The following is a 46331-nucleotide window of genomic DNA, read 5'->3' on the forward strand; positions in this document are numbered from 1 at the left end:
GGCAGCAGCGGCTCCACCAACTCCCACAACTCATCCGGGACCAGCCGCCCGGCGAGGCTGCTCTCCAACACATCCATCACGCAAGACACGCTCTCAGTGCAGTTTTCCAGCTCTTGGTATTCCCTCGATCGAACAATCATCACATGGGAGAATACGCTGGACCAGAGCAGTACGACGCAATCCATGACATAGCGATTCAGGTTCTTGCCGTGGTCGTGAACCCACGCCAGGAACAGCAGCCCGGCAAGATAGCAGGCCAGCCAGAGCGCGACCGAGACCGCTTTCCGGTCCCGGTCTCTCAGGCGGCCGTCCTGCCGCCTGAACTCACGAAAAATCCTGCGGGGCTCCGGATATCCGAACAGTGCCACGCCGACGCAGAGAAGGCCGATGGACAGGGCCAAGATCCCGCTGCCGGCTTCAAAGAGCATGAATGCTGTCGCGACGATGACCGCCCGTGCCGACAGAGCCCACAGGCGACGTCCTGTGGTTTGTGGAGAGCGCGGGTCCCTGCCTATTCTGTACTGTGTGGCGAGCACCACCGCAGGAAAGGCGTACAGCAGCAGTCCCAGTACCCCGCTCACATTGGACAGCACGGACCAGTGCCCCCCGAACAGCAGGATCAGGACAACCCCGAGGACGACGTTGGTGATCAGGACATACAGATAGACAGGGTCGGAGAAGATGTCGCGATGTTTGGCGAGAAAGGGGTGTGTCAGATCCTCCTTCGCGAGGGCGGCGATCTCCACGGGAAGCACGTAGGCGTAGACGAGCCCCACGCCCAGAGGGGCAACCACGGCTGTGACCTCCAGCATGCTATGAAGGGTCTTTTGCAGGAATCCGTCCGTGGTCGACTGGGCTATCTGCTCGTAGGTCAGAGAAGATGTCGCGTAGTTCGAGTTGTAGGCCAGCTGCAACAGAACGTAGATGGCGATGGCGATGACGACAGCGCCGAGGACGCTCAGCCAGATTCGGGCTTTCGCTTTGATGGAACCGTCGTCCCTGACGGCTTCGGCATAGTCCAACGGGCCCTGGAAACCGAGGTAGGAGTATATGACGCTCCCACTGACCAGTGTGGGCCAGAGACCCTTTCCGTGCTGGTTTGAGAGAGAGTGCAGAAATTTGGTCCAGAAGTTGTCCTGGCTCGGGTAGTCGCAATTGGAGGACTCGTCGCCAGTAATGCCTGAATGTCGACTGTACCAGAGAAGGGTTACGGCGATGAAGATGACGGCAAGCACCTTGGCGGCCGTTATCACTGCGGTGAGCCCGACGAACGGACGTTTCGGTATCACGGCCACCATGATCGTAATTGCTACCATGAGGGCGATGGCGACACCATACCCAGACCAGTACCTCAACACCTGATCTTTACCGTTGACGCAGCCGATGGAAGAATCCCAAAGCGCCAGGGTCGCCGCGGTCGCCTCGCTGGCCAGGTTGATCAGATAATAGATCCAGAGCGTGACGGCGACGACCACTGCTACCATCGGCCCGCAGTAGCTCAGTGGGTGGAGAATGAGCCCGCCGGTCTTCGGTTCGTCGGCGCCAAGTTTCGCCATCACGGCGGCGAACGCCAGCATGGCGACGCCGCCCACGATCCAGGAGTCGATAGCCGTGCTGTTGCTGCCCGCCTCCACGCGAGCGTGCGCGGGCGCAAGGAGCCATCCGGAGCCGATCACGCCGCCGGCAGCCAAACCGAACAGCAAAAAGAGCCCCAGCCAGCGGTTCGAGTCTGGCCGGGGCCGGTCCGGCCGTTCCTTGACAGGACGGAAGTTCCCGAAAATCATCGTGCTTCCCCCGTAGCAGCGACAGTTGCAGGCAGATCGTACGGTCTTTCGAAGCGGACACTGTGAGGTTCTGTCCGGCCCGTCCCGATAGGGGGAGCATGACCCACCGGCACTGCCCACGGGTGTGACCGGGCCGGCTTCCTTGGCAAAACAGCGACTGGAGTATCGGGGCGTGCGGTAAGACGCCGGTAGCGCGAGCGCGGCGGCACCTCTCATGACCTGCGCTCGGCTGGTGGGGGTCCCGCAGGGGTGGCTGGTGCCGAGGCGGCCGGGACGTCGGAGTTCGGGGCCACGGGGCTGGTAGGTGGCGAGGATGCGGTACCAGCGCGGTGCCGAACGATGTCGGCCACAGGGCCGACAGTGGCGGTGCTGGTACCGGTCTCATACCGTTGGCCGAGCCCGCGGCAGCGAGGGAACTCGGCCGGGCATCGACGGCCTTCTACACGACCGTCCCGGCTACCTTCGCAACGTCGGACGGATGGGCTTTGGCGAGGCCGCCATCACCGATCGCAATGATGCGTTCGTCGATGGCGTCACGGTGTGGGGCAGCCTGGAGTCCATCGTGGCGCGGGTCGCCGAGTATCACGCGGCAGGCGCCGACCAGGTGGTGCTCGGCCTGCACCTGCCCGCAGGCGCCGCCCCTGGACGGGAGGCCGCCTGGCAGGCACGCCTCACGCAGGCACTGCTGCCCTGAACGCAGGGGCGCTGCTGCCCTGAGCGCAAGGGACGGAGTGGGGGAGAGGCGCTGCACCCGGCGCAGGTCTCGCTGAATGCCAGGAGAAAGCCCTACTACTGCCACGTCGCGAGAGTGCGGTCAGGGCGGCGGTGGACCGCAGCTGCGGGATCAGGATTGCTGACGTGGTCGAGAGCTCACCCTCGGCCGTCTCGGCAAACGAGACCAGATGCCGGGCGGTGCACCCTGCGACGCACTCGTCGTCGAGGTCTGGCACAGTGAAAATGCGGGCGTCCAAGCGTCCCGGCGCCCAGGTCTCGGGAGGTCATGGTGGGTTCCTCGCTCTACTCCGAGGTCGGCGGTCTTGACGGCCTGCGGCAGTTGTCCGCGGCGTTCTACGAGCGCGTGCTCGCGGACGAACTGCTCGCCCCCGTGTTCGCGCATTTCACCCCGACCCACCTTGATCATGTGGCCGTCTGGCTGGCAGAGGTGTTCGGTGGCCCAGCCGACTTCTCGGCGCATCTCGGCGGGCATCAGGCGCTCCTGCGCAGCCACCTCGGGCTCGGCATCCGCGACGAGCACCGGCAACGCTGGCTGGACCTGATGGCGGACGCGATCGGCGAGGTGCTCCCTGGCCAGCCGGAACTGGCCGCGACACTCATGGACTATTTCGACTGGGGCACCGCAATCGCTCAACAGGTCTCGCAGGACCCCGCCGAAACCGATCTGGGCGACCCCGGACCCACCCCACGCTGGGGACACCAGGGACTCGTGCACTGACCCCGTCGCCGTCGCGGTGAGGAGCTCGCCGAGTTCCCGCGTGCGCTCCACGTCGAGCTTCCACGCTGGTCAAGCTTCCGCGCTGATGCGGAGTGCGGAACATCCGTCTGATCGAAAGGCCCTGCGGTCAGCGGGCCGGGGCACGCGGCAACGCCCGGGTCTGCTCCAGATGGCGGAGAGCTGGCCTACACCGCGTTCTCCGGCACCCACCAGGACGCGATCAGCAACGGGCTGGCCTACCACGAGTCGCGGGCGCACACGCTGGGGGTGCCGGCCGGCTTCTTTCGGGTGGCGCAGGTCACGGCGGACGAGAGCGCATCCCGTACGTGGACCGCATACCTGACACCGGGAACGCGTCCCGCTCATGTCCGATCTGATAGCGGGCGGTGATTGCCGGGCCGACAACCAAGATCGGCCCTTTTTGGGTCTCCGGATGAGGGACGACCGTCCTGCCCTCTTCGGTCGGCTACGCGCTGTCCTTGTTCGACGTGGCGAGCTGCCAGCAGGTATACATCCTCATCGCCAGTGGCGGTCCGCCCCACTACTTCCGCGGCGAGGTCACGATCACCGTGATCTTCGTATAGCTCAATAATCAACGCGAAGCCATCTGGGCCGGCAGTAGAATGAGCTTGTTCCAATCCTCCTTCCCTGGATGGACAGATGAACGCTGTGGCTTATGTGATTTCCTGGGTACGGGACCGCTGGGCGGCGCGGGCTGAGCGCCGGGACGGGCGTGACCGCGGCCGGTGGCTGGCTCGCTCATCCTGGTCCGATAGTCCCGCCAGACCAGGCAGGCGCTCACCCCGTCGGCCAGAGTCCTGACCGCATGGCCCTCTGATCCTGGGCGGGGTTCTCGGGTCTGTAGGAGTCATCCCTGGACTCCTGCAGACCACTTTGCCTCGGTCGGGCATTGCTTCGTGTCGCACCCCGACTTCTGTCCGCCCGGTGGGGGTGCTACGCGCGGGCGCCAGCGGCCCGCCTGCCTCCGGCCTGGCCACTATCGGGACGCACGTAGGGCGCCTGCTCGTCAAGATCGAGGCACGGGGCCCTGCGCGGCTGGTGATCGCCGTTTATGGGAACGGGCTGTTCAGGGCCGGCGGGCTTCCCGCTGGCCGTGCGCGAGTGGGACCTGCGGCGCGATTCTGGCAAGGCATCAGGCTGAACATCGGGCTTCGTCCGTTGCTACCTGCTCGCCGAAGACAGCTACTTGGCCGAAGGGCGTTGCGGAACCCGGCCGTCGGCCGGAGGCGGGTGGGCCGGTCAGCCGTTCTGCTGGTGCCAGTGGTGGACGAGGAGCAGGTTGACGATCGTCGGCACGGCGAGTGCGAGGGAGAGCTTCTGCCGGTCGGACACCCCGAGGGCGACCACGCCGACGGCGAACCATGCGGCCTGGAACGCGGGGAGTGTGCCACCGTGCCGGGGCACGGTGGCACACGGAGCGCCGAACAGCGACCAGAGAACGGCCATGACGACAACGCAGCCGAGCGCCGAGCCCGTCTTCAGCCATCGACCAGCGCTCACGGTCTGGTAGCCCCACAGGCCCACCGCCACGTAGACGGCGAGCTCTAGCAGGAATGCCGCCGCAAGATCGATGCGTTCGGCAGCTTGAGTACGGGACTCTCCCTCGTTTCTCTGCGTCCTGATTCGATGGGTCGGTGCTCAGTCGAGGGTTCGAGGCAGGCCGAGATACGGGGCGGTGGCCGTCTCGAATCGGGTGATCTCGCAGACCAGGTTACCGGCGAGTGCGACCACGATGATGCCTGCGAGGTGCAGGCCGCCAGTGACGGGATCGCGGAGGTACTCGCCCCACGCATGCTGGCCGTTCGCGCGTACGGGCACCATCCGGTCGATTTGCTGGACACGGCTGTGGATCACGGTGAAGAACCGGCGGATCGCCTCGTGACCGCGGTACTCGAACGGCAGGGGCGGCATCCGGACCCAGGCGTCGTCGGTCATCAGCGCTACCAGCGCGTCCACGTCGAGTTCGGTGAAGGCGGCGACGAAACGGTTGAGGAGCGCGCGTTCCACTGGGCTGCCCGGATCCGGCGGTGGCGGACCCGGTGAGCGGGCCGCGTTCATCGTGGCGCGGGCGCGACGAAGTGCGCTGGTGACCGCGTCCTCGGTGAGTCCGAGCAGGCCAGCGGTCTCGCTCGCGCGGTAGCCGAGCACGTCGCGCAGGAGCAGGACGGCCCGTTGGTTCGGCGGCAGCAGTTGGACGGCGGTGACGAACGCGAGCGAGATCGCCTCGCGGGATTCGTACCGGGCCTCGGGCCCCGGGGCCTGGTCGGGCAGCCCTTTCAGGAGGGTGTCCGGATACGGCTGCAGCCACGTGACCTCACCCAGACGGCTCGGCTCCGGTGGCGGGGCGGCCAGCGTCGATGCCGTCGTCGGCCGGCGCGTGGACGAACGCAGCTGGTTGAGGCATCGGTTGGTGGCGATCCGGTAGAGCCAGGTCCGCACGGACGCCCGTCCTTCGAAGCCGGACAGCCCGAGCCACGCCGACAGCAGTGTCTCCTGCACTGCGTCCTGCGCGTCCTGGAACGAGCCGAGCATCCGGTAGCAGTGCATCCCCAGCTCGGCGCGGTAGGGCTCGACGAGATCGGCGAACGCGTCGTGGTAGCCGCCGCGGGCCCGCTGGAGCAGTTCCGCCGGCTCCGCGTCCTTCGACATCGACTCCTTCGGCATCGGGTCCCCTCCATGTCGGTCGTCTCTCCACCTACTGACACCGGGCACGGGCGGAACTGGTCGCTGCCAGCCCGCCCAGTTTTCGGCGAGCGTCGGGTCTGTCCAAGCGAACGCATCCATACCGGCCGCGACCCCCATACCGGCCGCGACCCCCATGGCGCCCGCCGCCCCAGGACGCCCGCAAGGGCTGCTCCACACAGAGGAGGACGAATCGTGATGAACGACTCCAGTGACGTGATGAACGACTCCAGTGACCTGTCCGCCCGGACCACACTCGTGGTCGGGGCAAGCCGAGGTCTGGGACGCGGCATCGCCGAGGCCTTCGCCGGAGCCGGTGCCCCCGTCGTCGCGGTCGCCCGAACCAGTGCGGCGCTCGCCGAACTGGCTGCCACCAACACGCGCATCCAGACGATGGTCGCCGACGCGACCGACGCAGCCGCCCCGGGGAACCTCTTTGACCGCTACGAGCCGGCGATCGTCGTTCTGGTGGCCGGCGCCACGCCGCCGATGCGTCCGCTGCACCACCAGACCTGGGAGACGTTCTCGGTGAACTGGCACACCGACGTGCGGATCGCGTTCCACTGGCTCCGGGAGTCGCTGCTCCGGCCGCTCCGCCCCGGCTCCAGGGTGATCGTGATCAGCAGCGGCGCCGCGCTGGCTGGTTCCCCGCTCAGCGGCGGATACGCCGGTGCCAAAGCGACCCAGCGCCGGATCACCGGTTACGCGCGCGACGAAGCGGACCGCGCCGGGCTCGGCATCACCTTCACCGCCGTGCTTCCCCGGCTCACGCCCCGAACCGACCTCGGTCGGCCTGCGGTCCACGCTTACGCAGAGCGCGCCGGCCAGGCCGAGGACGACTACGTCCTTGGGCTGGGCGCGCCCCTGACGCCTGAGATCGCCGGGGCGGCGTTGGTCGACCTGGCCCGAGCCGACGCGGTCACCGTCGCGCCCGACTATCTGCTCACCGCCGAGGGTCTGCGAGAACTGCCTCGGACCGATGCGCCCGGCTGAGGCCCGGACCGCGGCCACCTTCGGCTGCCAGCGGCGTGACACCAATGCCCGCGGATGACGGTCTTCTGGCTGGACTGAGCTGGCAGGTCAGGTGGGCTGGCGCGCGCCCGAGGGGGCTGCGGGCGCCGGTGGGAGCCGAGTGACCAGGGCCCGGGCCGGCCCTGCGCCGGTGTGAAGTCGTTTGCGGAGTGTGTCGGCGGAGATGGGCGGAACGACGGAGACGGTAATACGGGAAGGCGACGATGCGAGCTCTGATCACTGCAAGCTCTGATCACTCTTCGTCGTCGCTATACCTCGATATGTGAGCCCATGATGACGGTACGGTCACGTGGAAGGCCGAAATGTTCGGCGGCGTCGGCGGTGATGTAGGAGGTCGCGATGAACAGGCGTTTGCGCCACCCTGCCATGGTCGGCGCCGTCCCGCTCCGAAGCTCGATCTTGGACAGGAAGTAGGACGCCCGGTCCAGGTTCAGCTGCCGTCCTTCGACGATGGCCGGGTTGATCGTTCTGAGGGCGTCGAGCACGTTGGGTGTCTCCATGTAGCCGAACCGTGTGGTGATGTGGCTGATGCCGTCGTCGGTGTAGCCCAGCTCGTCCAGAGTGATCCGGTCGTTCGCCGGCACGCGAGGCACCGGCACGGTCTGCACCGACACGATCAGGACCAGGTCGTGGCGCACGTGGTTGTGCTCGACGTTGGCCCGCAGCGCCAGCGGCGCGGTCCGCTTGCCGCGGTTGAGGAACACGGCAGTGCCCGGCACCCGGACCGTGGACGGCGCGTTCACGCGAAGCTGCTCGACGAAATCGTGCAACGACCCCTCGCTCTGTTCCCGCCGCGCGGTGACGATCTGTCGCCCCCGCTGCCAGGTGATCATGATGGTGAATGCCGTCAGCGCGATGAGCAGTGGAAGCCACGCGCCGTGGACGAGTTTGGTCAGGTTGGCCGCGAGGAACAGAAGATCGACCACCAGCAGCATGCTCACGCCCAGGCCGAGCAGCCACCGCGGTGTGTGCCATCTCCGCCGGGCGATGTAGAAGAACAACAGGGTGGTGATGGTGATCGTCCCCGTCACTGCCATGCCGAACGCGAACGCCAGGGCCGCCGAGCTGCGGAACGCGAAGACGAGCGTGAGCACCGAGACCATCAGCAGCCAGTTGATCCACGGGACGTAGATCTGCCCGATCATGGACTCGGAGGTGTGGGCGACCCGCAGCCGAGGCAGGTAGCCGAGCTCTGCGGCCTGCGACGCGACCGAGTACGCCCCGGTGATCACCGCCTGGGAGGCGATCACGGTCGCGGCGGTGGCCAGCAGGACGAGCGGCAGCCGTGCCCAGCCGGGGGCGAGCAGGAAGAACGGACCGCTGATGGTGTCCGGGGCGTCGAGGATCAGTGCACCCTGGCCGAGGTAGCTGAGCACGCACGCTGGGAACACCAGGAGCAGCCAGGCACGGCTGATCGCCGGCCGGCCGAAGTGTCCCATGTCGGCGTACAGCGCCTCAGCACCGGTGACGGCGAGCACGACCGCCGCCAGGGCGAAGAACGCGGTGCCGAAATGATGCACCAGGAAACTCGCGGCGTAGGTCGGCGACAACGCCTCAAGGATGGCCGGGTGCCCGACGACGCCGGTCACTCCGAGCGCGCCGATGGTCACGAACCACACGATCATCACGGGTCCGAACACCCCGCCGACCGTGGCGGTGCCGAACCGCTGCGCGAGAAACAGCAGCACGATGATTACCGCGGTGGCCGGCACGACCAACTCCTCCAGTGACGGTTCCACGATCTTGATGCCTTCGACCGCGGACAGTACGGAGATCGCCGGAGTGATCATGCTGTCGCCGAAGAACAGTGCCGCCCCGAAGATGCCCAGCCCTGCCAGCACCGCGGCGGTCCGGCCACCGTGCCCTGTTCCCCACCGGCGCAGCAGGGTGATCAGCGCCATGATGCCGCCCTCGCCCTCGTTGTCGGCGCGCATGGCCAGCAGCACGTAGGTGACCGTGACGATGATCGTGACGGACCAGAACACCAGGGAGACCACGCCGAACACGTTGGCCGTGCTGACCGGGACGGGATGCGGGTCGCTCGGGTTGAACACCGTCTGCAGGGTGTAGATCGGGCTGGTCCCGATGTCCCCGAACACCACGCCGAGCGCGCCGACGACCAGTGCCAGCCGCGCCGCGTCGCGCCCTGCCGGGTGATGGGCCCCCGGCGACGGCGTTGGCCCTGGCTCCGGCATCGTCAGCTGCTGCTCCGTCACGCCCGTCCTTCCTGGGTGCTGGCCGCGGCGCGGTTGGAGGCCGGGTACCGCGCCCAGACGGTACCGCCTGTCAGCGCGCGACTCCCGGACCGAGGACGTCACACCGGCAGGGCGCTGCAGGTCGGAGCGTGCGCCCATCACTGATCATCTATGTTGGTCGTGGTCCTTGCCGGTGGGCTCGGTGCGGCTGGCGCGGTGCCAGGCCTGGGGTCGCAGGAGGCGTAGGCCGTTGAGGCCGACGATGATGGTGGAGCCTTCGTGTCCGGCGACGCCGAGTGGGAGTGGGAGGGTGGCGAACAGGTCCCAGGCGGCGAGGGCGGCGATGAAGGTCGCGGCGATCGCGAGGTTGGCGAGGACGAGGCGGCGGGCGCGGCGGGCAAGGGCGATCAGGGCGGGCACGGTAGCGAGTTCGTCGCGTGTGATCACGGCATCGGCGGTGTCGAGTGCGAGGTCGGAGCCTGCACGGCCCATCGCGATGCCCACGTGGGCCGCGGCCAGGGCGGGCGCGTCGTTGACTCCGTCCCCGACGACGACCAGCCGGCTGCCGGTGGCTTCCAGGCCGTGCACGGCGTCGACCTTGTCTTCGGGCAGGAGACCGGCACGGACGTCACTGATGCCGAGATCGGTGGCGAGCCGGGTGGCGACGCGAGGGTTGTCGCCGGTGAGCAGGACGGGTTGGTTGCCGATCAGCGCGGTGAGTCGTGCGATCGTGTCCGCGGCGTCGGGGCGGGTTTGGTCGGTCAGGGACAGGACGGCGGCGGGGGTTCCGTCGATGCGGACGACCACGGTGGTGTAGCCGGCGTCTTGCGTGGCGGTGGCGAGGCTCGCCGCGAGGTCGTGCTGGCTGTCGGCGGACAGGATCTGGGCAGGGCTGCCGATGTCGACGAGCTTCCCGTTCACCCGGGCGGTGACTCCCCTTCCCGGCCGGGAGGTGAAGCCCTCGACGGCGTGCGGGGTGAGGCCCCGGTCGCGGGCGGCGGTGACGATCGCGCGGGCGAGTGGGTGCTCGGACGGGTTTTCGGCGGCGGCAGCGTAGGCCAGCATGTCGTTTTCCGAGGTGGTCCCGAGGACGTGGACGTGGGCGAGTCGGGGACTGCCGTCGGTCAGGGTGCCCGTCTTGTCGAAGGCGACGTGGGTCGCGGTAGCGAGATGTTCGAGCACGACGGTGGATTTGACGAGGACGCCGTGCCGGCCGGCGGTGGCGATCGCGGACAGCAGCGGGGGCATCGTCGCGAGGACCACGGCGCAGGGCGAGGCGACAATCATGAAGGTCATCGCGCGGAGCAGGGTGGGACGCAGATCGGCGCCGAGTAGCAGGGGAACGACGAACAGGGCTAGGGTCGCGGTGACCATGCCGAGGGAGTACCGCTGTTCGACCTTTTCGATCAGCAGCTGGGTGCGGGCTTTGGTCGCGCTGGCCTGCTGGACCATGGTGACGATGCGGGCGATCAGCGTGTCGCCGGCGGGGCGGGTGATACGCACCTGTAGCGCCCCGGTGCCGTTGACGGTGCCAGCGAACACGCGGTCCCCGGTCCGCTTGTCGACCGGGAGTGGCTCACCGGTGATGCTGGCCTGATCGACCTCGCTGGCGCCCTCGACCACGTCGCCGTCGCCGCCGATCCGCTCGCCGGGCCGGACCATGATCACATCGCCGGCTCGCAACACGGCGGCAGGGACGACTTCCTCGCCAACGCTGGTGATCCGGGTGGCGCGTTCGGGCGCGAGGTCGAGCAGGCCGCGGATCGAGTCCTCGGTGCGTCTGGTCGCGAGCGCCTCCAACGCCCCCGAGGTAGAGAAGATCACGATCAGGAGGGCGCCGTCGAGGACCTGACCGATGGCTGCTGCCCCGATCGCCGCGGCGACCATCAGCAGGTCGACGTCCACAGTCCGGTTCCGCAACGCCCGTAGCCCGGCGAGGCCGGATTCGGTGCCACCGGCGATGTAGCAGCCCAGGTACAGCGACCACCCCAGCTGCGCCGGACCGCCAGCCAGGTGGGCGACGAGACCCAGGGCGAACAGTGCGGTCGCGGCGGTCGCCGTACGCACCTCCGACAGCGACCACATCCCGGTTCGCCGCGTGGGCGCCGGAACGGGCTGCACGGGAGCGGTGGTGTCCACAGGAACGGTCACGCTGGAAGCGTATATGCGTATGCATGAAGGTACGCAGCTGGATGGGTGGTGGGTTACCCTGAGATCATGCACACGTCGCTGCCGGAGTTCGACATGCCGACCGAGGAGCAGGTGCATCTGGCCGCGGAGACGTTTCGGATGCTGGCCGACCCGACCCGGATCAGGGTGCTGTGGGCGCTGTTGCAGGGCGAGTCGTCGGTCGCGTGCCTCGCCGAGCTCGCCGGGGCCGCACCGACCGCGGTCAGCCAGCATCTGGCGAAGCTCCGGCTGGCCGGTCTGGTCAAGGGCCGCCGCGAGGGCACCTTCGTCTATTACTCCGCCGCCGACGAGCACGTCCGTCGCCTGCTGGGGCAGGCCCTGTTCCATGCCGACCACATCGACCGCGACCTCCCCAACGAACCCGCTGCCGCCGTCCCCTCGTAGCACGTGGGTGCGAACGGCTCGCGGTATCGGCCGCTATGGCTCCGGAAGATCTCGGGTGGCGAGAGAGGCGAGGTAAAGGGCCCGGTCGTGGGTGGTGTGCCGAGTCCAGGTGACGGCTATGGTGCGTCGCCCGGGTGAACAGCCGGCGGGCGCCCACCTGGCCGCGGCGAATGCCGGCAGGACAACGGATCCGCGGCTGGCGGTCGCGCGGCATGCCATCGTCGGCGGCACCCCGGCCTGTCGCAGGTTCGTCAACGACGATGTCCTCGCCGGCCCCGGTGACTTCGACGACTGGGTCCTGCGGACGGTCCTCAACCCGGGCAGCCCGCAGTTCCGGGAGGCCCGCTACCTGCTCGACGAGGAGGCCGGCGTCCGCGATGCGGCGATGTACCACTCGGTGCTCGCCGCTGTCGCCGGTGGTTCCAACACTCGCGGCGGCATCTCAGGACCCGCGCTCGGCTGGTGGCTGGTGGCTGGTGGCTGGTGGCGTGGTGGTCAGGACGTCGACGAGGTCGTTGACGAGTTCGGGATCAAGGGGCTGGTGGGCGCCGAGGATTACCGGAAGCCGGATCCGTGCGTCGGCTTTATCGCGTGGCGGTGAGGGCGGCTTGTCGCCGGAGGATGCCGGGAACCAGTTCGCCGGCGGCGCGTGCGGTTTCCAGGGCTGCCGACCACCAGGCGAGGTCGTCGAGCATGACGTCGGCGGAGGCGTTCGTGATCGGGTCGACCGGCTGCCCCTGCGCGTCGAACGCGTTGGTCACCATGGAGATGGTGACGTTGTTGCGGATAGGCACGGCTTCGGTCTCGATGAAGACCTGCGCCAGGTGCTCGATCGCGCGGATGCCGCCGCCGGGTCCGCCGGCGTAGCCGACGCAGGCGACCGGCTTGTTCCGGAAGCCGAACGAGGCGAACACACTGTCGATCGCGTTCTTCAGACCCCCCGGAATACTGTGGTTGTACTCGGGTGTGACGACGAGGTAGGCGTCAGCCTCCTTGATCTTGGTGTTCCACGCCTTCACGACCGGGTCGGAGTAGGTGGGGTCGTTGCGGTCGCCGATGGTGCCGAAGTGCTCGGCGAAAATGGGCAGCGGCCAGTCCCGCAGGTCGACGATCTCGGCATCGAACGCCTTGTGTTCCGTTGTCTTCCTGACAAGCCAGGGGATGATGAGGTCCGCGGCGCGGGTGGGGCGCGTGCTCCCGATGATGACAAGCAGTTTCGACACAGATGCTCCTTCGCGTGGTCCTGCGTCAGGGGAACGATCTCGAGCGGTGCGGCGCCCGGAGGCGAGGACCGTGTGTCGAATCCTGCCAGCGGCCCCCCCACCCACCCACGACATCCACGGACCGGGCGGTCGCGGGTCCCGTGTCCCGTGTGACACCGCCGCCCCTCAACCATGCCACGCATCACAGGAACCATTCCCCGGCGAGTGCTTTCTCAAGGAACGGAACCTGTACGCGGTCGGACAGTCCCTACCGCGCCGCCTGCGCGACCGAGCCGGAGCGGCGGACGTCCAGTTCGCGCTGACCGTCACGGCTGGTGCTGATGATCAAGGGTGTTGTGCTTTTCGGCGGGCGGCTGTGCGACCAGGGCCCGGGCTGACCCGCACCGGCATGAAGCCGTTTGCGGGACGAATCCCTGCACCCGCTGACGAGAACCCTTCATGTGGTGGTGCGGTTCATGACGGGGGTGTGCGGGTCTGTCGGCTGAGCTTCGTCGCCCCGCATGGGCAGTAGGTCCGGTGTGCTGCCTGGCGGGTTTGCGCGGCGTACCGGCATCGGAGAACCTGTCGTCCGCGTACGGCTGGCTGGCGGCCGTCGGCCTACCCGGGTTTCCCGATCACAGGCCGCCTCTGAGGCCGTCGAGGAGAACGGACGCGGAGTGGGCCGCGGCGCTCACGTTCGCCGCGACGTGGACGAGCAGAGCCAGCGTCAGTACCGCCGTCAGGACACCGAAGACGCGCGTCACCCGGGTTGCCCTCCGGTCGACCGAGACCCTTTTCCACAACAACACGCTGACGGTGAACAGAACGACCGCCAGGACCGCGGCGATCACGGCCATCACCACGTGGTAGCGAGCGAAGTCGGCCGTCATCACGTGCAGGGCCGGCACGGTCTGTGCTCCCGAGGGGGAGTCGGCCAGCTGTCGTGTGGCCTGGCCCAGCGCGTCGGCCAGCGCCGGGTCGGTCCCGCCCTCCGACAGCATGGGCAGCAGCGAGGACAGCGGCGCCGCCGCGCCCTGGATGTTCGCCATCACCGCGGCCAGCGCGAGCAGGGCGAGCAGCGGCGTGAAAACGCCGGCCGACGCGAGCCCGGCCCGCCTCGCCGCGCCACCGGCGGTCAGGAAGTTCTTCCAGAGCGCGATGGTCAGCATGAGGAGGACCGCCAGCAGAAGCACGGAGATCAGGCCCTTGACCAGGTGGAACCGGTACCAGTAGTCGACGACCCGCGCGAGGTGCGGGGAAAGCTGTCGGCTGTCGGAATGCCAGTACTCGACGAACCCGCTGTGCACGTCGGCGATGAGCTGGTGGTGGTTGACGAGGTCGCCGTCGGAGCGACCGGCGGCCAGCCGACCCGGGGCGAGGACGAAGGCGCCGACGAGAGCGGCGGCGCACAGAGCGAGTGCCAGGAGTCCGCGGCCTGAAACGCCCGCCGGGCCGGCGGAACTGCGCTGCGGGTCGAACCGGCTCGCTGCGCGGCGGTGGCGGCGGGACGGCGTGCGGCCCGGCTGCTCATGGGCGTTCAGGGTCCGGTCGGCGCCGCCCGCGGACCGTTGCGGACTCGTGCGCGGACCCGTGGCGGGTGAGGGCGTGAGCATGGTCTACACGGTGTCGCGGGCACATCGCCTGGTCACCGGAGTGGACCGGACAAAGAAGGTGTGGCAGGCCCTACCCGGTCAGCCGGACCCGTCGTGCGGGAAGGGCCGCGCCACCGGTCACCGTCCGGCACACCGCTCGCCGTCCGGCACACAGCCCGGCTGGTGCTCGCCGTCAGGCGCGGAGATAGGCGAGGACGGCGAGCACGCGACGGTGCTGGGCGTCGTCGGGTGGCAGGCCGAGCTTGGTGAAGATGTTGCCGATGTGCTTTTCGACCGCGCTGGCGGACAGCACCAGTTGCCGGGCGATGGCCGTGTTCGAGTGGCCCTCGGCCATCAGCGCCAGCAGCTCCCGCTCCCGCGGAGTCAGCGACGCCAACGCCCGGCCACCGCGCCTGCCGTCCAGCAGGCGCACGATGACCTGCGGGTCGAGCACCGTCGCGCCGCCGGCGACCCGCTCCAGTGCGTCCAGGAACTCCCCGATCCGGCCGACCCGGTCCTTGAGCAGATAGCCGATCCCGCCCGAGCCGTCCGCGAGCAGGTCAGCCGCGTAGGAGGTCTCGACGTACTGGCTGAGCACCAGCACCGGCGAGCCGGGCAGGCGCGAGCGGACCTCGATCGCCGCTCGCAGACCCTCGTCCGTATGCGTCGGCGGCATCCGGACGTCGACGACCGAGACGTCCGGTCGGTGTCGCAGCACCGCGTCGACCAGGGCCTGGGCGTCACCGACCGCGGCCACGACCTGATGGCCCTCCTCGGCGAGCAGCCGGATCAGGCCCTCCCGCAACAGCACGGCGTCGTCGGCCACGACGATCCTCAGCCCGCCCTCGGGTACGGGTCCGGGTGGTCCGGGCGTCTCATCGGCGGCCGTCAGGGACACGGTAGTTCCGCGGTGATCGTCGTCGGGCCGCCGGGCGGACTGGTCAGTTGGAGCTGGCCGCCGATGGCATGCACCCGGTCCCGCAGCCCGCGCAGCCCGTGGCCCTTGTCGAACGCGGCGCCGCCGACCCCGTCGTCGCTCACCCGGATCCGCAGCAGCGCGGCCTCGTGGCGCAGGCCGATCACGCACCGGCCGGCCCGGCTGTGCTTGGCCACGTTGGTCAGGGCCTCGGAGACGACGAAGTACGCGGCCGTCTCGACGGACGCCTCCGGCCGGTGGCTCAGGAGACCCGCATCGAGCTGGGCGGGAACCGTCGAGCGCATGGCCAGCTCGTCGAGCGCTGCCCGCAGGCCGCGATCGACCAGGATCGGTGGGGCGATGCCCCGGGACAGGGCTCGTAGCTCCTCCAACGCCTCCTCGGCCTGGATCAGGGCGTCGGCGAGTGCCTCCCGCGTGGTCTCGGGCCTGCGGTCGAGATGGCGCTGCGCGCGGCCGAGCTCCATCGCCAGCCGGACCAGGCGCTGCTGCGGCCCGTCATGGATGTCGCGCTCGAGCCGGCGCAGCGCCACCGCCTCGGCGGTCAGGGCGGCGACGGTCTGAGCCCGGGCTGCGTCGCGCTCCTGCTCCAACCCGCGGATTCTGCGCTGCCGCGGGGAGGCGTCCGACAGCAGCGTCCGTCCGAGACCCGCCTGCATGGCGACGCACGCCCTGGTCAGCAGTGGCAGCATCAGTATCAGCACCAGCCCGATCACGGTGCCGAAGATCATCCGTATGGTCGGTGAGGTCAGGCCCAGGCTCACGTCGACGTGGTACGGACCGCTGCCCGTACTCAGCGTCATCGGCGGTGGTGTCCCGGCCGCCGTGCCCCAGTTACGTACCGCGGTCGTCGCGGTGCCGAAGCCGACGAACCACCACAGCGCCGTGATCACGGCGGTGACCAGGGTGATGGGCGGCATGATCACCGCGTGCGCCAGGCTGGACCACAACCGGGGGTTCGACGCGCCGGAGCCGCTGCCCGGCCCCGGCTGTGGCGCCTGCCGTCCTGACCGGGCCAGTCGCTCCGGGCCGGGTACCGACGCGCGGACCCGGTCGATCCGCCACCACTCCAGATCGGCGGACCAGTACACCGGCGCCACGACACCGGCCGCGACCGGTGCCCTTCCGGCGACCCGGCCCAGCATCCCCACGCACAGACCGCCGAGCACGACCAGCAGGCCCGCGACCGCGCTGACCGGACCCGTCAGCAGGTACAGCGATTCCGCCAGCGTGCGACGCCCCACCCGGACAACGGGACCGGCGCCTGGAAAGGGCCGGTTCCAGGCCACGGTGGACGACGAGCCGGCCATACCTCCAGCCTAACGGCGGCCTTTCGCCATGAGGTGTGCTCGCGCAGGGCCGGCGCTGTCCGGTCCGGGACGTGCCCGCTGGAGGGCTCGCCCGGTCAGGCGGTCCGGGGACGGGCGGACCTCTGTCTGCCCGCCCGCTGACCATCACCGCACGCCCCCCGCCGCGCCGGTTGCGGCGCACCCCGGCGATCCGATGACCTCGTGGACAGTCCTCCTCGGCGAGGACCGACCTCGGCAAAGGTGCCGAGGTCGGAGGCGGTCGTCGACGAGTTCGACATTTTTTACGGACCAGGCGCCACGAGACCGAGGCGGATGACCGCAGGTTCGGCGTTGTTGAGCTTCTCCGGCCTCGTGCGGTATTTTTCCAGATGTGCGGGGGAACAGCGAGTACCAACCCGGACTCCGGGTGTTCGTCAGCCACACGTCGGAACTGAACAGCTATCCGGCGGAGCGGACATATGTGCGGGCGGCGACCGACGCCGTACGCCGCGCGGATCATCATGCCGTATTCATGGATGACTTTCCGGCCGTCAGTGCCCGGCCGGCACTGTACTGCCAGGAACAGGTCCGCAGCTGCCAGGTGTATCTCGCGATTATCGGATTCCGGTACGGATCGCTGGTCCAGGAAGATCCAACCGGTGCGGAGGTTCCGCCGTGGCCCGACCCCCCGGACCCGGACCCGGACCCGCGACCAGTGTCGCCTGGCCCGCCGCTGCCGCTGCCGCTGCCGCTGCCGCCGCAGGCCGAGCCGGCCAGAAAACCAGCGCCGGCCAGGAAACCGGCAGTGCCGCCGATTTCCGCCCGGGTGTCGTATACGGAGCTTGAGTATCTCACCGCGGTCGAGCTCGACCTGCCCCGCCTGGTGTTCCTGCTCGACGAGGACACGCCGATTCCCCGTCGTCTCACCGACGTCGACCTCACGGACGTCGACGCCTTCAGGCGTCGGTTGTCCTCCACCGATCTCGTCGTCCGCACCTTTCGTTCCGCTGACGACCTGGAGGCGCAGATCACCCGAGCGCTGGCGGGGCTCGCCTGGTTCGGAAAGGGCGAGCCGGCACCGCTGCCCGACCTGCTCGGTGATGACCCGTTGCCGCCCGGCCCGGCCACGTCGGCCAGGGCCGACATCGCGGAGCGGGGGCGGGACACGGCCGGCGCGAGCAGTGCAGTCGGCGCGAGCAGTGCAGTCGGCGCGAGTGCTGCTGCCGGCGTGGACGGTACTGCCGGCATAAACGACGCGATTGACGCGGGGAGTGTGGTCGGTGCCGGTCCGCCGGATGGATCAGGGCACGGGCGGCGCACCAGGTGGCGGCGTCGGCGCAGTGTTCTCGCCGCCGTGATCGCCGCCGCGCTTGTTGCCGGCACGGCCGGCGCGGTGCTCGGCGCGGGGATCTGGCGCCCCGCAACCGCGCAGACCTGCCGGGCCCCGACTCCACTGACTCGGCTGGTCGAGGCGGAGACCTGGGCGGGCCAGCAGGACGGGCAGTGCACCGGCTTCAGCGACGGCGCGTACACGTTCGGCACCGCCTCGCCCGAGCTCGTTGCCCTGCTGCAGACGATCGGCCGACAGAACGCAGCCGCCGCCGGCCACAGCGGTCTGTACACGGTGGTGGTCGCGGCTCCGCTGACCGCGATGTCGGCGCCGTCCGGCAGCGCCGAGGACTCGCCGACGACCTCCGGCCAGGGCGGCCTGAACGAGCTTCGCGGCGCGCAGCTTGCTCAGGCTGCGGTCAACGCCGCCGCGGATGCGCCCGGTGCCCGGTCCAGCATCCACATTCGGCTCCTGGTCGCCAACGTTGGCTGGCACTCGAACGGGGCGGAGACCCTCGCCCGGCACATCGACACGGCCGCCCGCGCCGACCCGGGCCTCGCTGGCGTGCTCGGCCTGTTCCAGAGCACGGACTCGGCCCGTCGGGCGGTGGCTCTGCTCAGCGGGACAACCAAGGTGCCCATCGTGTCGTCGACCGCCTCCGACGACGTGTTCACCCAGCCGGTCGGGAAACCGGGGCAGCAGCACCGGCCATACGACTGGTACTTCCGGGTGGGGCCGACCAACCGGCGGGAGGCAGCCGTCATCGCCGGGGCGATTCCGAAGATCATGGCCGAGCAGAACCGCGGTGGTGACCCGGTCCGGCCGCTGGTGGTCGGTGGCGGCGGCATTGGCCGCGACGCTCAGGGAAACGCCGACTACTACAGCGACAACCTTGCCCGGGACGTCGTCAGCGAGCTGCGTCGGCTGCCGCACGTGACCGCTCCCATCGTCGTCTCCGTTCCGGACCCGGCGCAGGCCGCCTCCGCTGCTCCCGGCGACGGTGGCCCGACCGTGGTGGGCGTGCTCGGCCACGCCCTCAGCGCCCAGTGCGCTGGACGGCCGGCGCCGAACCTGCTCGTCTACACCGGCCGGACGACCAACGTGAACCAGCTGTTGGTGGCGTTGGCCGGGTCCGCCTGCGGACGGTCGGACCCACGGATGCCGATCATTGCTGGTGACGACGCAATGGAGCTGGAGACCGACCCGGGGGAGATCGCTTCCGGCGTCCTGGGCGGCCACGCGCTGTATTTCGCCGATTTCGGGCTCGCCCAGCCGGGCGACCTGCCGGCGTCCTACCTGGAGCAGGCTCGGGAGGACCGGACGGTGCCCGACGCGTGGGCGGCGCAGCTGCGCGGCACGCCGCAGCGGCTGATCTCCGGGCACACGATCGTTGCGTTCGACGCGATGTCGGTGCTGGCTCGGGCGATCAGCAGCGCCGGGCTGAACACGTCGCAGTCCAGCCACCAGCTGCGGTCGGACATCCAGGTTCGGCTCAGCACCATCTGCGGTGACCGCGCCCTTGCCGGCGCGAACGGCTGGATCAGCTTCGACCGGTACGGCGACTCGCCGAACGCACCTGTCGTGCTGCGCCTGTTCCATCCTGCCGAGGGGACGGTGACCACCGTCGACACCGGTGTGCCCGCCATGCTGCGCCGACCCACCTCCGACACCCCCAACTGCACCGTCCTGTGACCGACCTCCCGTCTGCCGGCACAGGCCACGACTCACGCCCACCGGCCGCACCCAGGCCGGTGGGAATCCCTGCCCCGCCGTTTTCTGCGGTCTCTGTTACTCGGGATCCTCGGCGTTGACGATTCTTGTCGCCCCGGCGTCGCTCAGGTCGTAGTGCAGGAAGTCATGATAGAACTTCGTCGTTTCCTGGACGATGTTCAGATCGGTGCAAAGATCCGGTTTCAGGGTCCTGGTCGCCCACTGGATCGGCAGGTATCCCTCGACGCCACACCTGTCCAGAGGAAGACGCCGGTCGGGTTGGCGGCCACGTCGAACCCGGTCGTCGCAGGCCGGGAAATCAGCAGTGAGAAAATCTGGATGTCAAGAGAAGTGCGCGCGGCCTCCCCGTAGCAGATGCGGGGTTGCTGTCTGGTTCCGGCGGCCGCCCTCCTTCGCGATGGCTGCTTTTTGTGATGGCGGAGAAGCTGCCTGTCGCTGCTCTCGTATGTGGTTGACTTCCGTTTGTGGCAACCTGGATGCAGGTGTGTGACGTCCAGGGCGAAAGGTACATATTGAACTGTGGTCCGCAGTGCTCTGCGGTCAGGACCACTGAAGCGGCCGGTGCCAGAGGAAAGAGTTTCTCTGGCACCGGCCGTCCGGCAGGGCGACCTTGTCAGGCTCGGCCGACAGCAGCCGCCCGCTGGGGCGTGGGGATGCGTTCGAGTTTGGTCCATCCGCGCCAGCCGCGTTCCTCCAGAAGTTCCAGGAGTCGAGGGGCGATCCGCATCGAGGTCAGGAAGACGGCGTCGAGCAGCTGCGCGAGCTCGTCGGGCATCGCGTCCTGGTAGCCCTCAGACCCCTCGGCGTCAGCCTCGATGAGGGCGACGAGCTGGTCGCTCAGGGCCGCGACGCGTGGGTCGTCCGGCTCCCAGTCCGGAGCGTGGACCAGATCGCGGTAGAACTGGAGGGTCGCCGGGTCATCGAGTTGCTGCTGCTTGGCCCTCATGTAGAAGGGCATGTGCTCCGGGAGCTGGGCGGCGACCAGAATCCAGGCGTCCCGCTCGCCTTCGACCATCCGGTCCGGTAGTCCGAGCGCGCGCATCCGGTCGAGGTAGGCCACCACCTCCGGTGGCAGGGCCAGGCTGTCCCCGGCTGCCAGCTGTGCGATCCGCTCACGGTGCCGCTGAAGCTGCCTGATCTCCGCCCGCAGGCGCCGGTCGATGTCGGCCACGGCCGCGCTGAACTCCTGCTCGCCCGCGGCCAACAGCTCGCGCACGCGCGCGAGTGGCACACCGGCCTCGGCGAGTGTGCGGATCCGGACGAGCTCGACGACGGCATGGGCGTCGTAGCGCCGGTAACCGGAATGGTCGCGCTCCGGTTCGGGCAGGAGGCCCTTGGCGTGGTAGTGCCGCACCGCGCGCACGGTGACGCCAGCGTACGACGCCAGCTGGCTGATCGTGAGCACCGTGCCAGTCTCCTATTTCGCGGGCACGCGCAGGAACAGCCGGCGCGACCAGAGGTAGCCGAGCAGCGCGATCAGGGCGGCCCAGCCGATGGCGAACCACAGGTCGGAGTCCGTCCGCGTGCCCGTCACGAGTGCACGAAGAGTATTGATCATCGGGGTGAACGGCTGGTACTCGGCGAACTGGCGCAGCCCGGCCGGCATCGCGTCGGTCGGCACGAAGCTGCTGCTGACGAACGGCAGGATCATCAGGAACAGCGGCGTGTTGCTGGCCGTCTCGACGCTGTCCGCCGCCAGGCCCATGCCGACGGTCAGCCAGGTGAGCGCGAACGCGATCAGCATCAGCAGCCCGATTGCGCCGAGCCAGCCGAGCGGACCGGCGTCGCTGCGGAACCCGAGTCCGAACGCGACCGCCGCCACGATCACCACGGCGAATCCGGTCCTGATGACGGCGCCCAGCACGTGGCCGGTGAGCACCGACAGTCGGGCGATGTTCATCGTGCGAAACCGGGCGATGATCCCGGTGGTCATGTCGGTCGCGGTCGAGATCGCGGTGCCGAGCGCGACACTGGCCACGGTCAGAAACAGGATGCCCGGCGTGATGAACACAAGGTAGTCCCCGCGGTCTCCGCCGCCGGCCTGGCCCGGCAGGCCGGCACCGAGAGTCCCGCCGAACACGTACACGAACAGCAGCAGGAACAGGATCGGCTGCGCGACCAGCATGATCGAGAGCGAGGGATAGCGGCGGACGTGCAGGAGGTTGCGCTTCAGCATGGTCGCCGAGTCACGGGCGATGTAGGTGGTGCTCACGCCGGGACGTCCTCGGCTGCGGGCGCCTCGGCCGCGCGGCCGGTGAGCGCGAGGAAGACGTCGTCAAGGTCGGCGGCCCCGACCGTCAGGCCGGCCACGCCGTCGTCGTCGAGGTCGTGGAGCACGCGGCGCAGCCCGGCGATGCTGCCGTCGCTGGGCATCTGCAGGGTGAGCGTCTCGACGTCGGTGGAGGCCTGCGGGTGCGCCGCGGCCGCGGCGAACAACCCCGCAGCATCGGTGAACTGCACCGACACGTGCCCGCCAGGCACCCGCCGCTTCAGTTCGGCGGCCGTGCCCTCGGCGACCAGGCGCCCCCGGTCGAGGACTCCGATCCGGTCGGCCAGCTGGTCGGCCTCCTCGAGGTACTGCGTGGTGAGCAGCACCGTCACGCCGTCGGCGATCTGCTCGCGCACGATCCCCCACAGTTGTCGACGGCTGCGCGGGTCGAGACCGGCCGTCGGCTCGTCCAGGAAGATCAGCCGGGGTCGGGTGATGAGCGTCATCGCCAGGTCGAGGCGCCGTTTCATGCCGCCCGAGTAGGTCTGTGCCCGCCGGTCGGCCGCGTCCACGAGGTCGAAGCGTGCCAGCAGCACGGTCACGGCGGTGGTCGCGGTAACCCGGTCCAGGTGTGCCAGGTCGGCCATCAGCCGCAGGTTCTCGCGGCCGGTGAGCAGTTCGTCGATCGCCGAGAACTGCCCGGTGACACCGATCGCGGCGCGCACTCCGGCAGGCTCGCGTCGCACGTCGAAGCCGGCGACGCGGACCTCGCCGTCACCCGGGGCCAGCAGGGTGGAGAGGATGTTGACGATGGTCGTCTTGCCGGCGCCGTTGGGTCCCAAAAGCGCATAGACGGTGCCTGCCGGAACGGTCAGGTCGACGCCGGCCAGCACGGTGTGGTCGCCATAGGACTTGGTGAGGCCCGACACCTCGATCGCGGGTCTGGTAGCGGTCATGCCGCCATGCTGGAACCCTGACCCAGGGTCAAGGTCAAGCCCCGGTTGCTCCCGCTCGGCCGAGGGCGGCGGCGCGGTGGAACTCGGCGTCGGGCCGTTTCGACAGCCCGCTCGAAGACTTTTCCCGACGACGGTACGGAGCTGATCACCTCTGCCATGCGGAGGTCTTCCCAGTCCCGGGATCGCCTCGCTCAGCGGATCCGCCACAGTCGCACGGTGTGGTCCTGGCTGCCGGAGGCGAGGGTGTGTCCGTCGGGGGAGAAGGCCACCGACAGCACCGGGTCGGTGTGGCCGGTGAGGGGTTGGCCGAGGGGGGTGGGGTGGGTGCGGTCGGCCACGTTCCACAGTCGCACCGTGTGGTCCTGGCTGCCGGAGGCGAGGGTGTGTCCGTCGGGGGAGAAGGCCACCGACAGCACCAGGTCGGTGTGGCCGGTGAGGGGTTGGCCGAGGGGGGTGGGGTGGAGGCGGTCGGCCACGTTCCACAGGCGCACCGTGTGGTCGGCACCGGCGGAGGCGAGGGTCCGTCCGTCGGGGGAGAACGCCACCGACAACACCCAGTTGGTGTGTCCGGTCAGAGGCCGGCCCAGTGGAACGAGGCGGGTGGGATGGGTGCGATCGGTCATGTCCCACAGCCGCACCGTGTGATCGGCGCCCCCGGAAACGGCCGTCCGTCCGTCCGAGGTGAACGCCGCCGACAAGATCAAGGCGGTGGGACCGGCCAGCGGCTGACCGAGCGAGGTGGGGTAGACGCGGTCGGTCACATCCCACCGCCGCACTGTGTTGTCGGCGTCGGCGTCGATGAGGGTGTGCCCATCCCGCGAGAACGCCACCTGGGTGATCCAGTTGGTGGAGCCGGTCAGGGGCTGGCCGAGCGGGACGGGACGGGACGGGACAGCGACGGCAGTGGCCGACCCCGACCGCATGGCTGCCGCGATGGCCAGCGTGACCGCCACGAGGGCGGCGACGGTCACGGCAGCGAGTGGGGCGGCGATCCAGGGGCGGCGAAGCCGGCGGCGCCAGGGCAGGGCATGGGCCGCTGGCATCCCCGCGACCTGGGCGGCACCGGCGCTGGCCATCACGGTTGGCCGCCCGCTCGCAACGGGGTGCGGGGCCGGCCGAGGGATGGCCGGGACACCGTCAACGTTCCCGGCGTCGGCCGGATGAGGCCCGGGGCCGGCCGCTGCGGCTGCGGGCGCCATCGAGATGCGACGGGCTGGATGGTCGGCGGCGGCGCGGATGTCGTCGTCAAGCCGCAGCCCGATCCCCGTCCGGGCGGTCCAACCCTGGCCGTAGACCAGGGCGGCGGCGCTGGCCAGGTCGAGGGCGAAGGCGTGGGCGGACGGCGGCCGGTCGACGGGGTCCTTGGCGAGCGCCTGCAGGACCACCGTCGCGAGGACGGTGGGTATCCCGGCGAGCGGGGCGGGCGGCGTGGTGAGGTGCTGCTCCCACAGCGCGTGCATCGACGGAGCCGCGGCGAACGGCGGCCGGCCGGTCAGCAGCTGGTAGAGGACGCACCCGAGGGCGTACAGGTCGGTGGCCGGGCCCAGCCGACCTGCCTGAATCTGTTCCGGGGCCATGTAGGCGGCGGTGCCGACCACCTGGCTGGCGGTGGCTCCGGATCCGTCGACGATTTTCGCGATCCCGAAATCATTGACTTTCAGCAGGCCTGCTGCGTCGAACAGAATGTTGTCGGGTTTGATGTCGCGGTGCAGCACCCCACGGGCATGCGCGCAGGACAACGCCGCGCTCACCGCCAGACCCACCGCGCACGCCTCCTGCGGCGACATCCCCTTCCGGTGCCGGGCCGTCAGCGTTCCGCCGTCCAGGAGCTCCATGACGATCAGCTGCAGGTCGCCGGTCTCGACAAGGTCATAGACCCGAACCACATGCGGATGGTCCAGGCTGGCCAGCAGCCGTGCCTCGACAGTGAACTCGGCCGCCGCCCCGTCATGGCCGGCAGCGAGAATCTTGATCGCCACCGGACGGTCAAGTCCGCGGTGCCGGCCGGCGAGCACCAACCCGAACGTGCCCGAACCGAGTTCACCACCCAGCTCGTAACCAGGCAGCGCCGCAGCCACTCGCCCCTCGTTGACAATCATGACAAAGCGCCTGCGCGACCAAGGGTGGTGACTGCCGCAAAACCGTCCGGTGCGCTCGACACGATGCGTTATTCTAATGCCGTCCTGTCTGCCGGTCCTCGGTGGAGCGCGAGGCGGAGCGGCACTCGGGCCTGTATCGCATGGCGAAGCGGGAACCCGTTCGTCCGGCTTCGCCAGCCTCGCCCGCTGGCTCCTGGCCGGCGGCGAGATGTTCTTCCCTGACCGCGATGCGCGGAGCCCTCACGCGAGGATGAGCGGCGGCAGGTCGGCGTTCGTTCATGGGCTGCCGATTGTCTACGGGCTGCCGATTGTCTACGGGCTGCCGATCGTCCAGAGCTGGAATGTGATCGGGGGGACCTGGATCGGTCCCACCGTGACGGGTGGCAGGTGCACGGTGGGGAGGCAGATCGGTGGGAACGGCCTGGTCAGGTCCAGCGCGGGATGGTAGACAGCCGTGGCGGTCGTCGGTGCGCTGGCGATCCGCGGGCCGAACTCGATCGTGGCGGTCGCCGCCGCGGTGTCGGTGATCGCGCCGGCGGCGACGTCCGTGCAGGTCGTGACGTAGGTGGCCGTGCAGGTCATGCGTGCGGACGGGGCCAGGTGCGTGTCCGGGCAGCGCACCGGGCTGATACCGGGCTGGGGATCGAGCACCGCGATGTTCGTGAGCGAGTTGAAGGTGCCGGTGTTGGTGACCAGGTACTGGTAGGTCAGGGTGTCCCCGGCCCCGCGGAACGTCGCCGGGGCGACGGACTTCACCACCGTCAGCCCGGAGGTGCCGAACTTCGTCACGAAGACGGACTGGACCGCCGAGCGGAGGATCTCCCCGCCGGGGGCGATGCCGGTGACGTCGGCGTCGTTGGTGATCGCACCACGGGCGACGTCCTGCTCGGTCGTCACGTAGTGGGCGGCGCAGGTGATCCGGGCACCCGGGGCGAGGGTGCTGGTGGGGCAGAGAACCGGTGACAGGCCGGGATGGAGGTCACGCACGGTCACGTCGGTGAGGGTGACATCGGTGGTGTTGACGATCTCGTAGCTGTAGTCGATGCGCTGGCCCGCCGCGGTGAACCGCTGTTGCGGGGAGCTCTTCGTCAGGAGGATGTCCTCCTCGAACGGCGACCGCGTTGCGGTGGCCGACACCCATTCCGAGGAGACCGCCGGGCCCGACGGGGGCTGGCCGGTCGCCTGCCCCGTGCCGACCACCCTGTTGACGAGGAAGTCGCGGCCTGAGGCGGTGTAGGGGGCCGTGCAGGCCATCGTCGCGCCCGGGTCGAGCGTGCTCTGTGGGCAGGTCGTGAACAGGCCGTACCACAACGTGAAGCTGCTGACCCGAACGTTGGTGAGCGGCACCGTTCCCGTGTTGGTGACCGCGAACGTGAAGGTCAGCGCTGTGCGGTTGGTGGTGAAGACGGTGGGGGAGACGCTCGCGGTGAGCGTGATCGACGCGGCCTCCGCTGCCTCCATAGCCCTCACTGTTCCCGGAACCTGACCTGTTCCCGGCACCTGAGCTGCCCCCGAAACCCCGGTGAACGTCGGAGTGGATGCCACTGTGGGTGCCGCGGTTGCGGTCGTGCCGGCCACGACGAGTGCACCGAGGGCGAAGGACAGGGCGAGCAGAGCTCGGCCGGCCGTCCGGCGGGCCGCACGGCGCCGGGCGGCACGTTGCCGGCTGACCGCAACGGGTGAGAACAGAGCGGACACCATGCACTCCTCGAGCCGGTTTCGGGCTCGGCTCCAGTCCCGCGGGTCAGCGCACGGACGGCGGATCGGGCGCCGGCGGCGGGCCGTCATCCGCGTGGACGGGCACGACCGTCCACGCGGATGTAGGTCAGGCCGAGCGGGTCCCGATCGTTACATAGAGTTATCACCTGCGGGCTGAGGTGCGGGCTGCGTGTCATCCCGCCAGTCTCGGAGCGTGACCCCTGTGTCCGCAGAGGCCTGCCGACAGGTGCGCAGGAAGCACGGGGCCGGTCCGCCCAGGTCCAGGAAGCCCTGACGGTCACGAGCGCCGGCGGGGGGTGTGCCAGGCGCCGATGGCGAGGCGGGCGGCCAGCCCGAACAACCAGAACAGCGCCAGGCCGAACAGGGCGGACACCATGATGGCGGCGAACAGCGGTGCGGACTGGAGCCGCTGGGTGTAGTCGTCGATGAGGCTGCCGAGGCCCTGCTGGCCCTGGCGGAAAAAGAAGTCACCGACGATCGCGCCGATGACCGACAGCCCGGCGGAGATCCGCAGCCCCGTGAACACCGCGGGCAGGGCGCTGGGGAACTCGAGGTGGACGAGCCTTGCCCACCGGCCGGCCTGGCGCAGCGTGAACAGATCGTGTTGCCCGGGATCGGTCGACTGAAGCCCGAACAGGGTGTTGGTGATGATGGGAAACAGCGCGACCAGAACGCACACGACGGTTCGGGACCAGAATCCGTACCCCAGCCAGAATCCGATCAGTGGCACGATCGCGAGGATCGGAATCGTCTGGAGCGCCACGGCCCAGGGATAGAACGACCGCTCGATCCAGCCTGCCTGGCTCATCAGCACGGCAAAGACCATCCCGAGGGCGGCGGCGATGACGAGCCCCACGAGCGCGACCTTCGCTGTCGTGCCCAGCGCCCGCAGGGTCTGTCCGAACGTGGTCCAGTCGCCGAACCCGTCGGTGACAACCTCATGCGGCGGCGGTAGCAGGAAGCGGCGGCGGGGAGCCAGCGCGAGATAGGTCACGGCATACCAGACACCGACGACGGCGGCCAGCACGCCCAGCGGCGGGCCGGCCCGGCGGGCCGTGCTGCGCAGGCGCCCGAGGCGGCGGGGGCTCGTGGCAGTCGGCGCCGCCAGTGGCGCCCGGGCGGTCGCGGTCACGTGAACGACTCCGCCAGCGCTGCCGAGACGGTCCGGGCCAGGTCACCGAAGGCGGCGTCGAATCGCAGGTCGGCGGGCCGCGGGTAGGAGAACGGGACGTCGACCTGGGCGACCACCCGCCCCGGTCGGGCTGACAGGACGACGACTCTGGTGCCGAGCCAGACCGCCTCCACAACGGAATGGGTGACGAACAGGCCGGCGAACCGTTCACGGCCGTGCAGGTGCTGCACCTGCTCGCCGAGTCGTTGCCGAGTGATCTCGTCGAGCGCGCCGAACGGCTCGTCGAACAGGAACAGGGAGGGCGCTACCGTGAGCGCTCGGGCGAGCGAGACCCGCATCCGCATGCCGCCGGACAGCGCTGCGGGCCGGTGGCGCTCGAACCCCTCGAGCCCGGTGCGGGAGATGGCCGCGGCCACAAGTTCGCGCCGCCGTTTCTTCGGCACGCGGTCGAGCTGGGCGAACAGGCCGACATTCGCCTCGACGGTGCGCCACGGCAGGAGCGTGGGATCTTGAAAAACGTACCCGGACGCGTCGGATCCGGCGCGGACCGTCCCGCTGGAGGGCTTGGTCAGCCCCGAGGCGATCCGCAGTAGTGTGGACTTTCCGGAGCCCGAAGGGCCGACCACGGTAACGAACTCACCGTCGGCAACCGAAAGCGACACTCCACGTAATGCTTCGGTGCCATCGGGGAAGGTTTTTCCCACGTCGTCGAACGCCAATGCGATCCCTGGCGCAGCGGGCACCATCGCTCCCTTCTGACCACTGGGCTGTGGGTCGCAGGTGATATGCCGACATCCCTGCCCGAGCGGATCGTAGCGTCCGGTGCGGGTGTTACCGGGCACACCCCGATTGTCCCGGCGCTGTGGATGAACCCGGCAACCGGGTATCCATCCTCATCCGGTAAGCTGAGGGGAAAATGGCCGCATGAGGGTGCCGGACGAGGGCGAGGGAATGACGCTGCAACGGGCGGGCGGGCCTGTCGTGCGCCGCGTTGTACTGGGCACGCAGCTGCGGCGGCTCCGGGAAGCGAAGGGTATTAGCCGGGTGGATGCCGGCTACAGCATTCGGGCATCCGAGTCGAAGATCAGTCGGTTGGAGCTGGGTCGGGTCAGTTTCAAGGAACGCGATGTGGCCGACCTGCTGACGCTGTATGGCGTCATCGGCGAGTCCGAGCGCTTACCGTTGCTCGAACTCGCCCGTGAGGCGAACGAGCCCGGTTGGTGGCAGGGTTTCACCGACGTGATGCCGGGGTGGTTTCAGCCGTATCTGGGCCTGGAAGAAGCCGCGATCCTGATCCGAACCTATGAGCTTCAGTTCATCCCCGGCCTCCTCCAGACCATGGACTACGCCCGCGCTGTCGTGGCCGGAGGTCGCCGGCTGGACGGCGCCGACGTCATCGAACGTCGGGTCCAGGCGCGGATGAGTCGGCAGGCGATTTTCGAGCGGCCGGATCCGGCTCGGGTCTGGGCGATCATTGACGAGGCGGCTCTGCGGCGCCGGGTCGCCGGGCCGGCGGTCATGCTGGAACAGTTCGAGCACCTGCTGGTGCTGAATGCGAACCCGAACATCACCATCCAGGTGATCCCGCTCAGCGCCGGCCCCCACCCGGCCGAGGGCGGCTCGTTCAGTATTCTGCGGTTCGGCGAGCCGGATGTCGCCGATGTCGTCTATCTGGAGCACCTCACGGGCGCCATCTACCTTGACAAGCCGGATGATGTCACCCGTTACACGCTTGCCATGGACAACCTGGCGCTCAAGAGCGCAGCGCCTGACGACACGGCGAAGGTCATCGAAAGAATCGCCTCGTATCACGCTATGTGACGCCGGCTTCCGGCCGGGAGCCGGGGTGGGGTCAGAGCTTCCGGCCGACGCCACACAGGTCGTCGATCGCCCGGGGCGGTTCGGCCGAAGGTGCCGGCCGCCACAACGGTGTCGAGACCAGGCCCGGCTCGACGAGTGCGAAACCGTCGAGGAAACGGGCCACCTGCTCGGGGGTGCGCATGTGGTACGGGAACTTCTCGTGCTCGTGGAGATCGTGGATGCTGTCGGCGCGCTCCTCGCCCATGACGGCGTAGGTGCCATCCTTGAACACAAGGTAGCTGCCGGCAGGAAGGGAGTCGCGCAGTTCCTGCACGATGGCGTAGGCCTCGTCGAGGTCGGCCACGTTCCCCATGATCCCCATCATGATCAGTCCGATCGGCCGGGTGAAGTCCAGGGTCTCGCGGGCCGCCTGGAGGATCTTCTTCGGCTCGCGGACATCGGCGTCGACGTAGTTGGTGACCCCCTCGGGTGTGCCCACCAGCAGGGCCCGCGCATGCACCAGGACCAGCGGATCATGGTCGACGTAGACGATCCGCGAGTCGGGGGCGATCCGCTGCGCCACCTCATGGGTGTTGTCGGCCGTCGGCAGGCCGGTACCGATGTCGAGGAACTGCCGGATACCCACCTCGCCGGCCAGATAGGTGACCGCACGGCCGAGAAAGGCCCGGGCCTGGCGGGCGATCTGCACAATCTCGGGAAGCAACTCGTAGAGCCGGTCGCCGAACTCGCGGTCCACCGGGTAGTGGTCCTTCCCGCCCAGCCAGTAGTTCCACACCCGCGCCGAGTGCGGGACGGTGATGTCGACAGCAGGTGCCGAAGCGTCGCTCATGGGTAACGTTCCCTTCGCAGCCTGGCCACACGGCCCGATGCTCATCAGAAGAACCGTCCGGGGCAGCGCCGCCCCGGACGGTCTTTTCCTTCCTCTTTCTTTCTCGCCGTTCTGTCCCTTACTTCAGGGTCACCGTCTTGTCGAGGAACTCGTTGGTCACCAGGTCCGAAGCGGCCAGACCCGGCTTCGGCGTACTGCCCTTCTCGGTGAAGACCGGGACCAGCCGGCCGATCAGTTTTCCGACCCGGGCCGAGTCGAAGCTGCCCAGTACTCCATCACTGCCGTCGGCGATCAGGCCGAGCTTCTTCTGTGTGGCGTTACCGTATGAGAGCAGTCCGGACGAGAGAGTGAAACCGCCGGTGTGCAGCGTACCGACGACTTTCAGTAGGAGCTGGTTCACCGGCGCCGGATCGGCGACGTAGTCCCGTTGCGCCCGCTGCAACAACGGCACCAGCTTGGCCAGGCAGGCGCGCTGGCTCGACACCTTGTCCGGTCGGACGGCCAGCGCGGAGATGTACGCGGGGTACTCGTCCTGCAGAAGCAGCTGCTTCACCGGCCTGCCCCACGCCTTGACATCGTGCTCGAGCAGGTAGGGCTCGTTGGTGACGAAAGCCTGTTGAACGATCTTGCCGTCGGCGGCGACGAACCGGTCCGGCGACCCCTGATAGGAGGTGTCGACCTGGGACTTCGCCAGCAAACCCTCCCGGACGAAGACGTCAGGAAAGGACGTCCCGCTGGCGCTGGCCAGCACCGGCGCGCCCGACTGGCGGATCTCGGCGACGGTTTTGAAGTTCCACTCCGGATTGCCCCAGATCAACGCCAGCGGTGACTTCTCGTACGGCGCGAAGACGGCGACCGATGCCTGCTTCCCGGAGGCCTGCACGGCCTCGTCCGTGCCCACATAGCCGGCCAGGATGCTGTCGTCCTGAGCCAGCAGCGAGGTCACCGGCTGGAAACCGGTCGCCGGCCCGCCGGCGCGCACCTGGAGCCGCACTCCGGTGGCACCCAGCGGCCCTTCGACCCGGTTCTTGCCCACGTCGATCGTCGGGTTCGGGCCCAGCAGCTGGTACAGGTAGGCGTCGGGAAGGCCGGGCCACCAGTTCGACTGAATGACGACCGTGGACGGGCAGATCCCCTTCAGTGGCGTCGCGTAACGCGACGCCGAGGCGGATCCCGTGGCCGCTGGGCTCACCTCATCTGACCCACTCGACGAGCCGGAACACGCGGTCAGGCCGAACGCCAGCACCGCGGCACATCCCACCACCCAACGGTGGCGAAACATTGAAACTCGCACCAGCCCAGCTCTCCTCAACACTGTGATATACGCGAACACCCGCGGTGAGAACACCGAGCTCGCGATGCTCCGGACACGGCGGGCCGCCTCCGCCGCCGTCAGGATTCCACACCGCAAGGGGCAGGACGGTGCGAGGTGACAATTTCCCGAAGAAACCACCTGGCAGGGACGTCGCGCCGCAGCCACCCCACGTGACCTGGAATCGATAAAAGACCTGGTCAGGCGGCCTATTCGCGGGCGGGTGGGGCGGGCGCGCGGTAGACGACCACTTGCTGGGGTCGGACGATCTGGCCGCGCCACAGGTAGCCGGGTCGAACGGTCTCGGCGATGTGGCCCTGCTGTCCGGCATCCGGCGCCGGCCGGGACGCGACCGCCTCGTGCCGGGCCGAATCGAACGGTCCCTCGTCGGCGATCCAGACCAGCTCGCAGTGGATGATGATGGTGCCCACCCGCTGGGTGATCCAGCGGGCGAACGCGGCCGCGGCCGCGGGGTCGGCGATCGCCTCGTCGGCGGTCAGGTCGACCAGCCTGTCGGCCACGGCGATCAGGTCGTGGACGACGGCCGGCGGCTCGGCCCGGGTCGTCGCCAGGGCTATCTCCAACCGGTCGACCCGGCCCCGTAGTTCCCGCAGCTCGCGCCAGGGCGCCAGCGCCCGGCGGATACACACGCGATCACCACCTCGTCGGCGGAACCCGATCAGACGGTCGGCTCCCGCCGGTACTCGTCGGTGACCTGTGGCAGCTCGTCCAGTGGAACTGCGCCCGTGCCGTTGATGTCAGGTGGCCCGACCTCCCCCCGAACGGCCGGGCCAGGCAGAACCGTAACCGGGCGGCGGTGTCCGAAACCGCGGTTCATCGGCATGATGAGTACCGGTTGTCCCGTCCTGTCCCGCCGGGACGGCCGAAACGGAAAGAACTGCCGATCCGGCAAGGAACAGACGGATAAAGCGCTGAAAAAGTCGCGGATCACCGAGAAACGGAAGTTATGTCGCACACGGGGGAAACTGTGCCGGAGGACCCGAACGGGATCTCCAGCTACCAGGACCTGCACGAAGCGATCACCGGCCTGTGGGGACGGTCCAACGACCGGTCGGTCGAGTCACGGACCGGCCTGTCCAAGACAACCATCAACGACCTGCGCAACCGGCGCCGTCGGCTCACCGAACACTCGGTGACCCGGATCGTCGAGGCCTTCGACCCGGCCCGCCGCACCGACTGGCTGGCTGCCTGGTACCGGCTGCAGCGCACAGCCGGGTTGGGAACGGAACCCGACGCCGGCCCGGCCGAAGCGGGAACGGGAGCTGGACCTGAACGTGGGACCGACCGGGACGCGGACGAGCCGCCGGCAGCTGCCGTCGGCGCTCCGCCAGCCACTGCTCCGCCAGCCACTGCTCTGCCAGCCACCGGCCCGTCGGCCAGCAATCCGGCCGAGCCCGTCCCGGCACGGCCCGGCGAGGGGCGGCCGGTACGACCGGTCCAGGTACTGGTTGTCGCGGCGGTCGGCCTTCTCGGGGTGGGCCTGGGAGCTGGTATCGGTCTGGGCGCACTGCTGTTCGGTGGCAGCACCGCCTCGACCGCCATGCCGGCCCCGCGCACCGCAGCTGGTCCATCCGGCTGCTACCACCTGCCGCTCACGACGACGGCGACCATTGTCGACCAGCGGGGCGCCGGCCAGTACGGGGTCCGGGTCTCCCAGGCCTCCTACACCTACCACGCCGCCTGGAACCCGTCGTTGGAGGTCGGCGGCAAACTGTCGGCGCCGGTACCGGCCGGCAAGGAACTCGTCGGCGCCGGTTGGGCCGATCCCGGCACGACCGACTCGACCCCCCGCCACAACCCGGGCAACGGCCGTTACTACCCCGGGGACGTGCTCACGGTCTCCGAGCAGCTCTGCTTCCGCGGACCGCGCGGCCTCGTGGGTTACCCGGGCTATCCCGGCATCACCACCCGCATCTACCTCATGCTGGTCGACAAGGGCGGGGCGACGGTGTTGGCCCGAGACGCCGAACGGCTCGACGGGTTCACCGACCGCGACCTGGCTGTCCGCGGGGCGGACATCATCGGCTACTTCGACGTCCCGTCGGCGACGATGACGCCCCCGGCCAGCTGATCGGCTGGCCCGGGTCGAGCCAGCACGTGGTCACGTGGTGGCCGTGGCCAGGGCCCGGTACTCGAACCTGGTCAGCACCGCGTCGGCGCCGGGCGCCTCGACGCCGACGGCGCGCCCGGTGAAACCTCCGGCGACCTCTGTCGAGAGGTACCGGCCGTCCACGGCGGCGAGCGCACGGAACTCGCCGTCCTCGAGGTGACCCAGGTGGAGCTGGTCGGGGCCCTCGGGAAAGGTGCGCGTCTCGGGGTACGCGACCGCACGGATGGCCAGTGCCTGATCGGTTCCGATGCCGGTGACCGTGGCCAGAGTCTGGTCGAGCGGGCCGACGACCACTCGCGCCGAGAGCACGTCGCCGCGCCGTTCGAGCGCGGCCCAGTGCGCGTCGTCAAACCGGACGATGAGGCAGACGTCGCCGGCCGAGACGGTGGCGGTGGTCTGCCAGTGCGGGTCCTGGGTTCGTACCGCGAGCAGGCCACGCGCCTCGCGGGCCGTGGGTTCCCGGCCGGCCGACAGCACGATGCCACCGTCCTGGCCGCCCCCGCCACTGCCGCCCCCGCTGCCCTCGTCGTCGTGGGTGCGGGTGCGGGGACGGATGAACGTCCGTGGATCGGGCCCCGGCGAGATCCACCGAGGATGCAGCGTCGGGGACGTATATTCCTCGACAAAGGAGGTGTGTGCCGGGGGAACCGGAAAACGGTCTGGCACGACGACGGGCCAGTCCTCGATCCAGTTGATGCCGGCTGGGAACTCGTCTGGCTGAGGGCCGATCTTGCCACGCTCCGACATCGACTCGCCCTGCGTGGCCGGGAAGGCGGCGCAAACAGCGTCACCGTCTCCGACGAGCTGCTGGAACGCTTTTTCACCGACTTCCAGGAACCCGTGGGCGAAGGTGAACGCATCATTGTGCAGAAATAGGTCGAGAGGGAGAGGGTGCCCTGCGTGGGGTTGACACAAGGTAACTGTCATGATTCGTGAAACGCGGATCGCGGACCCTGATGCCGGTCCCTACGATCTGACCTCCGGCCCCGACGGGGCGCTGTGGCTCACGATGGTCCATGCCGGGCGAATCGCCCGGCTGACCAGCGACGGTCAGCTCGACTCGTACCAGCTCGCCCCGGCCTCCTGCGGGCCGTCGATCATCGTTGAGGGCCCGGACGGTGCGTTGTGGTTCACCCGCAACCGCGACCATCGGATCGGAAGGATCACTCTGGACGGCGAGACCGGCTCGAGGCCCGTTCCCACTCCGGAGAGCGGGCCCTTCGGCCTCGCCCTCGGCCCGGACGGCGCGCTGTGGTTCACCGAGATGAACAGCGACCAGATCGGACGCATCGCCGCGGACGGCACCATCACCGAGTTCTCGCTGCCGGTCGCCCACGCCTTTCCGGCGGCGATCACCGCCGGAGCCGACGAGGCCCTCTGGTTCGCCCTCAACCAGGCGAACGCGATCGGACGTATCACCCTCGACGGGCAGACCACGGTTTACCCGCTGCCCACTCCCAGCGCCGCCCCGGTCGGGATCTGCCAGGGCACCGATGGCGATCTCTGGTTCGCCGAGATCGCCGCCGGTCAGATAGGTCGGATCAGCCCGGACGGACTGATCGAGGAGTTCCCGCTCCCTGATCGGGACGCCCGACCGCATGCGATCATTGCCGACCCGACCGCTGGTGGTTGCTGGTTCACCGAATGGGCCGTGGGTCGGATTGGGTACATCACCGCGGCCGGCCGGATCGACGAATACGACCTGCCGACGCCCTCCAGTGAACCGCACGGCCTCACCATCGCCCCCGATGGCTCGCTCCACGTCGCCCTCGAGACCGGTGGGATCGCGCGACTGGAGCGGCGATAAGGGACAGTCAACTCAAAGTCGACCTCGATCCGCCGTCTCAGGTGGCAGTTTGACTGCGTCCCATGAAGGAAGCCCGCCGAATGCTATGAGCTCACCGGTCCTCGGGTACCAGCATTCTCACTGCGGCTCCCGCGAAGGGCCCCAGTGGGACGAAAAAGAAAGGGGGCGCATCCATTGCGACGGCCAATGTCAGTGCGCTCAGCAGGATGAAGCTGAGTGTCATTGCTGCGTGCCACCGCCATGGCCGGATATCAGCTGGCCGGATTTCGGCCGGCTGGACGTCGGTCGGAAAGGTCGGGTCTCTGTGGGATGCATCGTCATCGATGCGCGTTGGATCCGGCTCCACGATGGGTGATTGCGGCGGGCTTTCCGAGGCTCTCCTGCCGAGATGGATCGGCTGGCCGCTCCTTTCTTCCAGATATGGCCGGGTCGAAAACAGGGTGACGGTCGCACTCGCGGCTACGGCGAGCCCGAACGCAACAAGGAGCCAGCTCCCGCCCAGGTCGATAAAATGCTCGATCGGAAGTGTCATTGCTATTAGCAAGGCCACTGAAAGAATGTCTCGAACCCACCGGAACCAAGACTTTTGGCCGACTTTTCCGAGGCGCTTTCGGCGCATCTCTGTCTGCCGGTCTGTGCTGGTCGCGGTGAATTACTCCGTCCGCCTCTGGAGAGATTTCAAGTGCTGCGCTTTCCACGCTCTGCGCGGGGTCGCGTGCTCGGGCATCGGTCGCTTCCAGGCCGATGAACTCCACGGACTGGTGACCGTCGAACGTCTCCGTGTGCCGGCCGGCCTCGGGAAGCCGAGGCGCTGGTACAGGCGAACGGCGCGTTCGTTGGAGGCGGTGACGTAGGGCGGATCGTAACGCCACGCGTCCCGTTCGCCGAAACCCGGCGTCATCCGCCGCTTCGACCGCACTGCTCCCGTCCGTTCCGAACGCCTGACCACCCATCAGCGTGTTTCTCCCAGCTGCTGGCGCAGCACGGTCTGGAAGGCGGTGAGGTTCGGGTTCGTGCCGTTGCGGTCAAGCCAGGTCAGGGTCAGCGTCGTGTGCAGATCGGCGGCGTCGACCGCCACCATGGCCACCTCGCCTCGCGCGGCCGGGGGGCGCGCCGCGATCCGAGGCAGCAGCGCGCAGCCCATCCCCGCTGCCACACAGGCGCTGAGAGTGGCGATGCTAGACACCTCAGCGACGGGCTCCCGGGCAGCCGTCGCGGCGAAGGCGTCGTCGAACATCTCCCGAAAGCCGCAGCCCCGGCCGGTGGCCAGGAAGGGCTCCCGGCCGAGTTCCGCCAGGTGCGCTCGATCGCGCCGGGCCAGTGGATGGGCCGTGGGCACGATGACCACCAACGGTTCCTGGGCCAGTTTTTCCGAGCGCAGGGCCGGGTCGGGCGGCGGATCGCCGAAGGTGAGGCAGAGATCGAGATCGCCCCGGCGCACCGCCTGGTACAGCTCGCCGCGGTTGTGCTGCGCCACGCGCACCCGTACCTGCGGGTACAGCGCGCGGTGCTGCGCCAGCACCGCCGGCAGCAGGTGCGCGCTCACCGTTTCCAGGGCGCCGACCGCGAGCTCTGTGCTGGGCTGTGAGATCGCGAGGCGGGCTTCCTCGACGAGAACGAAGATCCTGCTCACGTACTCCGAGAGCGCCACCCCCGACGCGGTCAGCCGGATCTGGCGCTGTGAGCGGTCGAGCAGGGGGACGCCGAGGTCGCGCTCGAGTGCCTGAATCTGATCGCTGACGCTGGACTGCGCGTAGTGCAGCTCTCTCGCCGCCTGCGTGATGTTGAGGGTACGGGCCACCGTCTCGAACGTACGAAGATGTTTCAGCTCCACAGCCCGGGCCCTCTCCCTGGATCCATCGGCTCATCCGATGATACTCAACGGATATTCCCGGTGCGACCGGCCGTAATTCTCGTTCCTGGGCACATGTAATGGCCCTGTCGCCGCCCGGCGAAGCCGGTGCGGCAGCCGATTCCGGAACAGGGAGAAAACGCATGACGCCGGTGGAACCGTCGCCTGTCGTGGCACCACCGACTGTCGTGGCACCACCGACTGTCGTGGCACTGCCGTCGGCACCGGCACCGCCGACCAGCAGGCCGCCGCGCGCCCTGCTGGTCGGGCTTTCGCTCGGCTATTTCATGGTCCTGCTGGACCTGACCATTGTTTCGGTGGCGCTCCCGGCGATCTCCCGAAGTATGCAGGTCGGCCTGAGCGGTCTGCAGTGGGTCAGCAACGGCTACACGGTGACGTTTGCCGCCGTGCTGCTCACCGCGGGATGGCTGTCGGACCGTTTCGGTGCCAGGCGGGTCTTTCTCTGTGGACTGATCGCTTTTGGTGTGCTTTCCGGTGTCTCGGCCGCCGCGACCAGCCTTCCCATGCTGGTGGCGCTGAGACTTGCGCTCGGTGTGGCTGGAGCACTCCTGCTGCCAGCTTCCCTCGCGGTGATAGCCCATGCCTACGCCGAGCCGGCCGAGCGGGCCCGCGCGATAGGAACCTGGGCGGCGATCACCGGCGCCGCGTTGGCCGCCGGGCCGGTGGTAGGCGGCATACTGACCGAGACGGTCGGTTGGCGCGCGATCTTCCTGGTCAACGTGCCGCTGGCCCTGACAAGCCTGGTTCTTTCGGCCCGGTACGCCCCGGAGACCGCGCGCAGGCAGCGCGGCGGGTTGGATTTGCCCGGGCAGATCAGCGGTGTTCTCGCGCTGGCCGCTGTGGTCTACGCGCTGGTCGAGGGTCCGGTCAGGGGCTGGGCAGCCGCAGAGGTACTGGGCGCCTTCGCGGTCACGGTGGCCTCGGCCGCGGCCTTCGTCGGTGCCGAGACGCGCGCCGGTGACGCGGCACTGCTTCCGCCGCGCATGTTCCGTAGCCGCGGCTTCTCGGCTGCGCTGGTGGCCGGTCTGCTGGCCAACTTCGGTCTGTCGGGGCTCCTGTTCGTACTGTCGCTGTTCCTCCAGGAGGCCCGCGGATACTCGGCGTTCGGCGCCGGACTGGCCTTCCTGCCACTGACCGTCCCCACCGCCGTCAATCCGATTCTCACCGGTCGCCTCGTCGGTCGGATCGGTCCCCGCCGCCCCGCCACGCTCGGCTTCGTCCTCATGAGCGCCGGCGCACTGATCCAGGCACCGTTCACGGGCAACTCCGGCGTCGCGCTGGCCGCGACCGTGGTGGGTCTGCTGGTGTTCGGGTTCGGTATCTCCTTCGCCCTGCCTGCTCTGGTCGCCGGGGTGGCCGGCAGCGTCCCGGTGGAGTTCGCCGGCATCGGTGCAGGTGCACTCAACTGCGCTCGTCAGGTGGGTGCTGCCCTGGGCGTCGCCGTCCTCGGCGTGGTCCTCGGTCTGGCGTCGTCCAGCGCTGCCGGCACCCGATACGCGCTGGTTGTCGGCGGGGTGGTGCTGTCGGCCGGCGCGATCGTCACCGCCACCTCGCTGCGCGGCCTCACCCCGGATGAGAACCCTGGACGTGCGGCCGCGAGACGTTGACCTGACAGTCCCTGCCCAGTGCCAACCGGATGGGATGGGTCAGTGGTCGATCAGGTCGATCAGGTCGTCGGCGATGCGGTGCACGACGGCGAGGGCCTCCAGCTCGGCGACCCACCGCGCGGGCAGGGCCTGACTGCCGTAGGCGGCCCCGAGCAGGTTTCCCGCGATGGCACCGGTGCTGTCGCTGTCGCCGCCGTGGTTGACCGCCGCGAGCAGGCCGGCGACGACATCACCCCGGCAGGCCAGCGCGCAGTACACCGCGATGGCCAGCGCCTCCTCGGCGATCCAGCCGGCGCCGACCGCGGCAACATCCTCGGCCCTGGGGCCGCCGGTCGCCGCCTCGGCGAGCCTGACCGCCCGCGCGAGTGCGTCGTGGGTCTCCCGCGCACCGATCCCGGACCCCTCGGCATCCAGGGTCCGCCCGACCGCCGCCTGGAGGGAAACGCCGGCCACAAGGTCGGCGACCAGGCCAGCGAACAGACCCGTCGATCGGATCCCGGTGGGGTGGCCATGGGTCTGTACCGTGCATTCCTCGGCGAGCTCGCGGGCCCGGTCGTGGGCATGGACGAGACCAAACGGGGCGCTGCGCATCACCGTCCCGCAGCCCTTGCTGTTCGGGTTCCTGGGCTGTGCGAACGTGCCCATGTCTGGGGATTCCAGGCCCGAAAGGCAGGCGTTTCCGGGAGCCCTGCGGGCATAGAGAACCCGCTCGGCGGCCAGGCCCGTCGCATCTGCGGGCGGATGTCGCCTGGACTGCGTGTCGAGCCAGCGCAGATGCGCCCGGTAGACCTCGACCGCCACATCGCTGCTGCCGCTGCGGGCCGCTCCGATCAGGCCCTCGGCGGTGAACAGGGTCATCTGCGTGTCGTCGGTGCAGGCTGCGAGCACTCCGCCATAGCTTGCGGTCAGGCCGGTGACGCCGGCCGGGCCGTGCTTCGCACGGATCGCGTCCAGCGTGCCGAGGAACTCGATGCCCGCGCCGAGCGCGTCACCAAGGTGGCCACCAAGCAGGCAGCCTCGAACACGGTCAGCAGGCGTGAGGGTGGTCAAGATTCCCCGTTCCGAACCACAGGACTGATCGTGGGACGCGTGTCGGCGACCGAAGGACCTTACGAACAGCAGGAACCCGCCCGTTCCGGCCCCTCGCCGGTCGGAATGATGTCTGCGCATGGAAGACCAGAGCGCCTGCGTGGGGAAGAGTAGCGAGCCTGCGGTGGCCAGGGTAGCTGCGCGGTCGTTCGCTACGCCGGCCGGTACGCCAGATCGGCGCAGCGACGACATCGCCGTCGTCCCGCTGGCCCTGCTCGGCCCCTGACCGTCACGGGCAGTCGTGGATCGGCGGGCTTCGATGCCGAGCGGCGTTGGCCGGGGGCCGTGGGCCTGATCCGCGGCCATTCGATAATGTCCGGGGACGGCATCTGGCTGCAAACCGGACCGCGACCGGAGCGGTTAACGTCGGAGGATCCGTGTGGTCGGCCGTGGTGCGCGAGACCCGGGTTGTAGTGCACATCGTGGTGTGATGCGAAAAACCCTGGCCCTGTTTGATTAGAGGAGTGGGCGGCGTGCCGCAGAACAACGAGGTCCGGTCGGATGACGAGCCTGATCCGTTCTACGGGCTCGTACTTGACGAGGACTTTGTTCGGGGGGCGACGGCATTCGAGCCGCCGGCCAGAACCAGGGCCGCGATCGCTCGTTTCGGCTCCGCAAACGCCACTGCACCTCCTTCATCACCTCCTATCTTGGGTACTCCCTCGATCCCGTCGGCCGGTTTGCTCCCAGCACCATCCATCCGCTGCACACCCGTTGGGATGCGGGTGACCGTCACGTCGTCTGCGGTCTCAGTGTCCGTTCGTCCCTCCACAGCGTGCTGATGCCGGAGTTCACCGGGCAGGTGCACGGCGCCGATCAGGCGCTGGTCTTCCCCGCCGGTACCTGCTTCCGCCGCGACGAACAGGGACTGCAGCAGGAGGTGAACTGCGACCGGCCGCACACCGACCAGAGCGTGGGCCCGGCGGCCCTGGCCGGCCTGCCCGGTAGTGAGCTGCCGTCCCCGTCGGAGTTCGACCGGATGGCCGCCGCGGCCTGTGCGCCACTGCACGCCCCGTACCTGCGTCAGTCCCGCTTCGGTGGTGCGACGGTGACTGCCGGCTGGCATCTGCTCAATGCGGAAAGCTGGCGGGCCGGCACCCGTTCCATCACCTGCCTCGTCCGCTTCACCGATGCGGCGGACCAGCCGAAAGAGGTGACCGGCCGGTTCACCCCAGGCGCTGTCACCGAGCCGGGCACCGTCGCGACCTGATCATCGCGACCTGGTGTCCGTCCATGGTGGGCCGCATCCCACCATGCCGCCCCCGCACCCCGCGTACCCCGCACCGGGCCATCGCCGCCCGAACCTCACCGCACGCAGTCAGATCCGCCGGCCGATCGGCGCCGATGGGTCCTTCTACCGGGGTGAAACGAATATTTCTTGGTCTCGAGCCCGGTAGAAGGGCCACAAAGATTGACACGCCGAACGCGACACGCCCAACATCGGTTACTCACGGCGACATTGGGTCGGGTTGTCTCGTCCAGAGGCTGGTAACGGTCCGATTCGACACCGCCGCCCGAGCCCAGGGCTCGGGCGGCGGTGGCTCGGCGGACGAGGGGCCGGGTTTGGTGGGAACTACCGGTTACTCGGCCGGAGACGGGTGCCCGGCCGGATGGTCGGCGCGCAGGTGGGTGTGCAGGTGGGCGTCGCGAGGGGAGCAGCGGCGGTGGAGGCGGTTCTGTAGCAGGGACTGGGCTGTGCCGGGCCGTCCGGCCTGGATGGCGCAGTAGATCGTGGTGTCCTCGACGATCTCGCGCTGAGCGGCGCTGCCGCCCAGGCGCTCGACGCCGGACAGCGCGGTCAGCGCATCGGTCGCCCGGTCGGGATCGCCGAGCACCAGGTGGATCAGGGCATCGGCCAGCGGTGCGACGGTGTCGGTGAACACGGTGTTGCTGCGGGCGGCCGCGGACCGGCGCAGTTGCGCGAGTCGCTGGCAGTCGCCGGTGGCGGCCAGGGCGATGGCCGCGTGCAGCCCGACGAAGGGCGTCGGCGGGTTCACGAGCAGATCGCCGGGGACGGTCGCCAGCACCGGCCCGAGTTCCACCGACGTCCAGGTGCCGGCCGTGAAACCGCGCCACAACAGCGACGCCGAGTCGATCAGCGCTCGGACGCCGGCCACGGACGGCGGCGCGAGCTGGGCGCGGTACCGCGCCCGGACCGCATTGTCATCGCCGAGGGCGAGCTCGTGCATCGCCGCATGCCAGGAGAAGTGCGCCCGATGCGACGAGTCCGACCCGCAGGTCGAGATCCAGGCATCCAGCCAGGCGAGCCCCGCCTCGTGGTCGCCGGTCTCGAAGTGGACGTGGGTCTTGGCGTGGACGGCATGCCCGGCGGTCGGTTCGACAGCCAGCGACAGGGCGGCGAGCTCGGCGGCCTCGTCCCAGCGTTCCTGCTCCTGGCGGGTGAAGGCGAGCAGACCGCGGTACCACCAGTCGTCGCGGTAGACGGGGGCGAGCCCCTCCACCAGTGCCCAGGCCTCCGCCGGGAGTTCCGTCGCGCCGCTGAACGCGATGGTCGGCACGGCGATGCTGACAGCCAGGGCGTCTTCGGGATAGGCCTGGATGTAGCTGAGCAGCGCCGCCGCCGAACCGGCGCTGCCCGGCTCGTGGATGCGGGCGGCGACGACGTCGATGAAGCGCTGTTCCCGCTCGTCGGCCCGTCCGGCATGGCGTTGCGCTTCGCGCAGGGCAGTGGTGACGTCGACGTCGGCGCCCCATTCGGCGCCGAGCAGCGCGAGCACCGCCTGCCCGAGGGCGAACTGCGGGTCGGCCGCGACGGCCTCGGCCACCAGGGTCTCGGCGCCGGAACGCACCCGCAGGATCCGGCCGAGGCCGGCGACATAACGCCCGGCCGCGGCCGGGCTCGCGGTCAGTGGCAGACCGTAGGGGTCGTGCACCCGTTGGCCGGTTCGCGGCGTCGGCAGGGCGGCCACGAGGGCGCGGGCGAGCGTGGCCGCCTGGCTGCGGATCTCGGGCATCGCCGTGCTTTCCCACAGCTCGCCGCGTCGCAACGGGCCGATGGCCCAGATCGCCGGGCGGGGCCCGTCGGCGGCGACCAGCTGACCGGAGGCGTCGGTGGCGAATCCCAGATCCAGGGCGTCCGGGGTGGCCAGGCCCGCGGCGAGCAGGTTCATGACCAGGGGATCGTGGCTGGTGCGCACGCCGGAGCCCGCGCCGGTGCAGTTGAGCACGGCCGCGGCGACGATGCGGGAGCCGTCGCTGAGCGAGACCTCGACGCCGGCCTCGGTGTCGCGCGCGTCGACGACCTGCGCGGTGTGCACGACCAGCGATCCCTCGGTGCGGCGCTGCTCCAGCCAGGCGTGGATGGCCGGGTCGACGCGGTGGCGCACCTGGTCCCAGCGGCGCACCGTCGTCGCGAGGAACCTCGACCGGTCGGCCGTGTCCAGCCGGGACCACAACTCGGTGGTCACCGGACGCAGTGCGTCCACGGCGCGGCGCCAGTCGCCGTCGGCCGCGCGGATGTGCGCGAAGACCAGCCGGCGGGCCTGGCCGAGGGTGATCGGCCCGGCCGGCAGCTGCGGGGGAGCGAGCGGCGGCGCCGGGTCGGTGGCGTGGGGCAACGGCAGCAACCCGTGCCGCGAGGTCACGTGCAGGCGCACCCCCGCGCGGCTCCAGCGCTGGGCCAGGTCGGCCATGGTCAGACCCGCGCCGACGAGCAGCACGTCGCTGCCGGCCGGGACGTGCGCCCGGGTGTCCTCCCGCCACGGTTCACTGATGAAGCGCGGCGAGCGGGCCAGCGCCGACGGCGCCCACGACGTCGTCGCGGCGCCATGGCCGAGGGCGAGGACGACGCCGTCAACCGGATGGCTGGTCCCGTCGTCGAGGGTCAGCCGCAGCCGGCGGCCATGCCGGCGGACGTCGGTGGCACGGGCGTACACCCGCTTGCAGCGCACCCCGTTCGCGGCGCGCAGCGTCTCCTCCAACGTGTGACGAAGATAATCGGCATAGAACTGCCGGGGAGCGAAACCGCCGGCCGGAAAGTCGACGGCGACGTGCCGACGGAGCCAGCGCAGGAAGTGCAGCGGATCATCGTCGAAGGCGCTCATCTTCGCGGCCGGAACATTGAGCCGGTGCCGCGGATCTCGGGTCGAATACGCCAGACCCTCACCGACATCGCCCGGTTCGACGAGCAATATCGTGAATCCTCGGCCGGTAACCGCCGCGGACCTTGCCAGTTGGGCGGTGGCGAGGCAACCGCTCGCCCCACCACCCACCACCGCGACGACCACCGGCGCACTCATCGGGACCGTCGACAGCGTGTGTGCGGACACCTGGGCATAATGATCTCCTTCCCCGTCCATACCTATCGACCTCAGATTAGGCGCAGATGGGACGGGTGGCGACCCGAAATGACGGAATACGGCCACCCCGGGCACGGTGGGTCCGCGGGGCTCGGTACTCGAATCTCGTCGGCGGCTGTCGTGCCAACGCGGCGTCCACCGCGGGTCAGGTGGTCTGCTCGTGCTCGGCGGCGAGGACGGCGCCGGCCTCGGTGCCCTGACTGGGCAGTCGGCGGGTGTCCCCGGCCAGCAGGTCCCGGATCTCGGCGAGTAGCCGGGTCTCGTCGCTGACGGCGGGTTCGGCCTCGGGCTGCGGGTGCCCGCGCCGGCGCAGTTCGTTGGCCTTGGCGATCGGCAGGACGACGATGAAGTAGACGGTCGCCGCGATGATCAGAAACGTCACCAGAGCGTTCAGGAACAGGCCATAGCGGAAGACGCTGTGGTTCACGGTGAACTGCAGGCCGGCGAAGTCCGGCTTACCGCCGATCGCGGCGATCAGCGGGGTGAGCACGTTGTCGACCAGAGCCTTCACCACGGCGGTGAAAGCGGTGCCGATGACGACCGCCACCGCCAGATCGACGATGTTCCCCCGCATCAGGAACTGTTTGAATCCGCTCAGGCCGGGCCGGATGAGTCGGGTGGTCGGCTCCACGACCCCCCGGCCGTGGTCGACGAATCTCCTGAGGCCGAACATGGGTGCTCCCTCGCCTTGCCCCTGCGACGGGGACATCGGGTCGGGGCGGTGGCCCCGAGAGGTGCCGCGGCCGGCACCGAGTCCCGTTATCTCCGGCCGAAGCGGGATGTAACCCGGCTGCCGCGCGCTGCCGCGGTCGGTGGCGCCAGGGCCAGGGCCGGGGAGAAGTAGGCTGTGCGGCCATGGCGGCGCAACCACTGCGGGACCTTGTCGAGCCAGGCTGGGCGCAGGCCCTGGAACCGGTGGCCGCCCGGATCACGGCCATGGGTGAGTTCCTGCGGGCGGAGATCGCGGCCGGCCGCAGCTACCTGCCGGCCGGGCCGCACGTGCTGCGGGCCTTCCAGCAGCCGTTCGACGAGGTGCGGGTACTGATCGTCGGGCAGGATCCGTACCCGACCCCGGGGATGGCCATCGGTTACAGCTTCGCGGTGGCGCCTGAGGTGCGTCGGCTGCCGGGCAGTCTGCAGAACATCTTCCAGGAGCTGTGCGCGGACGTCGGTGTGCCGAAACCGTCCAACGGCGATCTGACCAGGTGGACGAGCCAGGGTGTGCTGCTGCTGAACAGGGCGTTGACGACGGCGCCGCGCCAGCCCGGGTCGCACCGGGGCAAGGGCTGGGAGCAGGTCACCGAGCAGGCGATCCGGGCGCTGGCCGGGCGGGGCAAGCCGCTGGTTGCGATCCTGTGGGGCGCCGACGCGCGCAGCCTGCGGCCCTTCCTGGACGGCGCCGCGGTCATCGAGTCCGCGCATCCGTCCCCGCGGTCGGCCGACCGCGGCTTCTTCGGGTCCCGACCGTTCAGCCGAGCCAACGACCTACTGCTGCGCCAGGGTGCCCAACCCGTCGACTGGAGCCTCTCCTAGACCGGGGGGGGGGGGGGGGGGGGGGGGGGGGGGGGGGGGGGGGGGGGGGGGGGGGGGGGGGGGGGGGGGGGGGGGG

Annotated in this window: 37 protein-coding genes and 1 pseudogene; 13 read left to right on the forward strand and 25 right to left on the reverse strand. The window is 69.4% G+C overall.

Features of this window, described 5'->3' with window-relative positions; translation table 11 throughout:
- Positions 1 to 1784: APC family permease (locus tag ND747_RS03625; RefSeq protein WP_251731781.1), on the reverse strand; the 1784-nt coding region annotated here is incomplete at its 3' end.
- A gap of 478 nt (positions 1785 to 2262) precedes the next feature.
- Here ND747_RS03625 and ND747_RS03630 point away from each other — a divergent pair.
- The 3 genes and pseudogenes from ND747_RS03630 to ND747_RS30000 form a co-directional block, all read left to right on the forward strand.
- Positions 2263 to 2478, forward strand: a complete 216-nt coding sequence (locus ND747_RS03630; protein WP_251731783.1) for a hypothetical protein — start codon at positions 2263 to 2265, stop codon at positions 2476 to 2478.
- Between the two features lie 309 nt (positions 2479 to 2787).
- Positions 2788 to 3237 (forward strand): group II truncated hemoglobin, encoded by a 450-nt coding sequence (locus ND747_RS03635; protein ID WP_374216133.1) that lies wholly within the window; start codon positions 2788 to 2790, stop codon positions 3235 to 3237.
- A 165-nt stretch (positions 3238 to 3402) separates the two neighbouring features.
- Positions 3403 to 3513: pseudogene (locus tag ND747_RS30000) on the forward strand (hypothetical protein); the annotation flags it as partial.
- Positions 3514 to 4497: 984 nt separating this feature from the next.
- Here ND747_RS30000 and ND747_RS03640 read toward each other — a convergent pair.
- Positions 4498 to 4881: a YrdB family protein gene (locus ND747_RS03640; RefSeq protein WP_308204552.1), complete on the reverse strand. Its 384-nt coding sequence runs from the start codon at positions 4879 to 4881 to the stop codon at positions 4498 to 4500.
- 15 nt (positions 4882 to 4896) lie between these two features.
- The gene (locus tag ND747_RS03645) at positions 4897 to 5907 is read right to left on the reverse strand and encodes an RNA polymerase subunit sigma-70 (RefSeq protein WP_251731788.1); all 1011 of its coding nucleotides are present in this window, start codon (positions 5905 to 5907) and stop codon (positions 4897 to 4899) included.
- A gap of 231 nt (positions 5908 to 6138) precedes the next feature.
- Here ND747_RS03645 and ND747_RS03650 point away from each other — a divergent pair, with 231 nt between their 5' ends.
- The gene (locus ND747_RS03650) at positions 6139 to 6933 is read left to right on the forward strand and encodes an SDR family oxidoreductase (protein ID WP_251731790.1); all 795 of its coding nucleotides are present in this window, start codon (positions 6139 to 6141) and stop codon (positions 6931 to 6933) included.
- Positions 6934 to 7220: 287 nt separating this feature from the next.
- Here the strand turns inward: ND747_RS03650 and ND747_RS03655 are convergent, their stop codons facing one another.
- Both ND747_RS03655 and ND747_RS03660 read right to left on the reverse strand, forming a co-directional pair.
- Entirely contained in the window at positions 7221 to 9167 is a 1947-nt protein-coding gene (locus ND747_RS03655; protein ID WP_285899931.1) for a potassium transporter Kup, read from the reverse strand.
- 165 nt (positions 9168 to 9332) lie between these two features.
- The gene (locus tag ND747_RS03660; RefSeq protein WP_251731841.1) at positions 9333 to 11252 is read right to left on the reverse strand and encodes a heavy metal translocating P-type ATPase; all 1920 of its coding nucleotides are present in this window, start codon (positions 11250 to 11252) and stop codon (positions 9333 to 9335) included.
- 132 nt (positions 11253 to 11384) lie between these two features.
- On the opposite strand from ND747_RS03660, the gene ND747_RS03665 reads away from it, so the two are divergent.
- Together ND747_RS03665 and ND747_RS03670 are read left to right on the forward strand one after the other, a co-directional pair.
- Positions 11385 to 11741, forward strand: a complete 357-nt coding sequence (locus ND747_RS03665; protein WP_374216134.1) for an ArsR/SmtB family transcription factor — start codon at positions 11385 to 11387, stop codon at positions 11739 to 11741.
- A gap of 118 nt (positions 11742 to 11859) precedes the next feature.
- Complete coding sequence (locus ND747_RS03670) at positions 11860 to 12342, forward strand: hypothetical protein (protein WP_251731795.1); 483 nt, start codon at positions 11860 to 11862, stop codon at positions 12340 to 12342.
- Here ND747_RS03670 and ND747_RS03675 read toward each other — a convergent pair.
- The 4 genes from ND747_RS03675 to ND747_RS03690 all read right to left on the reverse strand — a co-directional run bounded on the left by ND747_RS03675 (position 12326) and on the right by ND747_RS03690 (position 16779).
- Entirely contained in the window at positions 12326 to 12964 is a 639-nt protein-coding gene (locus tag ND747_RS03675) for an NAD(P)H-dependent oxidoreductase (RefSeq protein WP_251731797.1), read from the reverse strand. The two genes, ND747_RS03670 and ND747_RS03675, sit on opposite strands and share 17 nt — an antisense overlap.
- Positions 12965 to 13578: 614 nt before the next feature.
- On the reverse strand, positions 13579 to 14556 hold the full coding sequence (locus tag ND747_RS03680; RefSeq protein WP_251731800.1) for a hypothetical protein: 978 nt from the start codon (positions 14554 to 14556) through the stop codon (positions 13579 to 13581).
- 172 nt (positions 14557 to 14728) lie between these two features.
- A complete protein-coding gene (locus ND747_RS03685) occupies positions 14729 to 15373 on the reverse strand; it encodes a response regulator transcription factor (protein WP_251731842.1) in 645 nt (214 codons plus the stop codon).
- A gap of 50 nt (positions 15374 to 15423) precedes the next feature.
- The gene (locus ND747_RS03690; RefSeq protein WP_251731802.1) at positions 15424 to 16779 is read right to left on the reverse strand and encodes a sensor histidine kinase; all 1356 of its coding nucleotides are present in this window, start codon (positions 16777 to 16779) and stop codon (positions 15424 to 15426) included.
- A gap of 406 nt (positions 16780 to 17185) precedes the next feature.
- Between ND747_RS03690 and ND747_RS03695 the strand changes: the two genes are divergently transcribed.
- Complete coding sequence (locus tag ND747_RS03695; RefSeq protein ID WP_251731804.1) at positions 17186 to 19780, forward strand: DUF4062 domain-containing protein; 2595 nt, start codon at positions 17186 to 17188, stop codon at positions 19778 to 19780.
- Positions 19781 to 20432: 652 nt separating this feature from the next.
- On the opposite strand, the gene ND747_RS03700 is transcribed toward ND747_RS03695, so the two are convergent.
- The 7 genes from ND747_RS03700 to ND747_RS03730 form a co-directional block, all read right to left on the reverse strand.
- Positions 20433 to 21224, reverse strand: a complete 792-nt coding sequence (locus ND747_RS03700; RefSeq protein WP_251731806.1) for a MerR family transcriptional regulator — start codon at positions 21222 to 21224, stop codon at positions 20433 to 20435.
- A gap of 12 nt (positions 21225 to 21236) precedes the next feature.
- Positions 21237 to 22031, reverse strand: a complete 795-nt coding sequence (locus ND747_RS03705; protein WP_251731808.1) for an ABC transporter permease — start codon at positions 22029 to 22031, stop codon at positions 21237 to 21239.
- Complete coding sequence (locus ND747_RS03710; RefSeq protein WP_251731810.1) at positions 22028 to 22984, reverse strand: ABC transporter ATP-binding protein; 957 nt, start codon at positions 22982 to 22984, stop codon at positions 22028 to 22030. The genes ND747_RS03705 and ND747_RS03710 overlap by 4 nt, the downstream gene beginning before the upstream one ends.
- 191 nt (positions 22985 to 23175) lie before the next feature.
- Entirely contained in the window at positions 23176 to 25062 is a 1887-nt protein-coding gene (locus tag ND747_RS03715; protein WP_308204551.1) for a serine/threonine-protein kinase, read from the reverse strand.
- A gap of 333 nt (positions 25063 to 25395) precedes the next feature.
- Positions 25396 to 26784 (reverse strand): hypothetical protein, encoded by a 1389-nt coding sequence (locus tag ND747_RS03720; RefSeq protein ID WP_251731813.1) that lies wholly within the window; start codon positions 26782 to 26784, stop codon positions 25396 to 25398.
- Positions 26785 to 27079: 295 nt separating this feature from the next.
- Positions 27080 to 27934, reverse strand: a complete 855-nt coding sequence (locus tag ND747_RS03725) for an ABC transporter permease (protein WP_251731815.1) — start codon at positions 27932 to 27934, stop codon at positions 27080 to 27082.
- Complete coding sequence (locus tag ND747_RS03730; protein WP_251731817.1) at positions 27931 to 28680, reverse strand: ABC transporter ATP-binding protein; 750 nt, start codon at positions 28678 to 28680, stop codon at positions 27931 to 27933. Before ND747_RS03730 ends, ND747_RS03725 begins: the two co-directional genes overlap by 4 nt.
- A gap of 205 nt (positions 28681 to 28885) precedes the next feature.
- Between ND747_RS03730 and ND747_RS03735 the strand changes: the two genes are divergently transcribed.
- On the forward strand, positions 28886 to 29755 hold the full coding sequence (locus ND747_RS03735; protein ID WP_251731843.1) for a helix-turn-helix transcriptional regulator: 870 nt from the start codon (positions 28886 to 28888) through the stop codon (positions 29753 to 29755).
- 31 nt (positions 29756 to 29786) lie between these two features.
- On the opposite strand, the gene ND747_RS03740 is transcribed toward ND747_RS03735, so the two are convergent.
- The 3 genes from ND747_RS03740 to ND747_RS03750 all read right to left on the reverse strand — a co-directional run bounded on the left by ND747_RS03740 (position 29787) and on the right by ND747_RS03750 (position 32546).
- On the reverse strand, positions 29787 to 30584 hold the full coding sequence (locus ND747_RS03740; protein WP_251731819.1) for an SAM-dependent methyltransferase: 798 nt from the start codon (positions 30582 to 30584) through the stop codon (positions 29787 to 29789).
- A gap of 118 nt (positions 30585 to 30702) precedes the next feature.
- Positions 30703 to 31776: a hypothetical protein gene (locus ND747_RS03745; RefSeq protein ID WP_251731821.1), complete on the reverse strand. Its 1074-nt coding sequence runs from the start codon at positions 31774 to 31776 to the stop codon at positions 30703 to 30705.
- A 329-nt stretch (positions 31777 to 32105) separates the two neighbouring features.
- Positions 32106 to 32546, reverse strand: a complete 441-nt coding sequence (locus tag ND747_RS03750; RefSeq protein WP_251731822.1) for a nucleotide exchange factor GrpE — start codon at positions 32544 to 32546, stop codon at positions 32106 to 32108.
- 338 nt (positions 32547 to 32884) lie between these two features.
- Between ND747_RS03750 and ND747_RS03755 the strand changes: the two genes are divergently transcribed.
- Positions 32885 to 33988: an XRE family transcriptional regulator gene (locus ND747_RS03755; protein ID WP_251731824.1), complete on the forward strand. Its 1104-nt coding sequence runs from the start codon at positions 32885 to 32887 to the stop codon at positions 33986 to 33988.
- Positions 33989 to 34018: 30 nt separating this feature from the next.
- On the opposite strand, the gene ND747_RS03760 is transcribed toward ND747_RS03755, so the two are convergent.
- A complete protein-coding gene (locus ND747_RS03760; protein WP_251731826.1) occupies positions 34019 to 34774 on the reverse strand; it encodes a hypothetical protein in 756 nt (251 codons plus the stop codon).
- A 178-nt stretch (positions 34775 to 34952) separates the two neighbouring features.
- Here ND747_RS03760 and ND747_RS03765 point away from each other — a divergent pair, with 178 nt between their 5' ends.
- Positions 34953 to 35834 carry a virginiamycin B lyase gene (locus ND747_RS03765; RefSeq protein ID WP_251731828.1) on the forward strand — a complete coding sequence of 294 codons (882 nt, stop codon included), beginning with the start codon at positions 34953 to 34955 and terminating at the stop codon, positions 35832 to 35834.
- 91 nt (positions 35835 to 35925) lie between these two features.
- On the opposite strand, the gene ND747_RS03770 is transcribed toward ND747_RS03765, so the two are convergent.
- The gene (locus ND747_RS03770; protein WP_251731829.1) at positions 35926 to 36366 is read right to left on the reverse strand and encodes a hypothetical protein; all 441 of its coding nucleotides are present in this window, start codon (positions 36364 to 36366) and stop codon (positions 35926 to 35928) included.
- Between the two features lie 420 nt (positions 36367 to 36786).
- Positions 36787 to 37668, reverse strand: a complete 882-nt coding sequence (locus tag ND747_RS03775; protein WP_251731831.1) for a LysR family transcriptional regulator — start codon at positions 37666 to 37668, stop codon at positions 36787 to 36789.
- A 161-nt stretch (positions 37669 to 37829) separates the two neighbouring features.
- On the opposite strand from ND747_RS03775, the gene ND747_RS03780 reads away from it, so the two are divergent.
- Positions 37830 to 39314 carry an MFS transporter gene (locus ND747_RS03780; RefSeq protein WP_251731833.1) on the forward strand — a complete coding sequence of 495 codons (1485 nt, stop codon included), beginning with the start codon at positions 37830 to 37832 and terminating at the stop codon, positions 39312 to 39314.
- Between the two features lie 39 nt (positions 39315 to 39353).
- Here the strand turns inward: ND747_RS03780 and ND747_RS03785 are convergent, their stop codons facing one another.
- Positions 39354 to 40364 (reverse strand): ADP-ribosylglycohydrolase family protein, encoded by a 1011-nt coding sequence (locus ND747_RS03785; RefSeq protein WP_251731835.1) that lies wholly within the window; start codon positions 40362 to 40364, stop codon positions 39354 to 39356.
- A 604-nt stretch (positions 40365 to 40968) separates the two neighbouring features.
- Between ND747_RS03785 and ND747_RS03790 the strand changes: the two genes are divergently transcribed.
- The gene (locus ND747_RS03790; RefSeq protein ID WP_308204553.1) at positions 40969 to 41613 is read left to right on the forward strand and encodes a septum formation family protein; all 645 of its coding nucleotides are present in this window, start codon (positions 40969 to 40971) and stop codon (positions 41611 to 41613) included.
- A gap of 370 nt (positions 41614 to 41983) precedes the next feature.
- Here the strand turns inward: ND747_RS03790 and ND747_RS03795 are convergent, their stop codons facing one another.
- Positions 41984 to 44722: an FAD/NAD(P)-binding protein gene (locus ND747_RS03795; protein WP_251731836.1), complete on the reverse strand. Its 2739-nt coding sequence runs from the start codon at positions 44720 to 44722 to the stop codon at positions 41984 to 41986.
- A 145-nt stretch (positions 44723 to 44867) separates the two neighbouring features.
- The gene (gene mscL, locus ND747_RS03800) at positions 44868 to 45395 is read right to left on the reverse strand and encodes a large conductance mechanosensitive channel protein MscL (protein WP_251731838.1); all 528 of its coding nucleotides are present in this window, start codon (positions 45393 to 45395) and stop codon (positions 44868 to 44870) included.
- Positions 45396 to 45577: 182 nt separating this feature from the next.
- On the opposite strand from mscL, the gene ND747_RS03805 reads away from it, so the two are divergent.
- Positions 45578 to 46255, forward strand: a complete 678-nt coding sequence (locus tag ND747_RS03805) for a uracil-DNA glycosylase (protein WP_251731839.1) — start codon at positions 45578 to 45580, stop codon at positions 46253 to 46255.
- Positions 46256 to 46331 lie beyond the last annotated feature (76 nt).

Source organism: Frankia sp. R82 (assembly GCF_023716925.1).
Classification (GTDB): domain Bacteria; phylum Actinomycetota; class Actinomycetes; order Frankiales; family Frankiaceae; genus Frankia.

Coding starts and splice junctions, on each gene's coding strand:
- ND747_RS03630 (WP_251731783.1), top strand. CDS start 2,263: ATGGGCTTTGGCGAGGCCGCCATCACCGATCGCAATGATGCGTTCGTC.
- ND747_RS03645 (WP_251731788.1), bottom strand. CDS start 5,907: ATGTCGAAGGACGCGGAGCCGGCGGAACTGCTCCAGCGGGCCCGCGGC.
- ND747_RS03650 (WP_251731790.1), top strand. CDS start 6,139: ATGAACGACTCCAGTGACGTGATGAACGACTCCAGTGACCTGTCCGCC.
- ND747_RS03655 (WP_285899931.1), bottom strand. CDS start 9,167: ATGCCGGAGCCAGGGCCAACGCCGTCGCCGGGGGCCCATCACCCGGCA.
- ND747_RS03660 (WP_251731841.1), bottom strand. CDS start 11,252: ATGTGGTCGCTGTCGGAGGTGCGTACGGCGACCGCCGCGACCGCACTG.
- ND747_RS03665 (WP_374216134.1), top strand. CDS start 11,385: ATGCACACGTCGCTGCCGGAGTTCGACATGCCGACCGAGGAGCAGGTG.
- ND747_RS03670 (WP_251731795.1), top strand. CDS start 11,860: ATGGTGCGTCGCCCGGGTGAACAGCCGGCGGGCGCCCACCTGGCCGCG.
- ND747_RS03680 (WP_251731800.1), bottom strand. CDS start 14,556: ATGCTCACGCCCTCACCCGCCACGGGTCCGCGCACGAGTCCGCAACGG.
- ND747_RS03690 (WP_251731802.1), bottom strand. CDS start 16,779: ATGGCCGGCTCGTCGTCCACCGTGGCCTGGAACCGGCCCTTTCCAGGC.
- ND747_RS03710 (WP_251731810.1), bottom strand. CDS start 22,984: ATGACCGCTACCAGACCCGCGATCGAGGTGTCGGGCCTCACCAAGTCC.
- ND747_RS03720 (WP_251731813.1), bottom strand. CDS start 26,784: ATGGTGTCCGCTCTGTTCTCACCCGTTGCGGTCAGCCGGCAACGTGCC.
- ND747_RS03730 (WP_251731817.1), bottom strand. CDS start 28,680: ATGGTGCCCGCTGCGCCAGGGATCGCATTGGCGTTCGACGACGTGGGA.
- ND747_RS03735 (WP_251731843.1), top strand. CDS start 28,886: ATGACGCTGCAACGGGCGGGCGGGCCTGTCGTGCGCCGCGTTGTACTG.
- ND747_RS03740 (WP_251731819.1), bottom strand. CDS start 30,584: ATGAGCGACGCTTCGGCACCTGCTGTCGACATCACCGTCCCGCACTCG.
- ND747_RS03760 (WP_251731826.1), bottom strand. CDS start 34,774: ATGTCGGAGCGTGGCAAGATCGGCCCTCAGCCAGACGAGTTCCCAGCC.
- ND747_RS03765 (WP_251731828.1), top strand. CDS start 34,953: ATGATTCGTGAAACGCGGATCGCGGACCCTGATGCCGGTCCCTACGAT.
- ND747_RS03770 (WP_251731829.1), bottom strand. CDS start 36,366: ATGACACTTCCGATCGAGCATTTTATCGACCTGGGCGGGAGCTGGCTC.
- ND747_RS03780 (WP_251731833.1), top strand. CDS start 37,830: ATGACGCCGGTGGAACCGTCGCCTGTCGTGGCACCACCGACTGTCGTG.
- ND747_RS03795 (WP_251731836.1), bottom strand. CDS start 44,722: ATGGACGGGGAAGGAGATCATTATGCCCAGGTGTCCGCACACACGCTG.
- mscL (WP_251731838.1), bottom strand. CDS start 45,395: ATGTTCGGCCTCAGGAGATTCGTCGACCACGGCCGGGGGGTCGTGGAG.
- ND747_RS03805 (WP_251731839.1), top strand. CDS start 45,578: ATGGCGGCGCAACCACTGCGGGACCTTGTCGAGCCAGGCTGGGCGCAG.